This window comes from Methylobacterium sp. J-067 (assembly GCF_022829465.1).
Lineage (GTDB): Bacteria > Pseudomonadota > Alphaproteobacteria > Rhizobiales > Beijerinckiaceae > Methylobacterium > Methylobacterium litchii.
The window spans coordinates 1-53,202 of record NZ_JAKSXZ010000020.1; the positions used below are offsets into that span (position 1 = coordinate 1).

Genomic DNA, 53,202 nt, shown 5'->3' on the forward strand with positions numbered 1-53,202 from the left:
GCCAACGAGGCCGTCGGCAACGTCAAGCAGGGCGTGGGCAACGTGACCGGCAACGACAAGCTCGTGGCCGAGGGCAAGGCGCAGGAGCTGAAGGGCGAGACGCAGAAGACCGTCGGCGACGTCAAGGACGGCGCCAAGAACCTCGCCGACAAGATCACCGGCCGCTGAAAGTCCGGACCGGCGGCGGGGCCTACCGGCTCCGCCGCGCCGTCATTCTTCCACGGCGAAGGAGCATAGGATGAGCAAGGGATATCCCTCGATGACCGCTCTGCTGGGCCTCTTGGCCGTGGCAGGCTTCCAGAACCGCGACAAGATCGCGGAATGGCTCGGGCATCATTCGACCGAGCCGCAGCGCCAGGTGCCGCCCCCGGTGCGCGATTCCCATGCCCCGTCCAACCTGTCGAGCATCCTCGGCGGCGTGGGGTCGGCGGGCGTCGGCGGGCTGATCGCCAGCGGGCTCAGCGAACTGGTGGATCATTTCACCAAGAGCGGCCACGGCGAGGCCGCCAACTCCTGGGTCAACCACGGCCCGAACCACGACATCCCCGAAGCGGAACTGGAGCGCGTCATCGGCCCGGAGACGCTGGATCATCTGACCCGCCAGACCGGCCTGAGCCGCGCCGCGCTGCTCTCGCGCCTCTCGCGGGAACTGCCTTCGGCCATCGACCGCTACTCGCCGGACGGCCGCCTGCCGGTCTGACCGGCCGCTACTTCGCCAAGGCGCGCGCGACGGCCAACACCTGCCGTCGCGCAGCTTCGTCGGGCAAACGTTCCCACAACTTGAGTAACTCGACGCCGGACGGTGGACGCGGTGCATCCCGTTCGCCCGCGAAATCGCTAATCGTGCAGCCAAGCACGTCCGCGATCTTCTGAAGTGTTCTTGTCGGCGGAGGTTCAGCTAGTGTGCTGCTCTCTGGGCTTGCCACGGCCTAACCTTCCGGTAACCTCATCTGCGAAGAATATACCGACTTCGCGTCACCACAAAGTTATGTGTTGTCACTGGTACAATAGTACCTGCTCCGGTTCGAACGAACTGGCGCGGCGTTCGCGCCGCACTGGGCTCACAACGGTCGCATTTCGGCGCTAGCGGTTGCATCCGTCACGGCTGGCCAGACGGCAGGACGGTAGCCCTCGATCGGTTCGCCAATCATCCCCACCGGTTGCGTCTGGGATGATGAATGGAGCGAAAATTGCACCGGTCCCTACCGAAGTGTTAAGGCCAAGCTCAGTAGTTTCCGCCGCAAGGGGCACCCGCGCAAAGCCATGAGAATGACGCTTATCGCCGTCGCCGGTCTTGCCCTGGCGACCGGAGGCTGTTCGCTGCGCTCGCCGACAGGCTCCAGCACCTACAGCTCCCTTCAGCCGGATGTGACCGCCGCGAGCGTGGCCACACCCGAGGCGGCGCGGGTCGCCGCGCTCCCGCCCGATTTCGAAGAGGTCCCCGCCCGGATGCCGGGCGATCCCACGCGGTCGATCCCCGAGGGTGGCGCCGCGCATGTGAACCCCCTCTCCGCGCTGAGCGAATCGGCGCGGGCGCGCGATCACTGGGAAAAGCTGAAACCCGGCACTGCCAAGGCACATGTGCCGGTCATCGGTGCCGCATCCAGCACCGGGAGCCTCGGGGAGCCCAACACGCCGGCCGCCGCCTCGGCCCAAGCGCCGGCGAGCGGCGCAAACTACGACCGGGAGGCCGCCATGCAAAACCTGATCAAGGGCGGCAAGATAGCAGCCTCGCCGATCTGCAACGGCTGCTGAACGGGAAGCACCGGCAAGTGGAGTTGCGTCCTTTGCTGATGTCCCCACGCACGCTCATGCATAATAAATCCAACTTGAGTTGTGCGGCGCTCTGACACATCATGTAAGGGGAATTTCGAACATCAACAAACGACCGAGGATGCGATGGAGCAGGGCTCCGCTTACATTGATATGGCCAGCGACGTCGTCGTCGCCTACGTCGCCCACAACCATGTCGCCATCGCCGACTTGCCGGCCCTGATCGGCAAGGTTCACGCAGCCCTCGTGGCCTTGGCCGAGGGCCACGCCTCCCCGGTGGAGGAGCCGGCGCCCGCGATCACCGCGGCGCAGATCCGCAAGTCGGTCCAGCACGACCGGCTCATCAGCTTCATCGACGGCCGGTCCTACAAGACCCTCAAGCGCCATCTCACGGCGAACGGCCTGACGCCGGAGACCTACCGCGAGCGATTTGGCCTGCCGGCCGACTATCCCATGGTGGCGGCGGCCTACAGCGAGCGGCGGTCGAGCCTCGCCAAGGCGAACGGCCTCGGGTCGCCGAGCGCCACGCGCCTCGCCTCCTGATGCGAACGCGACTCCTGATCTCCGCGATCAGGGGTCCTTTCGCGCACCCCGCGCCACCTCGATCATCTCGTCGTCGGGCAGCGGACGCTGCAGCGTCATCGCCTCGGCAGTCGGCGCTTCGAGCCACGCCGCCCATTCCTCCGGCTTCGTCAGCAGGACCGGCATCGCCTTCGGATGCACCGGTCCGACGACGCCGTTCGCCTCCGTCGTGAGGAACGAGAACAGCCGGTGCTCCTCCTCGGCCCGGTCGGGATTTTCGGCCTTGGTGCCGCGTACCCCCGTCCAGGGGCGCCAGATGCCGGCGAAGGCGAAGGGCGGACGCTCCTCGTCGAGGGCGAACCAGACGGGCGTCTTGCGCGGCTTGGTGTCGGCGTATTCCGAGAAGGCGGTCACGGGCACGAGGCAACGGAAGGCCGGCTTGAGCCAGGGCCGCCAATGCGGCGACGCCACGTTGCGCACGTTCGTGACGGGCCGCTCCCCGAACGCCTTCGGGCCAGGAATGCCCCAGCGCATCATGGTGAGGGTACGACCGCCCTCCCCCGCCACGACGACCGGCGCCATTTGGTCGGGGAAGATCGCAGGCAGTTCCGGCATGTTGCCGGTCTCATCGTGCTCCGCGCCGAAGTAGGCGCGCAGGGCCGCAGGACCCTGCCGGCCGAGACTATAGAGATTGCACATAGCTCCCCGCTCGCTTGCGACAGCCATACGGCATCGCGTGCGCGGCGTTGACCGGAAAAGCGGTCTTAGTGGACCGAGACCAACTGCGTCGCGTAGGCCACGACCGTCTGCGTCACCGGCAGGTCGTAGGCGTAGACGCGGCCAGCCAGGATCGCGAGGGCGAGGCTCCAGAACACCGCCCCGCCGATCCGCCGCGCGGTCCGGTCGCCGGCATTGCTCGTGCAGGCGGACGCGACGCCCTCGGTGACGGGCTCACCGAACGGGTCGAAGGCGGTCTCGGCCTGAGAGGAAGTCGCCATGGCGGACGTGCTGCGCATGTTGTGAAATGTCGCGCTCGGACCCCTTTCGTGCAATGGAGCCGTCTTCCGAACTTGCGGCGCTTGAGAGAGTGTCCTTCTCTCAAGCGGGCGCCGGACGACCATTTTCTTTTCCGGAGGCTGGGAAGGCAGATCGTGAGTTCGCAAGCATCCTCGCAGACGCCCGCGCAGGGCGAGGCCGTCCGGTCCCCTTCGATCCTGCCCGGCATCGGCGTATGCCTCGCCATCACCCTCATCGCCGTGTCGGGACAAGCGATGGAAGAAAGGATCTTCTCCCATCCCTACGTCGAGGCCCTGGTCCTCGCGATCCTCCTCGGCATCGCCGTCCGCACCCTCTGGACGCCCGGCGCGCGCTTCCGCACCGGCATCGCCTTCTCGGCCAAGCAATTGCTGGAAGTGGCCGTCACCCTGCTCGGCGCCTCGTTGAGCCTCGGGGCGATCCTCGCCTCCGGCCCGGCGTTGATCGCCGGCATCGTCGGCACCGTCGCCATCGGCATCACCGCGAGCTACGGCATCTGCCGGCTCCTCGGCCTGCCCGCACGGATGGCGATCCTCGTGGCCTGCGGCAACGCCATCTGCGGCAACTCGGCCATCGCCGCCGTCGCCCCGGTGATCGGCGCCGAGCCGAAGGACATCGCGGCCTCCATCGCGTTCACCGCCGTGCTCGGCGTGCTGATGGTGCTCGGCCTGCCGCTCTTCGTGCCCCTCGCCGGCATGAGCGACAACCAATACGGCGTGCTCGCCGGCCTCACCGTCTATGCGGTGCCGCAGGTGCTGGCCGCCACCGTGCCGGTGAGCCTCCTCGCCACCCAGGTCGGCACCCTTGTGAAGCTCGTGCGCGTGCTGATGCTCGGCCCCGTCGTGGTCGCCTTCTCGCTCATCGCCCCGCGCCTGCCCGCCGAGGATGGCGGCGTGGTGCCGCGCAAGGGCGGCAGGCTCGGCTTCACCAAGCTGGTGCCGTGGTTCATCCTCGGCTTCCTCGTCCTCGCCTCCCTGCGCTCCCTCGGTCTCATCCCGGATGCGGCGGTGAAGCCGCTCACCCAGTTCGCGGGCTTCCTCACCGTGATCTCCATGGCGGCCCTTGGGCTCGGTGTGGATGTCCGCGTCCTCGCCCGCGTCGGCGGCCGGGTGACGCTGGCGGTGACGGGCTCCCTCGCGGTCTTGGTCGCCATCAGCCTTGCGCTGATCCGCTTCCTCGGTATCGCCTGAGGCGCGAAGCCGCTCGGAGCGTTCGCGGCCTGCGTGTGAGGCTTTCGCGCCCTTGCGCGCGGCTTACGCCTTGGTCATAGGCCCCCCTATGCGGCTTACGATGCCAGGATCCATCTTTCCGCCGTTGTGGATGCCCTCCGCGCGGGACGAATCCGTTGTCTGATCCCCTCGCCTTCCTCGCCGGCGGCGGCGAGGCTACGCGGATGATCCGCGAGCGGGACTGGACCGGCCATCCCCTTGGCCCCCCGCAGACCTGGCCGCCGGAACTGCGCACGGCGCTCAGCCTCGTGCTGAACTCGCCCGAGAGCATGATCCTGGCTTGGGGGCCGGACCTCATCTTCTTCTTCAACGAGACGTACTTCCCGCTCCTCGGGCCGCGCCTGCCCTGGGCGATGGGCGAGCGGTTCGACAAGGTCTGGGCGGACGGCTGGGATCAGGCGAAGCCGATCATCGACGACGCGTTCGCCGGCCGCTCCACCCGCTTCAACGACCTACCCTGGACCCTCGACACGGATCGCGGCGACGCGATGACGTGGTGGAGCTTCTCCTACTCGCGCATCCTTGATGCGGACGGGCAGATCGCCGGCCTGTTCATCCTCACCAACGAGACCACGGAGCGCGTGAAGGCCGAGCGCCGCCAGCGCGACTTCGAGGATGCCCTGCGCGCCGAGCGCGACCGGGCGCACGACGTGCTCGACAACATGGGCGAGGCCTTCGCCCTCCTCGGCCGCGACATGACCATCGCGGACATCAATGCCGAGGGCCTGCGGATGGATGGGCGCGGCCCCGACGAGATCATCGGGCGGCCCTACCGCGAGGCCTATCCGGACGCGGACCCCGTCCTCGAAACGGCCTACCTGAAGGCCCTGCGCGACGGGGAGCCCTTCACGATGGAGCACGCCGCCTCGGCCGGCGACGGGCGCATCACCTGGATCGACATCCGCGCCTATCCGGTGGGCGACGGGCTCGCCCTGTTCTACCGCGACATCACCGCCCGCGTGGCGCAGCAGGAGCGGCTGCGGGCGAGCGAGGCTTTGGCGCGGGAGAATGCCGACCGGGTTCAGATCGCCCTCTCGGCGGGGGCGATCATCGGAACGTGGTTCTGGGACCTGACCGCCGACCGCTTCACCGTGGACGAGGGCTTCGCCCGCAGCTTCGGGCTGGACCCCGGCCTCGGGCGGACCGGCCTGAGCCTCGCGCAGGTGGTGGACACCGTCCATCCCGACGACAAGCCGGCGCTTGCGGACGCCATCGAGGAGGCCATCGCGCGGGGCGGCAGCTACGCGCACCAGTATCGCGTCCGCCGCGCGGATGGGAACTACTATTGGCTGGAGGCTAACGGCCGGGTCGATTGCGCGCCGGACGGCAGGCCCCTCGCCTTCCCCGGCGTGCTGATCGACCTCGATGAACGCCGCACCCTCGTGCAGGAGCGCGACCGGGTGCGCGCGGCCCTGCGCGAGCAGGCCTTCGAGTTCGAGGTCCTGGCCGACAATATCCCGATCCTGTGCTGGATGAGCCGGGCGGACGGGCATGTCCATTGGTGCAGCCGCCGCTGGTACGACTACACCGGCGCGGAGCCGGGCTCCCTCCTCGGCTGGGGCTGGACCGTTGCGCACGACCCCACGATCCTGCCGGAGGTGCTGAGCCGCTGGAACCGCTCCCTCTCGACGGGGGAGCCGTTCGAGATGACCTTTCCCCTGCGGGGCCGGGACGGCACGTTCCGCCCCTTCCTCACGCGCATGGTGCCGATCCGCAACGCCGACGGCTCCATCGAGCGGTGGTTCGCCACGAACACCGACGTCGCCGAACTGCGCGCCGCCGAACAGGCGTTGCGCGACCTCAACGCGACGCTGGAACAGCAGATCGCGGAGCGCACCGCCGAGCGCGACCAGATTTGGAGAGCCTCGACCGACCTGCTCTGCGTCGCCAATTTCGAGGGCTATATCGTCAGCCTCAACCCCGCCTGGGCGGCGACGCTGGGCTGGTCCGCCGAGGAATTGACCGCCCGCCCCTTCCTCGACTTCGTCCACCCGGACGACAAGGAGACGACGCGCAACGCCGCCGGGGGCCTCACGCGCGGCGCACCGCAACTCGCCTTCGAGAACCGCTACCGCCACCGCGACGGCAGCTATCGCTGGCTGTCGTGGAACGCCGTCTCCAAGGACGGGAAGATCTATTCGACGGTGCGCGACGTCACCGTGATGAAGGAGCAGGCCGAGGCGCTGGCCAACGCCGAGGACGCCCTGCGGCAGGCGCAGAAGATGGAGGCGGTCGGCCAGCTGACCGGCGGCGTCGCCCACGACTTCAACAACCTGCTGACGATCATCCGCTCGTCGGTCGACTTCCTCCGCCGGCCGAACCTGCCGGAGGAGCGGCGCATCCGCTACATGGACGCGATGTCCGAAACGGTGGACCGGGCCGCCAAGCTCACCGGGCAGCTTCTCGCCTTCGCCCGGCGGCAGGCGCTCAAGCCCGAGGTGTTCGATGTCGGGGCACGCCTCGACGAGGTCGCGGACATGCTCAATTCCGTGACGGGCGCCCGCATCCGGGTGCGCACCGAGCAGCCCGACACGCGCTGCCACGTCCGCGCCGATGCGAGCCAGTTCGAGACCGCCCTCGTCAACATGGCCGTGAACGCCCGCGACGCCATGCGCGGCGAGGGCGAGATGGTGATCCGCATCGCGCGCGGCCAATACCTGCCGCCGATCCGCGGCCATGCCGGGGCGCCCGGCCCCTTCGTCGCCGTCTCCGTGGTCGATGAGGGCTGCGGCATCCCGCAGGAGCATCTGTCCCGTATCTTCGAGCCGTTCTTCACCACGAAGGAGGTCGGCCGGGGCACGGGGCTGGGCCTGAGCCAGGTGATCGGCTTCGCTAAGCAATCGGGCGGCGACGTGGACGTAACGAGCGCCCTCGGCCAGGGCACCGTCTTCACCCTCTACCTGCCCGAAGCGGAGGCGACCCCGCACGCGAAACCGGAGGCGGTCGTCGATGCGCCGGAGCCGGAGGAGCGCAGCCTCTGCGTGCTGGTGGTGGAGGACAACCTTGAGGTCGGGCGCTTCTGCACCCAGATCCTGGAAGATCTCGGCCACTCGACCGTCTGGGCGCATAACGCCGAGGAGGCCCTGGAAGAGATCGAACGGGTGCCGTTCCGGTTCGAAGCGGTGTTCTCCGACGTAGTGATGCCGGGCATGGGCGGGATCGAGCTCGCGAAGCGCTTGCGGGCGAGCCACCCGGACCTGCCGGTGATCCTCACCTCCGGCTACAGCGACGTGCTGGCCCGCGAGGACGATCACGGGTTCGATCTGGTGCGCAAACCCTATTCCGCCGAGCAGGTGGCGGGGGCCTTCCGCAAGGTGGCACTGAGCGGGCGCCTGCGCCGACGCGGACCGGGATAGGACGAGGGCGGGAGGCGGAAGGATGGAACGGCCCGACCCGGACGAGCCCCGCCTGCCCGATAGCCTGACGCGGCACCTCAAGGGGCCGAAGGGCGCGATCTGGCCGACACCGGAGGATCGCAACCGCCACCGCACGGGCGCGCACCGGCCGCGGATCCCGACCAGAGTGTTCAAGGGTGTCTGGCTCTGGGCCGCCGCCTACAACCTCATCGGCGCGGCGATCCTTGCCCTGCTATGGGCCAGCATGGGCCGGTAGCAGAAAGGCCCGCCGTGGCAGTTGACCCGTCCGGCCTTTCCCCCTATCTGACGGCATCCCGACGGCGACGTCCGGGCACCTCTCTCGTTCGCTCATGGGAACGGGAGACTGAGCCGCCACAAAGGCTCATTGGGGGATAGTTTAACGGTAGAACGGTGGACTCTGACTCCTCTAGTCCTGGTTCGAATCCAGGTCCCCCAGCCACCTCTTTTCTGAAAATCTGAAGTCGATAAAGCCTCAACCGCAGTCATCCTGCGGCCGAGGCTTTCGTCGTGTTTGCAATCAGGCTGCCGGCAACTGGCTCGCGATGGCCGTGATGATGCGCGGGTCGGTCGGGTCGATCGTGTGCGGGAACGAGGCGAGCAGCGTTCCGTCGCGGGCGACGAGGTACTTGTGGAAGTTCCAGCCGGGCGACGAGCCGGGCTTCTCGGCCGCCGCCCAGCGGTAGAACGGATGGGCCGCCGGGCCCTTCACATGCACCTTCGCGACGACGGGGAAGGTGACGCCGTGGTTCTTGCGGGCGGCCTCCGCGATGGCGACGCCGTCGAGGGGTTCCTGGTTGCCGAAATCCGGCGAGGGCACGGCGATGACCATCAGCCCGCGCGAACCGAACCGGGTCCAGAGGCCCTGAAGCCCCACGAACTGGCCGGCATAGCCGCAGGCGGTGGCGGTGTTGACCACGAGGATCGGCTTGTCGGCGTAATTCGCGAGGGGGAGCACGCCGCCCTCCGGCTTCTCGAAGGAGAAGGCCCCGGCGCGCGTCTCGCCGGCCTGGGCGTGGCCGAGGCCGCCCGCCATCGCGGCGCCGACGAGCATGAGCGCCTGACGGCGCTGGACCGTTCCGAGGGGGGACGAAGGCATAGCAGGACTCCCGGTCGTGTGGGGCGCAATGCGAACCGGGACGGAATGTAGACGATCCGTCGCGTCTGGCCAGAACCCGCGACGGCGCGTCACCGCGCCTCGGCCGCCGCGAGGGAGCCGGCGACGAGGTCGCGCAGGATCGCCTCGGCCTCTTTAGTGATCGCTGGCCCTGCCGATGCCGGGCTTCCGGCCGCGAAGGGCGGCTGCGGCGCGTATTCCGCTACCAGTTGCGCCGTGCGGGCGTAATCATCGCCCCGAAGGCGGGCCGCCAGCGCCAGCGCGAAATCGAGACCGGCCGAGATACCCGCCGCCGTCACGCGGTTGCGGTCGAACACGACGCGTTCGGCCACCGGGGTGGCGCCGAGTAGCGGAAGCACCCGGTCGCGGACGGACCAATGGCTCGTCGCCCGGTAGCCCTGGAGCAGCCCCGCCGCGCCGAGGATCAGCGAGCCGGTACAGACGCTCGTCACCCAGGCCGCGCGGGCGGCGCGGTCGCGCAGGAACGCGAGGGTCGCGGCGTCGCGCATCTGCGTGGGCGTGCCGTCGCCGCCGGGCACGAACAGCACGTCGAGGTCCCTCGGACAGCCGTCGAAATCCGTATCGGCGACCAGGGCGAGCCCGGTATCGCTGGCCACGGCCCCTTTCGTCCGCGCGACGAGGCTCAGGCTCCCCGGCGCGAGCCCCGCCAGCAACTCCTGCGGCCCGACGAGATCGAGGGCCGTCATGCCGGGATAGAGCAGCATCGCGATGCGTACCGGCCGGGCCTGCGCCCTCACCGGCTGCGCCGCGAGGAGGCTGGCGGCAAGAGCTGCCGCGCCGATGTCGCGCCGGCTGGGGAATCGATCCATGGCACCCTCTACGCCGCCGCCCGGCTCTCCGCCGTCTGCCGGTCGATGAGGAGGATGGTGGCGCGGAGCAGGGAATCCAGGGCGTCACAATCGCCCTGCGTGGCGGTGGAGGCGCCGTCCCGCGCCGCACTCTCGATGGGCTTGAGCCGCCCGACGAGGACGAGCGCGCCGATATTGGCGCTCATGGATTTCAGGCTGTGCGCCGCCTTGGCGATGGCGGGTTGATCCGCCGCCGCGATGGCCTCCCGCAGGGCCGACAGGGCGACGGGTGCCTGTGCCCGGTAGAGGTCCACGACGCGGGCGAGGAAGGCGCCGTCCCCGAGGCTCAACAGGCCCTCGATGACCTCCGCGTCGAGGAGCGTGTCCGGGTCCGCCTGCGGCGCGGGCGCGTCGATGGCGACGGCCGAAGCGTCGCCCGTGACATGGTGCTGGAGCAGCTGCGCGAGCTGCGCCAGGGTGAAGGGCTTGGGCAGGATCCCGTCCATGTCGGCATCCCGCGCCGCGTCGGCGGCATCGGCCAGCACATGGGCCGTGAGTGCGATGATCGGCGTGCGCTGGGCTCCCGTCCGCACCTCGTGCTGGCGGATGGTCTTGGAGGCGGTGAAGCCGTCCATCACCGGCATGCTGCCGTCCATCAGGATGATGTCGAACGGGTTCGCCGCCGCCGCCTCGGTCGCCGCGAGCCCGTCCTCGACGGTCACGACAGCCGTCACGCCGCAGCGGGACAGGGCCTCGACTGCGACCTCGCGGTTCACCGCGCTGTCGTCGGCGACGAGCACGCGGGCATGGGGGAACCGCGGCTGGGCCATGGCCGGCTGGTTCGCGGCGACAGGGACGGGCTCGACCGCCTCGATGGGCCAGCGCGCAAAGAAGGTCGAGCCCACCCCGACCTTGCTCTCGACGCCGACGCTGCCGCCCATCGCCTCCACGATGCGCTGTGCGATGGACAGGCCGAGCCCGGTGCCGCCGAAGCGTCGGGTGGTGGATTGATCGGCCTGGGAGAAGGCCGAAAAGATCGTGCCGCGCTTGTCCCGCGAAATGCCGATGCCCGTATCCGTGACGGAGAGGACGAGGAAGCCGTCGGTGGGGTCGATCGCCATGCGTAGGGACACTTCCCCCGTCGCCGTGAACTTGAGCGCATTCGATACGAAGTTGCTCGCCACCTGTCCGAGGCGCACGGGATCGCCCAGGAAGGCCGCCGGCACCTCCGGCGCGATCTGGGCCGTCAGGCCGAGCCCCGCCGCGCGGGCGCGCTCGGCGAAGAGAGTGACGACCGTGTCCGCCACCTCGGCCGGACTCACCGGTACGCTTTCGAGATCGAGCTTGCCGGCTTCGACCTTCGCGAAATCGAGGATGTCGTTGATGATCGCCAGCAGGGACTTGCCCGAGCGGGCGATAACGTCGGCGTAGCGGCGCTGGCGCGGCGGCAGATCGGAGCCCGCGAGCAGTTCCGCCATCACGAGGACGCCGTTCATCGGCGTGCGGATCTCGTGGCTCATCGTGGCGAGGAAGGTGGATTTGGCGGCGTTGGCTGACTCGGCCGCGAGCTTGGCCTCGCTGAGGTCGGCGGTGCGGGCCTCGACCTCCCTTTCGAGATGGGCGCTGTGGGCGGCGAGGCGGTCGTCGCGCTCGTTCACGGCCGAGAGCAGGTCGTTGAAGGTCCGGGCCAGCCGGCCGACCTCGTCGTCGCCCGTCACGGGGGCGCGGCGGGTGTAATCGTGGTGCAGGCGCACCGCGTCCATGGTGCCAGCCAGCAGCGCCAGAGGCCGCATGACGCTGCGCTGCAATTGCAGGGACACGCCGATGCCGATGGCCACGGCGAGCAGTGCCGCCAGGGCGGCATTGATGGCGGCTTCCGCCACCCGGTCTGTGAGGAACTTGGTCTTGCGGATGAGCACCACGCGGCCGATCTCGGCGCCGTTCTCCTTGATCGCCGCCTCGCCGCGCAAATTGTAAGTGCCGAAGATGCTCCACATCGAGGCCGGCTTGCCGTCGAGGGCGGCGTCGCTGTCGAGGCGTAGCGCGAGGCCCTGCTCGCCGAGGACCGTGCCGTCCGGGGCGATGACGGCCCCGTAGACGACCTGCTCGACCTTGCCGATCGCCCGGAGGGTGGCGTTCAGGGCATTCCGGTCGCCCGCGGCGGCGGCCTGCGCGCTGCCATGGGCGAAGACCTGCGCGATCGTATCGAGATTCGCCCGCTGTTCCTCGGTGTAGCGGTCGATCTCCCACCAGACCGACAGGGTCGCGGCGAGGATCAGGGCGGCCGTCACCGCGCCCGTGACGACCAGGGCGATCCGGCCCGCCACGGAGCGGCCCGGCCTCAACCATGCGTGCTTCACGTGGCCCTCCCGTTCGTCGGCGTCAGGCGGCCTTGGCCCAGGTTTGCTCCACCTCGCCCCAGCCCGCGAGGAAGGCCTCGACGCAGAGCGGGTCGAAATGCAGCCCGGCCTGCTCGGTGATGAAGGCCCGCGCCCGCTCCAGCGGCCACGCCTGCTTGTAGGGGCGCTCGGAGACCAGGGCGTCGAACACGTCCGCCACCGCCACGATTCGGCCGCTGAGGGGGATCGCCTCCCCCGTTAGACCCTGCGGGTAGCCGGTGCCGTCCCAGCGCTCGTGGTGGCTCTCGGCGATCTCGGCGGCGAGGCGCACGATCTCGGATTGGCTGCCCTCGAGAATGCGGCGCCCGCGCTCGGCGTGCTTCTGCATCTCGGCGCGCTCCTCGGCGGAGAGCGGGCCTTCCTTCAGCAGGATCGAATCCGGCACGCCGATCTTGCCGACGTCGTGCATGGTGGAGGCGAGCTTGAGCGTCCGAAGCTGCACCGGATCGAAGCCGAGGTTGCGGGCGATGATGCCGACGTAGGACGAGACCCGGGCGATGTGGTCGCCCGTGTCGGTGTCGCGGTGCTCGGCGGCGCGCATGAGCAGGGCGATGATCTCCCGCTCCCGGTCCTCGATCACCGCCACCGCCGCCGCCACCTCGCGGGCGAGCCACGCGGCGCGGTCCTGCTCCTCGCGGTGGGCGGCGCTGATTGTCATCAGGTTGGTGATCCGCGCCTGGATCTCCACCGGGTCGCAGGGCTTGCCCAGGAAATCGGTCGCCCCCGCGCGCAGGGCCTGATGGCGCAGGCTGCGCTGGTCCATGCTCGTGACCATCACGATCGGGACATGCGCGAAGCCGGGCACCTCCCGCACGGCCGTGATCACGTCGAGCCCAGTCATCTCGGGCATGTCGTAATCGGTGACGACGACGCCGATCCGCTCGACATTCTCCCGCAGGAAGGCGAGCCCGGCCTTCGGGCAGGTGAACGACACGGGCTCGCAGCCGGCCACGGGCTTCAGCGCCTGCACCATCAGCAGGTTGTTCATCTCGGAATCGTCGATGATGAGCGCGATCGTCATTGCGAGAGCACCACCCGTCCGTTCAGGGGGCCGACGCCCTTCGGGACGGGCACGCTGGTGCCCTCGTAATTCGCGTTCAGATAGAGGTTCGGCCCCTCGTAGAGGTTGACCTGCCGCGCGACGACGACGGTGTAGGCCGATTGGTCGGCGACAGGCCGGCTCGCATCGATGACCACCCGACCCGCGGGCAGGTAGATCGTGCCCAGCATGGTGCGGGCGTTATCCGAGATGATGCGGTAGATCCGCATCGGCTGCGTCGCGCCCATGGCCGCCGGGGTCAGCGAGACGCTGTCCGAGGGCAGGATCGCGTTCAGCAGGGCCGCCGGATCGAGGATGCTGCTGCCGACGTTGCGATCCTCCATCATCAAGAGCCCCGCCATCACGCCGCTTGTCGGCGCCGTCAGGCTGATCGTCGTACCCCTGTTGAACAGGAGGCCGGTGTTGGCGCCCGCGAAGTAGAGGCCGACATCCGTCCCGCTGAAGGACGCGCTGTTGGTCACGATCAGCGGCCCGTTCATAAAGACGTAGATGCCCGGCTTCAGCCTGACCTGGGCGTTGCCCGTCACGTACACCCCGCCACAATACGTGCCCGGTTCGAGTGTCGTGTTCGTGGTGATGCGCAGCCCGCCGACCAGCGGCGTCAGCATGTTGGCGACGAGGTTGCTCGGGCAGGATCCGACCGAGGGCGCTGGCCGGTCCTTCAGCGGGTCGGCGATGGATGGGCAGCCGGTCTGCGGCGGGGGCGAGAAGTTCGCCCGCAGGCCGACATAGCCGCCGGCCGAGCAGATCGTGTCGGCCCGCGCCATGGAATTGTCGCCGCCGACCATGCCCGTCTGGCTCTCGGAGTCCGAATAGAGCGAGCAATTGGTGGCGGTGACTTGCGCGTTCTTCTGGAGGTTGAAGGCGCCGGGCGCGCCCGGATCGAGGGTGAGCATGCACAGGCGCATCTTGCCCACGATCGTGACCTTGGCCTGGGCCGCTACGGTCTGGTTACTCAGGCCGATGAAACGGCCGAAGGTCAGAGAGACATGGTCCTCGGCTCGGGCGAAGACGCTGGTCTTGTCGTCCGCGACGGTAACGGTGATCGCCAGCGGGTTGTTCGACGGGGTCGGCGCGTTGGTGACGATGATCTGCTCGGTGACGCCCTTCACCGAGGCGGCGTTCGACGAGGCGAGCTTCAGGGCGTTGCCCCCGGCGAGGGCGCCGGCATCCACGGCATTCTGCAACTGCGAGCGCCGGGCCACGAGCCGGGCATAGTCGATGCCGCCGCCGACGAGGCCGAACAGGACCGGCGACGCGAGGGCGAAGGTGAGCGCGACGCCGCCCCGGCGGTTCCGCGCCAGGGCGCAAAGGCGCTCGGTGCCCCTGCCGATCGCGGACCGGCGACGGGGCCGTGCCGCTCCTTCGCCACCCGCCATCCCGCCGCCATCCCGATCCACGAAGCCGGCGACCGTTCTGGCAGGAAAGTATGGGAGACGCGTTAATTGCAGAAGTTAAGATACCGCCACACGCAGTGATTTTTGTCGGTCCGCAAGTCGTGCATTCCCATTCAAACAGGAACGAAACGTAGGTTATATAGCTCAGAAAGACCGCATGACTTGTCCTCGACCGGGCACCATTCGATCCCCTCAAGATACAACTTCAAGGTGAAGCAAGACGGGCCGCAACTTCATTCCGACGTAGGAACGGGATTGAGAACGGCGGATCGTAGCCCATGAAGAATGGCGGGCTTTGCAACTTCTGATTGGAGGCCGCCAGAACGTCCGTCAGCGTCCGCTCGTGAACGCTTCGCGCCTGCGGTGACAGGCTCCCGGTGAAGCGGAGCGCAGCGATCCGTTCCGGCGGCACCTGCACGAGGCGCACGCCTGCCTCGGTCGGCTCCGGCGCGCCGGCCTCGGCCACCGCGCGCGGCAGGAAGAAGCGCATGGTTCCGCCGGCGCCCTGCTCCACGGGCACCGTCATCGCGATCCGTTGCCCGCCGGCCTCGACCGGCGCGGTCATGGCGATCAGCCCGCCCGTGCGGTTCGCCCCCGTGATGTAGCGGAACAGCCGCCCGAACGCTTCGCCGTCGCCCTGGCCGCGCGAATCCGTCTCGACGGCCAAGCGCCCCTCGTAGGCGCGGATCTCGACGCCCCGGTCCAGGTGCTGGACCACGGAATAGCGCGGCTGCTCGTAGAGCGCCCGCACGCCGAACACGCCGAGCACGGATTCGACCAGCGTGACGAGGTAGTAGACGAACTTGTCCATGGGCGCGGCCTCGGGGAACGAGGCCGGAATATAGGGCGTCCCGCCCGTCAGCCTGGGTGTGGGTTGGCGGCCGAGGGGATCCGCTCCGGCAGCGGCGCTTCCAGGGTGAAGACCACGCCCTCGCGCGCATAGTCGATGGAGGCCGAGCCGCCCACCTCGGCGGCGAGCGCCCGCTCGATCAGCCGCGAGCCGAAGCCGTTGCGCGCGGGGGCCACGACCGGCGGCCCGCCGGCCTCCTCCCAGCGCAGGCGCAACTGCGCCGGCCGCTCGCCCTCGACCTCCCAGGCGAGGGTCACATGCCCCCGGTCGGTGGAGAGGGCGCCGTACTTGACGGCGTTGGTGGCGAGTTCGTGCAGGGCCATGGACAGGGCGAGCGTCAGGCGCGGCGTGAGCCACACCTCCGGCCCCGCGATGTGGAACCGCTGCTCCGCCCCGCCCCGGAACGCCTGCAACGCGGCCTCGACCACGTCGGCCAGGGGCGCCCCGACCCAGCTCACCCGGGTGAGCACGTTGTGGGCGAGCGAAAGCGATTGCAGCCGCGCGTCGAGCGTCTTCTGCGCGTCCTCCAGGGAGGCGGCGTTGCGCAGGGTCTGGTGCGCGATGGATTGCATCGTCGCCATCGAGTTCTTCACACGATGGTTCAATTCGTCCGCTAGCAGCGCGCGATGCTCCTCCGCGCGCTTGCGGTCGGTCACGTCGATGCTGACGCCCGCCATGGTGAGCGGCTCGCCCTCGGCGGAGTAGAAGGTCTGCCCGCGAATCTGGACCCAGCGCACCTCCCCGTTGGGCCAGCGCACCCGGTACTCGACGTCGTAATCCGCGCCGGTCTCGACGCAGGCCTGCACCGCCGCCTGCATCCGGGCGCGGTCCTCCGGCAGGACGGTTTCGAGCAGGTCCTCGTAGGTGAAGGGCCGGTCGAGGGGGCGGCCGAAATTCACCTTGCACCCGTCCGAGGCCAGAAGGTGCTTTTCGGCGAGGTCAAGGGTCCACGAGCCGAGCCGGCCCGCCTTCAAAATGAAGCGAAGGCGCTCCTCGCTGCGCATCAGGTCGCTGGTGCGGCGCTCCACCTCCACTTCGAGGGCGTCGCGGTCCCGCTGGACGCGGGCGAACTTGTCGCGCTCCAGGGTCACGTCGAACTGCGAGGCGAAGAAGTAGGTCAGCTCACCGTCCTGCCCAAAGACCGGCGAGATGAGGAGGCGGTTCCAGAAGACCTCGCCGCTCTTCTTGTGGTTCAGGAGGTCGATCTCGATCGGCACGCGCTGCGCGATGGCGTTCCTGATCTTGGCGACATCCGCCTGGTCCGTTTCCGGTCCCTGCAGGAAGCGGCAATTCCGGCCGACGATCTCGGTCTCGCTGTAGCCGGTGAGCTTGGCGAAGGCGGCGTTGACGAAGACGATGGGGTTGTCGGGCTGGTGCGGGTCCGTGATCACCATCGGCATCCGGGTCGCCCGCACGGCCGACACGAATGGATCGGAACTCGCGGCAGTGCGGGAGAACTCCGCTTCGAAGCGGCGGCCATCGTTGTAATCCGTCAAGACTCCGCCGCCCTTCACGCGACCATCCGGCGGGGCTCAGGTTCCGCCGGATCGGCGTGGCTCTAACATGGATTGGGACGGTTGTGGGCAGTCTCGGGGGCCGTCCATCGCACTGCCCACAGCGGTTCAGGTCAAGTCCAGCCCAATGGAACCTCGGCCAGAATACAGCATGGAATTATTTCGCGGCGCCTGCTATAGTCTTGTTCGGAGCGGCGTTTAGACTTGGATATTGCTCGGCCGAAGCGACGGCGCGGACCGTCCCGGCCGGTGCGATCCCGGTGACGATGCCAGCTGCGCGCAATTGTCCCTGGTCGGGGATCCAGAGATCGGCCGGGGCGACGCGCATCACCTCGGCCACGAACGCCTCCGGCAGGCCCGCCGCGCGGTAGGCCGCCCGCTCCGGCGCCGGGTCGACGGCGCGCCTTGTGCCGTCCGCTTCCTCCGCATAGGGCGCGTGGAAGCCGAGCCGTCCCTCCGGCCCCAGGGTTCGCGAGTGCCCCTGGAGGAACACGAGGGTGCAGGCCGAGGCGCAGGCATCCGGGACATGGGTCGCGAGCCCCCTGTCCCGCACGATCCGCCCAACGGCGATGGCCTCCTCGACGAGCCCGCCGTCGCTGTCGAGGGTCAGGCGCTCCACTTGCGGATGGGCGGCGAGCAGGGCGGCGACGCGATCCGACAGACCCTCGGTGAAGTCGCCCGTGAGACGCAACTCCCGGTCGCCGGAGGCGAGGTCGAGACGGGCCGGCACCTCGGTGTCGTCGGTGATGGCGGGCGGGGCGACGACGGTTCGCCCGTCCGTGGGGCCGGCGACAGCGAGAGCCAGCGCGACGCCGAAGGCGGCCACCCCTACCGGGCCAAGCCGGCCGGAAATGAGACTGGACATGGAGATGGGGCTCCCTCAGCGGGCCTACTGAAGGTAGGAGACGAACATCTCCGACACGGCGCGGGAGGCATAGGCTTCGGGGCTCTCGCCCCAGCGAACCGGAAACGCCTCGGCGACCCTGCGCCCGGCGAGAATCTGCTGCACCTCGTCGGGCATCAGCCCGTCCTCGAAGGCATTGGCCAGGGCGGCGCGCTCGTAGCGCAGGCTGGCGGGGTCTAATGCGGCCTGGGTGAAGTCATGGGGCTGCATGGTGCTCGGCCTCGTGTCTTGGCTGTGTCGAAACGCGGTTCTCCTCTTGCGAATGTGCGCAGCGACAACACGAGGTCTTGGTGGTCATCATCGCAATGCCGGTCATCGTCCGCTCCCATGTGTCGAGGTATCGATCACCCCAAGACTATAGGAGCCGCCGGCGAGAATGTGCTGCCAAAGGTGAGCGGGGTTGGGGCGAAGTTCGTTCGCCGGACGCGTGAAACGGAGCAGAAGCCTCGGGCCGCCGGCGTTCAGCCGCGCGTGGTGCCGCTCAGCGGATTGTCCGAGTCCCAGCCGTAATGCAGCGTCTCGAAGCGCATCGAGCGGGCATCGACCATGAGCAGGCGGCCGACCAGGGGCTCGCCGAAGCCGGTGACCGCGCGGATCACTTCCATCGCCATGAGCGAGCCCATGACACCCGCAAGGGCGCCGAGCACGCCGGCCTCGGCGCAGGGCGGCACGGTGCCCGGCGGCGGCGGGCTCGGAAACAGGCAGCGATAGGTCGGGTTCGGGCGCCCGTCCGTTCCCATCTCATGGGCGCGGATCGTGGTGAGCGTGCCGTCGAACCGGCCGAGGGCCGCCGTCACGAGGGGCCGGCGGGCCTGGAAGCAGGCGTCCGACACGCCGTAGCGCGTGGCGAAGTTGTCCGACCCGTCGGCCACCACGTCGTAGCGGGCGATGAGGTCGGCGGCGTTCTCCGCGTCCAGCCGCAGGGCATGTCCCTCGACGGTCACATGCGGGTTGAGCCGGCGCACGGCGTCGGCCGCGCTCTCGATCTTCGGGCGGCCGAGATCCGGCGTGCCGTGGATCACCTGCCGTTGCAGGTTCGACAGGGACACGGTGTCGTCGTCGGCGATGCCGATCGTGCCGATTCCCGCCGCCGCGAGATACTGGATGAGGGGCGCGCCGAGGCCACCGGCCCCGACCACGAGGACCCGCGCCGCCTTCAGCTTCGCCTGTCCCGGCCCGCCGATTTCGGCGAGGACGAGATGGCGCGCATACCGTTCGATCTCGTCGGTGTCGAAAGCCATGGGCCCGGATTGTTGTCGCGCCGCCCGTGGACGGCGCGTCGCTCGCGATCAGCGCGGCGCGAGGATCATGATCATCTGGCGGCCTTCGAGCATGGGCTCGCTCTCCACCTTGGCGATCTCCGCCGTCTCGGACTTCACCCGCTCGAGGAGCTTCAGGCCGAGGTCCTGGTGCGCCATCTCACGACCGCGGAAGCGCAGGGTGACCTTCACCTTGTCGCCTTCTTCGAAGAAGCGCTGCACCGACTTCATCTTGGTGTCGTAGTCGTGCTTGTCGATGCCGGGGCGGAGCTTGATCTCCTTCACCTCGACCGTCTTCTGACGCTTGCGCGCCTCGTTCTGCTTCTTCTGCTCGTTGAAGCGGAATCGCCCGTAATCAAGCAGCTTGCAGACCGGGGGGACGGAGTTCGGCGCGATCTCCACGAGATCGAGGCCAGCCTCTTCCGCGAGCGCCAGCGCATCGAAGAAGGGCACGACACCACGGTTCTGCCCGGTATCGTCGATCAACTGCACGTCTCGCACCCCGCGAATGTCGCGGTTGGCGCGCGGCCCATCCTTCTGCGGGGCCGGCATGGCTCTCATCGGTCTACGAATGGCTGTGTTCTCCTGCTTCAACGACAAACGGCGGCCAAGCCGAATCCCTCTCGAGATCCCCTGACCGCCTGCCGTTCCGGTCTATTCCGGAGTCGACACCTTGACGCAACAGCGTCACGAGTCAACCGGGTTGCGTGACGAATTGGCTCACCGATCCAGCGCGCGAAACGTCGCTGGGTTCCGCGCCTTGGCCTGATGTGTGCGGTCGCGCGCGTCGGCGCAAGGAGGGCTCAGCCGCTGCGGCCCAGCAGGTCCGCGTAGACGGCGAGCGTATCCCCCACCATCCGTTCCAGCGAGAAGTTCGCCTCCACATGCGCCCGGCAGCGCCGGGCCAGGGCGTCGCGGGCGCTGGCACCGAGGGATAAAGCTTCCGTGAGCGCGGCGGCCAGCGCCGCCGAATCACCCGCGGGAACGCGCCAGCCGGTGCGTTGCCCGGCCGGCACGTCCGGCGGCGCGAGGACCGTTTCCGGCACGGCGCCGAGATCCGAGACCACGACCGGCGTACCCAGCGCCTGCGCCTCCACCGCCGAACGGCCGAAGGCCTCCGGCTCGATGGAGGGCACCGCGACGACGGAGGCGGCGCGGAAGGCCGCCGGCATGTCTGTGCAATGGCCGACCCGGCGGACGATGCCGTCGAGCCCGCGCGCGGCGACGAGGGCGTCGATCTCCCGCTCGTAGCTGGTGCGCCCCTGCGGATCGCCGGCCAGCACGATGGCGAGGTCCGGCACGCCCTGCTGGCGCATCAGCGCGGCGGCCTCGATCAGGCAGCGATGGCCCTTCCAGGCCGTCAGCCGCGCGGCGAGCAGCACGACGCGGTGATGCGGCTCGACGTTCCAGGCCCGGCGCAGGGCCTCGACGCGGCCCGGCCCGACCGAATGGGGGTTGAAGGCGCTGAGGTCGGTGCCGCGATAGATCACCCGAAGGCGGTCGCCGGCCTCGGCGGGGTGCAATTGCTGGATGAGGCTCGCGGTGTAGCGCGAGTTGGCGATCACCACATCGCCCCGGGCCATCACGGAATTGTAGAGCACCTTCACCCCGGTGCGGCCCGAATAACTGCCGTGATAGGTGGTGACGAATGGCAGGCCGAGCCGCCGTGCCGCGCCGAGCCCCACCCAGGCGGGGGCCCGCGAGCGCGCGTGGATCAGGTGAACGCCCTCGCGCTTGCACAGGGCGGCGAGCTTCACCGTATTGAGGGCCATCTTGAGCGGGTTCTTGGAGGCGGCGGGAAAGCGCAGCCAATGGCCACCCTTCGCCTGCAACTCGCCGACGAGGCGCCCGCCCTCCGTCGCCACCAGCGCCCGGCCGCCCGCCGCCGCGAGGGCGGCCGCGACGTCCACGGTGGTGCGCTCGGCGCCGCCCGCGTCGAGATCGGGGATGATCTGCAGGACGCAGGCCCCGGCGAGCCGCCCCTCGGTCGCCGGAAAGCTCGGGCCTCCCCTCGCCTCCTCGGCCATGCCCGGCTCCCCCGTGAGAAGCCGCCCGAAGGCGGCTGTTCGTTGCCACGTATCCACGTAAAGACCTGTCCCCATTGGCGCAGCATGGCGGTCGCGCTTTACGGTCCGGTAAACGGTGTCTGAAGCCCCGCCGTTCGTTTCTCATCAAATCGAGGAGAGTTCGCGGAATGCCTGAATCCAATTTCACGATGACAGTCGAGGGCCACGGTCCTGCGCGCGACATCGCCGTCCGGGTGCGCGACGGGGCCGGGCCGCCGGTCGTCTGGCTTGGGGGATTCCGCTCGGACATGAACGCGACGAAGGCGAGCGCCATCGACGCCTGGGCCGCACAGGAAGGACGGCGCTTCGTGCGGTTCGACTATGCCGGGCATGGCGTCTCCGGCGGCACGTTCGAGGATTACGTGATGTCGTCATGGCTCGCCGACGCGCGGGCGGTGATCGACGCCCATGCCGACGAGGCGCCGGTTCTCGTCGGATCGTCCATGGGAGGATGGGTCGCCTGCCTCGTCGCCCGCGAACGCGCGCGCCAGGGCAAGCGCACCGCGGGCCTCGTCCTCATCGCCCCGGCGCTCGATTTCACCGAAGAGCTGATCTGGGCCGGCCTCGATGACGCGCAGAAGCAGGCGATGCAGGCGAAGGGCCGGATCGCCGTGCCGAGCGAGTACGACCCGCGCCCGACGGTCTTCACCATGGCGCTGATCGAGGATGGCCGGGAAAATCTGATGCTGAACGGGCCGGTGGACCTCGGCTGCCCGGTCCACATCCTGCAGGGAGGGCGCGACCCGGACGTGCCGTCGTCCCACGCCTTTCGCCTGCTGGAGCGGCTGCCGGCGGAGGACACCGTGCTGACCTTCATCGCCGACGGCGACCACCGCCTGTCCCGACCGCAGGATATCGCGCGGCTGGTGGCGGCGGTGGCCGGAATCGCCTGAGGTTAGTGCAGGCTGACCGTGTGCAGGTCCTGCGCCATGGCATTGGCCAGGACGGCATCCCGCGTGTCGGCGAGCATGATCGGGGCGCCGCTCGCCGAAAGCAAGGCGAACAGGTCGAGCCCGGGGGTCAGATCGGGCGCCTGCGGGAAGAGGCGGCGCACCTCCTCGGACCGGATCGGGCGGACATAGGCGATATGCCCCTCGCCGAGCACGGCGAGGTCCGCCGGCTGGAAGGCCGAGGCGTCGAGGTCGGCATCGGTCAGGGGTGCAACGTTCAGTTCGGACATGGAAGCCCTCCTTCGAGGCAGAGCGTCGGTCCCGGCCCCAGAAGGCGACCGGGGGTACGATCCCCATGTGGTGATCGCCCCCGCGAGATCAATCTCTGGCCTGGTTGTCCTAGTCCCGCGCCAGGATGTCGATCCGTCGCACGACCCGCTCCGGCTCCGGCCGCACGAGGTCGATGGAGAGGAGGCCGTTCGACAGGTCGGCGCCCATTACCTCCATCCCGTCGGCCAGCAGGAAGGCCCGCTGGAACTGGCGCGCGGCGATGCCGCGATGGAGGAAGTGCCGCTCCCGGTCGTCCACCTGCCGGCCGCGCACGAGGAGCTGGTTCTCCTCCAGCATCACGTCGAGCTGGTCGCGGGTGAAGCCCGCCACCGCCAGGGTGATGCGCAGGCGCTCCGGCTCCTGATCGGTGCGGGGCAGGCGCTCGATGTTGTAGGGGGGATAGCCGTCGTTGGCGGCCTTCGACACCCGGTCGAGGGCCTGTTCGATCTCATCGAAGCCGAGCAGAAAGGGGTGCCCGAAGGGCGACGGTCGGGTCATCGCGGGACTGTTCCCTCAGTGCGAAGCCTCAGACCTGCGGGCGCCCTGCCCGGCAGGCCGATGAGCGCCTCGGCGCCACGGAGCCCGCGCCAGGCAGCGCTCCGCCCGGCGGAACCGCCGGGACAGGCGAGATATGGCCGAGCGGTTCCGACCCATCAAGGGAGCGACGGGGCGCCCTTTCGCTTGAAGGCTGCGCCACCGGAACGACCCGCAAAGGCCGGGCGCCGTTCAGGAATTCGGCGGGGCCGGACCCAGATTGCCAGATTTTCCCGCTAACAGTTTGGAACGGCTCTGATTTTTGCTCCGGCTCTTGAAGCCGGGGGCGGTTCCCGATACCTCGGCTTCCGCAACGCGCCGCCGTCCCGGCCCCCATCTTCCCAGGAGGTTCGATTGCCCTCGTCGATCCCGCCTGCCGCTCCTCCGATGCGGCGCGTCGCCGAAGCCTGCGGAGACGAGGCCGAGATCCTGGCCCTGTCCGTCGCCCGTTTCGTGGCGGCCGGCTACATGACCGGCGACATCGCCTGCTGGGACGCGGCCTTCAACGGCGCCGAGGAATTGCTCGGCTCGCACGAGGGCGGACAGTTCGTGGCCGGAATGGTCGGCATCGTCCGCGCCCTCCGGGTCGAGCGCGAGGGCGACTGGGCGTTCATGCCCGCGAGTTGCTGCCGGCTCACCGGCCACGAATGCGCCCTCGTCGCGCTGATCGGCCGTGGCCGCCGGGGCGCTTGGGACGAAGTGGCGCAGGACGCCGCCGCCCTGGCCGGGCGCGCGGCGCCGCGCCTTGCTGCCGCCGTCCGCGCCGCCGCCAGCACCATCGATGCGGCGGCCGTCCGGCTGGCGCCTTCCTGCCCCCGGCCTAAGATCCTCCATTGAGGCGGCCAGACATGACGAAAGGGATGATCGACCGTGGTTGACCGGAGTTTCTTCCAGGGCCGCGCCCGTCTGGCGCTCGCCTCCGGCCTCGTCGCTGCCGCCCTCGCGGTGCCCGCGATGGCGCAGGAGGCCGGGGGCGACAAGGCCGCGCCGGTCAAGCTTCAGCTGAACAAGACCGAGAACGCGGGCGATGCATGCCGCATCACGATGGTGGTCGACAACAGCAAGGGCAGCGCCCTCAAGACCTTTAAGGTCGATCTGTTCGCGTTCGACACGGAAGGCGTCGCGCAGAAGCGCGTCGCCGTGGAACTCGCCCCGGTCGCCTCGCATAAGACGACGGTCAAGATCTTCGATTTTCCCGGCATCGCCTGCCAGAAGGTCGGGCGCATCCTGCTGAACGACGTACTTGCCTGCGATGGCGGCGAGGGGGCCCGCGAAGCCTGCCTCGAACGCACGGAAGTCGAGAGCAAGGGGACCATTCCGTTCGACCGCTGAGCGGGCGAACCGACACGACGACACGAACGCCCGGGCGGCCTCCGCCTGGGCGCCTCCGGCTTTGACGGTGCGCGTCGCGCGGGCCGCCGCGCCGGCCCGAGCCACAGACGTTTGAGGAGCCCGACATGGATCCGACCCAGGCCGCCCCGCTCGAAGCCCACGATTTCTCGTTCCTCGGCCTGTTCCTCCAGGCCGATCCGATCGTGAAGGGCGTGATGATCCTGCTGGTCATCGCCTCCATCGCCTGCTGGACCGTGGTGTTCGAGAAGATCGTGCGCCTCGCGGCGGCGCGGCGTCAGGCCAAGGCGTTCGAGGCCATGGTCCGCTCCGGCGGCAGCCTCGACACCGGCCTGAAGGGCATCGCGGGCCACGTCACCACCGCCGCCGTCGAGGCGTGGCGCGATCAGGATTCGAGCGAGACCCGCGCCGAGCGCCGGGAGCGCATCGAGCGGGCGATGCGGGGCGCGCTGGGCCTCGAGATGAAGCGTCTGCGCACCGGACTGTCGCTCCTCGCGACCTCGGGCTCGACGGCGCCGTTCGTGGGCTTGTTCGGCACCGTCTGGGGCATCATGAACTCGTTCTCGTCCATCGCCCGCAGCCAGGATACCTCGCTGGCCGTGGTGGCGCCGGGCATCGCGGAGGCCTTGTTCGCCACCGCCATCGGCCTCGTCGTCGCGATCCCGGCGGTGATGGCCTACAACAAGCTCACCGCCGACGTCGGCGGCATCCAGAGCGCCTTTGCCTCCAGCATCTCGACCCTCGGCAACCGCCTCGCCCGCGACCGGGCGGGCCAGCACCGCGCCGCCGCCGAATAGGCCGGGCCGCGCGACGCAGGACGGGAGCGAAGGAGAGAATCCGATGGCGATGGTGACGAGCCGATCGAGCGACGGCGCGGACGAAGACGGCCTCGACGCGGCGCCGATGGCGGACATCAACGTCACGCCGATGGTCGACGTGATGCTGGTGCTGCTGATCATCTTCATGGTCGCGGCGCCGCTGATGACGACCGGCGTGCCGGTGCAACTGCCCAAGACCACGGCCTCAAAGGTGGCGCAGGCGAAGAAGCCGCTGGAGATCACCGTCGACAAGGACGGCAACCCGTCCATCGCGAAGGAGATCTTCACGATGGAGACCATCGTGCCGCGCCTGCGCGAGATGGCCGCCGAGAACAAGGACCAGGTGATGCTGGTCCGCGGCGACCGCGACGTGCCTTACGGCAGGGTCATGGAAGTGATGGGCCTCGTCGGGCAGGCGGGCTTTTTCAAGGTCTCGCTCATCGCCCAATCGCCGGGCGGCGCCCCCGCCGCGCCCGCATCCGCCCCCGCCGCTCGCTGAGCCGATGACCGCGCTGACTTCGACGCATCTGCCCCCGCGCCGCCCGTCCGGGTTGCTCGCCGCCTTCCTCGTGGCCCTGGGTCTGCACGCCCTCGCCCTGGTGGCGGTGATGTTCCTGCGGCTGACGCCCCCGGCGCCCCCCGGTGAGCAGCAGGTGACGGTCGATCTCGCCCCCGTGATGACCGAGGCCCCGACCCAGGCCCCCGCCGAGCAGCAGGCCGTGCAGGCGACGCCGCCGGAGGCCAAGCCGATCGAGGAGCCCGTCGAGGAGGCGACCCAACCGCCCCCGCCCACGGAAATGACCGAGATCGCTCCCGAGGAGGCGCCTCCCGTCGCCGCGACGGAGGTCGCTCCGGTCCAGCCGCAGGATCAGGTCGTCACCTCGACCGCCGAGCAAGCCGAGCCCCTGGCTGCGCCGCCCGAGCAAATCGCGAAGCCGGTTGAGGAGGAGAAGCCCGTCGAGCCGGAGAAGCCGAAGGTCGACCTCGCCAAGCTGAAGGCCGAGAAGGAGGCCCGCCTGCGCAAGATCCGCGAGGAGAAGCGCAAGGAGGAGGAGCGCCGCGAGCGGCTGGAGGAGATCCGCGAGGCCAAGGAGGCGAAGGCCAAGGCCGCGCGGGAGGCTAAGGCGCGGGAAGTGAAGGCGCGGCAGGGAGCCGAGCGGGCCTCGGCCTCGTCCTCGCGGGAGAACGCGGCGGGCCGCGCGGCGGCGGGCAGCGATCCCAGCGCGTTGCGGCAGTGGACGGGTGCCATCAGCGCCGCGATCCATGGTCGCATGAATCCCGGCGCCGCCGCCGGCACGTCGGGCGGCACGGCCGTGGTCCGCTTCACGGTGATGCGCTCGGGCTCCGTCACGGGCGCCGGCCTCGCCCGATCGAGCGGGGTCGGGCAGATCGACAGCGCGGCGCTCGCCGCGGTGCGCGGCGGGCTTCCGGCGGCGCCGGCCGGCGTCACGCAGCCGAGCCTATCCGTGACGATCCCGCTGAATTACCGTGTGCGTTGAGCAGTCTTCGGGCCCGGCGGATTCGCCAGACCCGACACCGGCATGCTAAAGGCCTTAACATTCCGGCTTGAACGGGCTGCCACCCGGCGGTCTGATCGGGTTGGGATATCCGGCCCTTCCTCCCCCCTCCTCGAACCGGCCGGACCCGCCCCGACCGCCGCGTCTCCTCGATGTGGCCGGCTGCGCCGGCGCGGGACGAAAGGGAAGCAATGAGCGACGACATCGAAACCGACCTCGACGAGGCGGAAGAGATCCGCGCTGCGGAAACCGAAGCTCGTCTGAAGGCCGAGAACAAGGCGGAGCGGGCCGAGCGCGCCGAGCGCATGGCGCGCGAGGGCGCCCAGGCCATGGCCGAGCATCTGGCCGCGCAGGTCGCCGTGGATGAGCGCACGAAGCGTCTCCGCTCCCTGCGCCTCGCCAAGGAAGCCTCCGACGCCCAAGCCGCCGCCACCGCCAAGCAGGAGGCCGACGAGGCCAAGGCCGCGAAGGACCGGGCCCGCAAGACGGCTGCCCGCAAGACCGCCAAGAAGGATTGAGGCTCGCCATGGTGGAGACCCGCGACCGTCGCCGCCCCACGGATGCCCGCGCGGCCGCCGAGGCGGCGTTCCGCAAGGCGACCACCAAGCCGGTCGATCCCGCTCCTGCGCCTGCGGCTCCCGCCGCAGCGCCCGGCGTGCGCGAGAGTGTGACCCTGCGCCTCGACAGCACGGTGCTGGAGCATTTCCAGAAGGACGGTCCCGGTTGGCAGGACCGCATCAACGCGGCCCTCAAGGACTTCGTCGCCCGCCAGGGTTGAGGTCGGGGCGGCCCCTACCGCGCCCCCGCCACCCGCAGGCCCGCCGGCGCCGTGGCGTTCGCCGGCTCTCCCAGCGCCGTCCCCTGTTCCAGGGTCGCGACCGCCAGGGGCGCACCGCGCCCGCGCAGGGCATGCGAGCCGAGCGACCGGGCGCGGATCCCGGCCGGGAGACGCTCGAGGCGCTCCAGCAGATCCTGCGAGATCAGGATGCCGACCCCGAGCGGGCGGCACAGGGCCTCGATCCGCGAGGTGACGTTCACGGCGTCGCCGAAATACGCGATCTTGTGCCGGTCCACGCCCACTTCCGCCGTCACCACCGGGCCGCCGTGCAGCGCCGCGCGCAGGCGGGGTACCGTGCCGAACCGGGCCTTCCAGGCGTCCGCGTCGGCCTCGATCCGGTCGAGCACGGCGAAGAGGCACGAGACGCATTTCGCGTCCGCCAAACCCCGGCTCATCGGCCACGTGATCATGGCGAGATCGCCGATATAGTCGTCCACGGAGCCGTTGTGCCGGCGCACCGGCTCCGCGAGGGCGGCGAAGACCGCGCCGAGATATTCCTGCGCCCGCAGGTCGCCATGGGCCTCGGCGAAGGCGGTGGAGCCGACCACGTCGAGGAACAGGAAGATGCGCTCCTCCTCCACCGGCCGGTGATAGCGGCCGATCATGAAGTTCACGAACACCTCGCCGCCGATCAGGTCGCGCATGCGGATCACGAAGACCAGCATCGCCGAGACGCCGAGCGAATAGGCCAGCACGCGCGGCGTCAGCCGCGTCGCGGTGGAGAGGTTGTCTTCCGTGAGGCCCAGCGCCCAGACCACCGCGCCGCCCAGCGCGCAGCCCGCCGCGATCATCAGCACGTAGGCGGCCTCGGCGGCCGGCACGTAGGCCCAGGCGGGCCAGCGGCGGATCTTGGCCTGCAGCCCAGCGAGGATCAGGCCCCGGTCGAAGGCGAGCACCGCCACGCCCATGCAGAGCCCATAGGTCAAGCCGGCGAGCGGCGAGGCGCCCGCCGCGAAGATGAAATTGTAGAGCAGTCCGGCGGCGCCCGCCGCCAGGACGATGAGCACCCAGAACCAGCGATGTGGCGGCAGCATCAACGCACCTCGCGATTCGCGTCGAGCGCAGGGGACACGGACACGACCCTAGCTTAAAGTCTACGAATGCGCGTAGCGTCGGGGCCTTGCTCACCCGGCCATGATGGCGCGAGTAAGGCGCACGGTGAGCCGCCGTCTGAGCGGTAGGACCGGGGAGGCAGCGGCATGCACGCGAGGGGCTTCGGGGGGGCGCGCGTCGCCGTGCCCGTCATCGGACAGGGGACGTGGCGGATCGACGGCAGCGAGCGCGCCGAGGCCGTGCGCGCCCTGCGGGCCGGGATCGATGCCGGCATGACCCATATCGACACCGCCGAGATGTATGGCGAGGCGGAAGCCATCGTCGGCGAGGCCATGGCCGATTGCCGGGAGGAGATCTTTCTCGTCTCCAAGGTGGTGCCGAGCAACGCGACGCGGCGGGGCGTGGTGCGGGCCTGCGAGGCGTCCCTGCGCCGGCTGCGGACGGACCGGATCGATTGCTACCTGCTGCACTGGCCGGGCAGCCACCCCCTGGCTGAGACGGTGGCGGGGTTCGAGGATCTGCGCCGCGACGGCAAGATCCTGTCCTGGGGCGTCAGCAACTTCGACGTCGACGACCTCGAACGCCTGCTCGCCATCGCCGGGCCCGACCGCATCGCCTGCAATCAGGTGTATTACTGCCCGACCGAGCGGGCCATCGAGCACGCCGTGCTGCCGTGGTGCACGGCCCATGGGGTGGCGCTCGTCGGCTATTCGCCCTTCGGCAGCGGCGATTTTCCGGAGCCCGCGAGCCCCGGCGGTCAGGTCCTGAAGGGCATCGCCGATGCGCACGGCACCTCCCCGCACGCCATCGTACTCGCCTTCCTGCTGCGCCTGCCGAACGTCTTCACCATCCCGAAGACGGTGCGGGCCGCGCGCGCGGTGGAGAACGCGGCGGCGGCCGAGATCAAGCTCAATGCCGCCGAGATCGCCCTGATCGAGAACCACTTCCCGCGCGGGCCGCGCCCGCGCATCCTGCCGATGCTGTAGGCGCCGCCTACTCGTTGATGCCGAACAGCTTCTCGAAGAAGTTCGGCTCGGCGCGCTGCTCCCGCCGACGGCGGGCCGGAGCCTCCGCCTGCGGGGCCGGCGTCAGGCTGTCGACGATCTGGTTCAGCACGTCGGCGGGGCCGGCATTGGCGACCGACGCGGTCGTCTCCGGCGCCCGGCGCCAGCGGTTCAGGTTGGGCAGCGGGACCGGGTTCTGGCCCTTGAGCGCCTGGACCATGTAGGTCTTCCAGACCTCCGCCGGCATGCCGCCGCCGGTGACCTTCTTGGTCAGTTCGCCGTCGTCGTTGCCGAGCCAGACCCCGGTGACGAGGCTGCCGGAGAAGCCGATGAACCACGCGTCCTTGTAATCCTGCGTGGTGCCGGACTTGCCGGCCAGTTCCCAGCCGGGGATGTCGGCCTTTTTGGCGGTGCCGCTCACGAAGGTCTCGTGCATCATGGCGTTCATCATGCCGTCGGCGTCGGGGCTGATCACCCGGCCGAGGCCGCTGTCGGCGCGCTTGTAGAGGAACTTCCCGTCGGAGCCCTTCACCGAGGACACGACGTAGGGAATGACCCCGGTGCCGCCGTTGGCGAAGGCGCCGTAGGCCCCGACCATCTCCAGCAGCGTCACCTCGGACGTGCCGAGCGCGATGGAGCCGTTGGCCTGCAGCGGCGATGTGATGCCGAGCTTCTGCGCGGTCTGCACGACGGCTTTCGGGCCGACCTCCTGGCCGAGACGCACCGCCACGGTGTTGAGGGAGTGCGCCAGCGCGAAGCGCAGGCTCACGGGGCCCTCGTAGCGGTGGGAGTAGTTCTCCGGCGCCCAGTTGCCGATCTTGACCGGCGCGTCGTCGCGCACCGTGTCGGGGGTCAGGCCCCGCTCGACGGCGGCGAGGTAGACGAAGGGCTTGAACGACGAGCCGGGCTGGCGCTTCGCCGTGGTCGCCCGGTTGAACTGGCTCTGCGCGTAGTCGCGCCCGCCGATCAGGGCACGGATGGCGCCGTCCGGGCGCATCGAGACCAGCGCCCCCTGGCCGACATTGAAGCGCGCGCCCTGCTTGTTCAGCTCATCGACCAGCGACCGCTCGGCCGTGGCCTGCAGCGAGGTGTCGACGGTGGTCTGGACGGTGATGTCCTGCTCGAACTTGCCGACGTAATCGTCGAGCACGTCCATCACGAGGTCGGCGACGTAGTTGGCCGAGCCGCCGCCCCGGATGCTCGCCGGCCGGGCCGGCTGGGCGAGCGCCACCTTCACGTCCTGCGGCTGCGCGAAGCCCAGCTCCTGCATCGCCGCCAGCACCTGCGCCGCGCGGGCCTGGGCCGCCGGGAGGTTGCGGTTCGGCGCCAGCCGCGAAGGCGCCTGCACGAGGCCGCCGAGCATCGCGGCCTGGGCGAGGCTCACGTCCTTGGCGGGCTTGCCGAAATAGCGCTGCGCCGCCGCCTCCACGCCATAGGCGCCCGCGCCGAAATAGACGCGGTTGAGATAGAGTTCGAGGATCTCGTCCTTCGTGTACTTGTGCTCCAGCCACAGGGCGAGGATCGCCTCCTGGATCTTGCGCGAGGCCGAGCGCTCCGGCGTCAGGAACAGGTTCTTGGCGAGCTGCTGCGTCAGCGTCGAGCCGCCCTGGGCGACGCCCCGCCGGGTCAGGTTCTGACCGATGGCGCGCAGGATGCCGACCGGATCGACGCCGAAATGCTGGTAGAACCGCCGGTCCTCGATGGCGACGAAGGCGCGCGGCAGGTAGGGCGGCAATTCCTTGATCGAGACCACCCGGCCGCCGGTCTCGCCCCGGTTGGCCAGGAGCGTGCCGTCGCTCGCCAGGATCGCGATGTTCGGCGGGCGCTTCGGCACGGCCAACTGGTCGATCGGCGGCAATTGCGACGCGTGGTAGGCGATAAGCCCGGCAAGGCCGATCACCGCCCACAGGCCGAGCACCACGGTGCCATAGACGATGCGGCCGAGCCACGAGCGGCGGCGCTTCGCGCTACGCCCCCTGCCCGACGAGCCCCGGCCCCCGGAGGAGCCACGGGACGGGGAGGACCGCTTCGCCGGTTGCCTGCTCACGCGTTCCTTGCTCCCTGTCTCGGCGCCGCCGGCCCGATCCTCGCGGGAGAGGCGCAGGTCGAGGTCGCCGCGCTGGCCGATCCGCCCTTCCGGGACATCGAAATTCGGCTCGGCTCTGCCACGCTTCTGCGCCATCGACACCCGTCACGAAGCTGCTCGCCCGCGCGCGAGGCCGCGCAACCGGACGTTGACATGACGTCGCGGCGGCCCTGCGGACGCGTTCTGAGACGCTGTAAATGCGGCGGTTTAAGGGGCCGTTAAGATACCCGGCCCGCGTCGGGATGGTGGCCCGGGCTGGGCCAGCCAGACCAATATTCCGGCCTACCGCCCCTGGTTTCAACGCGGGTCCCTCCGTATGGTGCCGCCCGTTTCAGGGGGAGAGCACTATCGTGCGGGTTGCCATTCTCGTCGCGGTGGCCGGATTCGGCCTCGGAAGCCTTCCGGCATGGTCCCAGACCCGCCTTGATACGGTCAACACCATCGCCTGTGCGGAGGAAGGCGGCGTCTGCCGGATGCCTTACCCGACGAATGTCTATTTCGGGGTGCCGGGCAAGACCAACGGTCGCCCCTTCCCGCAGGGCGGCACGGTGGCGTGCAACGTCCAGAGCTTCGGCGATCCTGCGCCCAACCAGCGCAAGGCCTGCTGGTATGCCCCACGCCTCACCGGCAACGAGGGCGGCGGCTTCCGAGAGCGCCCCCGCCGCGACGACCGCGACGAGTATCGCCCGCGGGACGAGTATCGCTCGCGGGACGATGACCGCCTTCGCGATGAGTACCGCCCCCGTCGCGACGTGGACCGCGACGAGTACCGCCCGCGCCGCGACGATGACGACGATACGCGGGAGCGCCGCCGCTATCGCAGCGTACCGGACGATGAGTGACCCTGTGTCGGAGATTCGGGACGGAGAGGCAGACGGCATGTCCGAGGACCGGCGCGGCGCCTATCGCCGCAACGCCTTCACCTTCGGGGCCGTGGAGATCGGCGAGGGGGAGATCGGCTGCCTCGTCTGGGACGTGACCGAGACCGGCGCCCTGATCGAGATCGATCAAGCCGTGGACCTGCCGGAGCGGTTGCGCGTGCGCCTCGCCCCGGAGACCGCCTCGCGCGAGGCGAGCGTCGCGTGGCAGAACGGCAAGCGCGCGGGCATCGCCTTTTCGGGGTGAGGCCCCCTCAGTCCTTGCGCTTTCCCGCCCGGCGGTCCCGTGTCATGCGCGTCGGGGCGTAGAAGTCGTCGGGCTTGGTGCGCACCCAGGCTACGAACTTCGCGAGTTCCGGGTCGGCCCGCAGGGCCTCGACATCGGCGAGGCGCCGGGCGATCTCGGCCTCGCTGTAGCGGGCGTGGATCGCCGAGTGGCAGACCTGATGCAGCCTCACCGTGCCGCGATGGGTCCCGCCCTTCAACTTGGGCGTGAGGTGGTGCAGGCTCGACTTCGACCCGCGCGGGATCAGCCTCTCGCAGAGCGGGCAGATGACCGGCGCCGCGGCCTGGGGGCCGTGGGTCGTCGGATCGTCATCGCGCCACAGGCGCTCGCGTCTGCCCAAGCCTCGTCTCCCGGCGTCTTCGGTGGATCGGGGCGGCAGGCCGCAGAGTAAAGCCCGCTGTTATGGCGTTTCGCCCGTCGGCATTGACAACATCCGGCAAACGACGGAGTTTCGAACCGTTCCGAGGGGGGCCCAGACCGGGCTGAGATTGGGCGTCATGCCCTGACCCTTGAACCTGATCCGGTTCGTACCGGCGGAGGGACGGGAACCTGCGGCCACGGGATGCCGCACCTTACCCCTATCGTCGTCACGCAATTGGACCGCTCCAGCGCCAGGAGAGGCCAAATGAACGCACCCGTGCTGCCCAAGGATGTGAAGGGAAGCCCCGAGACCGTGACCACGGGACCGGTCACCGGCTCGCGCAAGGTCTACGCGACCGTCGGCGGCCGGGAGGACATCCGCGTCCCGTTCCGTGAGATCGTGCTGACCGACCCGAAGGAAGAGCCGGTGCGGGTCTACGACCCGTCGGGGCCCTACACCGAGTCTGACGCCCGCATCGACCTGTCTGCGGGCCTGCCGCAGATCCGCGCCCCGTGGATCGCCGGGCGCGGCTACGCGATTGCCGAGCCCCGCGCCGTGAAGCCGGAGGACAACGGTTTCGCCTCGGCCGACAAGCTCGTCGCCCCCTGCCCCGCCGAGCGGGTGCTCCGCAAGGCCGCCCCCGGCCAGATGGTGACGCAGTACGAGTTCGCCCGCGCCGGGATCATCACCGAGGAGATGATCTACGTCGCCCACCGCGAGAACCTCTGCCGCGAGCAGATGCTGGAGCGGGCCGAGGCGGCCCTGGCGGACGGCGAGAATTTCGGCGCTGCGGTGCCGGCCTTCATCACCCCCGAATTCGTGCGCGACGAGATCGCCCGCGGCCGGGCGATCATCCCCGCCAACATCAACCACACCGAGGTCGAGCCGATGGCGATCGGCCGGAACTTCCTCGTGAAGATCAACGCCAACATCGGCAACTCGGCCGTCACGTCGTCGGCCGCCGAAGAGGTCGAGAAGCTGGTCTGGTCGATCCGCTGGGGTGCGGACACGGTCATGGACCTCTCGACCGGTCGCAACATCCACAACATCCGCTCGTGGATCATCCGCAACTCGCCCGTGCCGATCGGGACCGTTCCGATCTATCAGGCACTGGAGAAGGTCGGCGGCGATCCGCTCAAGCTCGATTGGGAGGTCTTCAAGGACACGCTCATCGAGCAGGCCGAGCAGGGCGTCGATTATTTCACCATCCATGCCGGCGTGCGCCTCGCCCACGTCCCGCTGACCGCGCGTCGCGTCACCGGCATCGTCTCGCGCGGCGGTTCGATCATGGCGCGCTGGTGCCTCGCCGGGCACCGCGAATCGTTCCTCTACGAGCGGTTCGACGAGATCTGCGACATCATGCGGGCCTACGACGTGTCGTTCTCGCTGGGTGACGGTCTGCGGCCCGGCTCCATCGCCGACGCCAACGACGCCGCGCAGTTCGCCGAGCTGGAGACGCTGGGCGAGCTCACCAAGATCGCCTGGAACAAGGGCTGTCAGGTGATGATCGAGGGCCCCGGCCACGTGCCGATGCACAAGATCAAGGTGAACATGGAGAAGCAGCTTCGCGAGTGCGGTGAGGCGCCCTTCTACACCCTCGGCCCGCTGACGACCGACATCGCGCCCGGCTACGACCACATCACCTCCGGCATCGGCGCGGCGATGATCGGCTGGTTCGGCACGGCGATGCTCTGCTACGTCACGCCGAAGGAGCATCTCGGCCTGCCGGACCGCGACGACGTGAAGGTCGGCGTGATCACCTACAAGATCGCTGCCCACGCCGCCGACCTCGCCAAGGGCCACCCCGCTGCGCAGCTGCGCGACGACGCCCTCAGCCGCGCCCGGTTCGACTTCCGCTGGGAGGACCAGTTCAACCTCAGCCTCGACCCGGATACGGCGCGCACCTACCACGACGAGACCCTGCCGAAGGACGCCCACAAGGTCGCCCATTTCTGCTCGATGTGCGGGCCGAAGTTCTGCTCGATGAAGATCACGCAGGACCTGCGCGCCGAGGTGCTGGCGATGGAAGAGGCCGGGCAGGTGATCGGTCAGGCGCCCGCCATGTCGCAGGCCGAGGCCGAGGCCGGGATGCGCGAGAAGTCGCGCGAATTCCTCGCCGAGGGCGGCAAGCTCTACGTCGACGCCGCGGAGTGACAGCTTCCGGCGCGCCCATCACCCGGCGGGCGCGCCGGATCGGAGTCGAGGCTGATAGAATTGTCAGCATTTAGACGTTGGGATTTGGCCGGATGGCGTGGAATTGAGGCGCCGCCTTTACCGAATATTGAGGCCGTCTCACAAACGGGCTGTCGAAGACTGTGTGGGCATGCCCGTATTAAGTGCTGCTTAATGGCGGGGTGATGCAATCCGACCATCACAGGATCGTAGGAGCCTGTCATGGACATACGTAGCATCCCACCCGTCTCGCAGGGACCGCAGGGCATCGACGCCATTGCGGCGACCGCCGCGCCGGCACCTCAGACGGCCGAGAACACCGAAACGCCCTCGAAGAGCCTCGAGCCGGCGGTGAAGGTCGATATCGGCAGCGACTCGCACGAGGCCCGCTTCGTGCGCGACGTCGACACGAGCACCATCGTGTTCCAGGTGGTCGATCCGACCTCCGGCGACGTGCTGGCGCAATTGCCGAGCGAGAACGCGTTGCGCAACCGCGCCTATGCCAATGCGGGCGCGCCGAGCGCCGCCAACGGCAATCTCTCGCGGGTGGCCTAGGCCGCCCGCGCCGCGATCACCGACGCCTGCACGGCGGCCTTGCCCCGGCCGCGCAGCCCCGTGAGGGCGCGGATCGCCACAAGTCCGATCCTCGCGAGGCGGATCTGCCCCGGCAATTGGCGGGGGCCGATGGGCCGGTAGGCAAGCCGGGGGCTCGCCTTCTCGGCCTCCCCAATGGCGTGCCCGAGCGGCAGGGCGGCGATGCGGGCGGCCTCCTCCGGCGCGATCCCGAGCCAGTCCGACCACGCCCTGTCCCGCGCCAAAGCGCCCGTGGCGTGCATCTGCCGGAAGCGCGCCCGCCACAGGTAGCGGCGCACGCAGCGGGTGAAGGTCTCCATCCGCGCATCGCACAGGGCGTCCGGTTCCTCGCAGCGGGAACGGATCGTGTCCGCCACGCCCCCCGGTGCCCGGCCGGTGAGGCGGGCCGAGATCGTCACGCAGACATCCGGCGCGTGCCGCACGCGCTTCCCGTGCGCGATCAGCCGCGCGATGAAGGCGCCGTCCTCGCCCAGGGGAATCTCCGGCATGCCGCCGACCGCGAGGTAGGCGTCATGGGTCACGGCCAGGGTCGCGCCGATGGTGGTGCGGTGGCAGGGCCAGGGATCGTGCGGATCGGGGTCGATCCGCGCCTCGGCCTCGGTGATGAGCCCGTCGTAGATGTCCTCCAGCCGGCCCCGGGCGTGGAGCATGGCGGGCAGGAGCTTGCCCTCCTCGACATCGAGCTCGACCCGCCCGGCCACGGCATCCGCGCCGGCCTCGATGGCGGCGAGCGTGCGGGCCACCCAGTTCGGCGGGACGCGGCTGTCGGCGTCGGTGGAGAGGATCGCCCCGCCGGCCTCGCCGAGCCACGCGGCGGCCTCGTCCATCGCCTTGCGGCGGGCCCAGCCGGCATGGGCGCCGACGAAGTCCTCGTTCAGCACCCGCACGGGCACCGCCAGCGACGGCAGCAGGCCGGCGACGATCTCGCTCGTGCCATCCGTGCAATTGTTCAGGAACAGCACCACGCCGATGGCGCCGGGCGCGAGGCCCACCTGTGCATCGATCGCCCGCAGGCAGGCGACGATGCGCTCGGCTTCGTTGCGCACCGGGACCGCGACGATGGCGGCGGGACTCGTCATGGAATCATCTCGTCGGCGCCGGAGACTGGCGCGCGACGGTGTATCGGCCGGGCGACCTGAACGGAAACCGAAGGACGGGTCTCAGAGGGTCTTCTCGACCAGACCCTCGATCCATTCGGGCTGCGTCTCACCCACCGAGCGTCCCACCTCCGTCTGGCCCTTGTAGGCGATCAGCGTGCTCTGCATCCGCGCGTTGAGTTGCTTCAGCACATCCTTGCGGCTGTCGAAGTCGACGTCGAAGACCTGGAGGTCCTTGAAGCGCGGATCCTGCGTCAGCTTGGCGATGATCGGCTTCTGCGACTTGCAGATCGGGCACCAGGGCGCGCTCACCTCGACCAGGATCGGCTTGCCGGCCTTCTGGGCGGCCTCGAACGCGGCCGGATCGTAGGGCACCGGCCCGGCGGCGAAGGCCGGGCTGGCGACGAGGGCGAGCAACGTGAGGGCGAGGATGTGGCGGCGTGTCGTCATGGGTTGTTTCCCCGGTCGGACTCTGGCGGTCCTCCCGGAACCCTACACGCGCCGCGCGGGAGGAGCGCATCGCCATCACGCCGCACCCGTACGCTCCTCCTCCGCGAGGGCGGCAATGTCGGCAGCGTCAACTGCTTCCATCGCATTGCGGATTCGCAGCGCCCGCGTCGGCTGGCCGGCACGCATCACGAGTACGATAGTCTCCATGTCCGGGCAGCCGGGATCGGCGCAGGCGATCTCGTTGACGGAGATTGCATCGTCGGGACCGAGGCCGAGGCTCGGGGCGATCTCCCCCTTCAGCCGCGCGGCCAGAGCCGATCGCTCGGCCGAGCGGGCACGCCACGCCTTGAGGCTCACGAAGGCCATCGGCGATCCCTCCTGACGGATCCGGACTGTTTGGCGGTGTGAAACAGTGTTGCATCGCCGCCGTCAACCGGCGACGCTGGGAGGGCCGCTGCCGGGGAAAGGATGTTGTCCCCCGCTGGTTGTGGCAGTTTGGCAGGTTCTGTTGCAACGAACCCGGCGCTCGCTCGTAATGCCCTGCGGGCTTGCCGGGCTTTCTGCCTGGAACAAGGATCAAGTGGGAGTATCGGTGTCTTGCGACACTGGCGGGAAGGGCCGGGCGACCGGCGCGGTTATCACCACGGCAACCTGAAGGAGGCTCTGGTCGAGGCCGCGCGGCGATTCATTGCTGAGCGCGGCATCGGGGGCTTCACTCTCGTCGAGGCCGCACGACTCGTCGGCGTGACGCCCGCCGCCCTGTACCGCCACTTCCGCGGCCGCGAAGCCCTCCTCGAAGAACTCGCCGGGCGCGGTTTCAACGAGTTGGCGAGCCGACTCGCGCGGGCCCTGACCTCGCGCGGCACGCCGCTCGAACGCTTCACCCGCATGGGAGAGGTCTACCTCACCTTCGCGGAGGAAGAGCCCGCCTATTACGCGGCGATCTTCGAGACGCGGGGCATCCACGCCGCGCCGCAGGCCGAAAGCCGCCCGAGCCCCTTCGACCTTCTGGTCGAGGCGTTGCAGGCGACCTTCACGGATGGGTTCGGCGGCGTGGCGCCGCGCTTCATCGCCCTCGAAGTCTGGGCGCTGGCCCATGGGCTCGCCACCCTCTCGGCCGCCGGGCAATTGCCCACCGGCCCCGGCATCCCCGACAAATACGAACTCCTGCGCGCGGGCGTCCTCGCCCTCGTCCACGGTGCCGCCCGGCGCAATTGAGGGGCCGATCCGGCCACCCTTGAAACAGGTTCGCACGATCCGCATGTTAACTCCGTTCACATGATATGCGGAGCTTGCCCGTGAACACGACCTCGACCCCTCCCTATGCCACCGGGCGCGCTTGCCGCTCCGGTCCCTTCCCTCGCCGTTCATTGGAGATCGGTGCCATTGTCCTTGGCTTTGTCTATTGGTGGCCGGTGGGCCTCGCGCTGCTCGCGTGGAAGCTGACGGGCTATCCGGCCGTCAACGAAATGCGGGACGCCGCCCGCCGGAACTTCGGAAGCTGGGACGCGGCCCGCCCCGCCTCACGCTTCGCCCGCGCTTTCGAGGCCGCCAACCGGGGCACCGGCAACGCGGCGTTCGATGAGTACCGCCGCGCGGAACTCGACCGGCTGGAAGCCCAGCGTCGCGCCCTCGAGGAAGAGAGCCGCGCCTTCACGAACTTCGTCGAGGAACTGAAGCGCGCCAAGGATCGCGAGCAGTTCGACGCCTTCATGGCCCAGCGCCGTGCCGGCGGCACCGACGGAACGCGCTCCATCTGATCGAGACCCGGCCGCGCCCTGCCCTCCCGGCGGGGCGCGGCGGCTTGGATTTCCCCCCTCGGCGTATGCCCCGGCCGTTGCGCCCTGCCCGGCCCTCCGGCATGACTCGCCCGTCACGGCACGGGAGGGGCGATGTCGAGCGGGACAGTCACGGTGGTCGATCACCCGCTGGTGCAGCACAAGCTGACCCTGATGCGGGACAAGGACCGCTCGACGCAGGGCTTCCGCCGCCTGCTCAACGAGATCGGCATGCTGCTCGCCTACGAGGTGACGCGCGATCTCCCCCTCGAATCCCTTGAGATCGAGACGCCGATCGGCCCGATGTCCGGCCGGCAGATCCAGGGTAAGAAGCTCGTCCTCGCCCCGATCCTGCGGGCCGGCGTCGGCTTCCTCGACGGGATGCTGTCGCTGCTGCCTTCGGCCCGCGTCGCCCATGTCGGGCTGTACCGCGATCCCGAGACGCTGGAAGCCGTCGAGTACTACTTCAAGGCCCCGTCCGATCTCGCCGACCGCACCGTGCTGGTGCTCGATCCGATGCTCGCCACGGCGAACTCGGCGGTGGCCGCCCTAGACCGGCTGAAGGCGCGCGGCGCCGTCGATCTGCGCTTCGTCTGCCTGCTCGCCGCGCCCGAGGGCTTGGCCCGTCTGGCCGCCGCCCATCCCGACGTGCCGGTCTGGACCGCCTCCATCGACAGCCACCTGAACGAGCACGGCTATATCGTCCCCGGCCTGGGCGATGCCGGCGACCGGATGTACGGCACGCGCTGATCCGGCCTTGCCGGACGCCATCCGGCGCGCAGATAACCTCGACCGAGCCAGCGGAGACCGACCATGGGACGCACCCTGCCCGAAACGATGCGCCGAATCCGCTACGACGGAACGGGCGGGCCGGAGGTCATCGCCGTCGAGACCGCGCCGGTGCCGACGCCGGGGCCGGGTCAGGTGCTCATCGAGGTCGTCGCGGCCGGGGTGAACCGCCCGGACGTCGCCCAGCGCGCCGGCAGCTATCCGCCGCCCCCCGGCGCCACGGAGATTCCCGGCCTCGAGGTGGCGGGCCGCATCGCCGCCCTCGGCGAGGGCGTGCACGGCCTGTCCGAAGGCGATGAGGTCTGCGCCCTGGTGATCAGTGGCGGCTACGCCGAGTTCGCCGTGGCCGAGGCCGCCCATTGCCTGCCCCGCCCGGACGCGATCTCGCTGACCGACGCAGGCGGCCTGCCGGAGACGTTCTTCACCGTCTATTCCAACGTGATCCAGCGCGGCCGTCTCACCGAGGGCGAGACGTTCCTCGTCCATGGCGGATCGAGCGGCATCGGCGCCACCGCGATCCAGTTGGCGAAGCTGTTCGGCGCCAAGGTCTTCGCCACGGCCGGCTCGGCCGAGAAGTGCCGGTTCTGCGAAGAACTCGGGGCCAGCGCCGCCATTGACTACAAGCAGAGCGACTTCGCGGAGGAGATCCAGCGCCTCACCGACAAGCGCGGCGTCGACGTGATTCTCGACATGATCGGCGCGAGCTACCTGCAGCGCAACCTCAAGTCATTGGCCCAGGACGGTCGCCTGGTGATGATCGCGCTGATGGGCGGCTACAAGGTCGATGGGCTGAACATCACCCCGATCATGCGCAACCGCCTGACCTTCACCGGCTCGACGCTGCGTCCTCGCTCGAAGGAGGACAAGGCCGCCATCGCCGCCGGGCTGCGCAAGGACGTGTGGCCCCATCTCGGCAGCGGCCGCATCCGCACTGTGACGCATGCCACCTTCCCGCTGGAGCGTGCAGGGGAGGCGCATGAGCTGATGGAAACGAGCACGCATCTCGGCAAGATCGTGCTCACGACGGGCCGCTGAGGCGGCCCCGACCGGAACCCCTCCTCCGGCCTCGCGTTGGCGACCGATAACACAATCGTGTTGCGGCCGCTTCAACAGCGCGTCGCGTGACTTGAGCGAGGGCTGATCGATGGTCGAGAAACTTACGCCGCAGGAAGGCCGTCAGGGCGAGCGCGGCAAGTCCGTGCTTTGGGTGCTAATCGGCAGCCTCGTGCTCCTCGCGGTGGCCACCATCGGCCTGCTCACGTGGAACGGCGCGAACTCGCCGAAGGATTACGCCTCGCAGAGCCAGGATGCCTCTCGCAAGGAGATCACCGGCTCCGTGAACGGCACGTCCAACACGTCGACCTCGAACTCGACGGCGGTGCCCGGCGGTAATCCGTCCTACCCGCAGCCGGCGCAGCAGAACGCCAACGGCGGCACCCCTAAGTAAGCTGCGCCTAGCGCGTCGGCACGGGGTTCACGCCCCGGTAATCGTAGAAGCCGCGCTTGGTCTTGCGCCCAAGCCAACCGGCTTCGACGTACTTCACCAACAGCGGGCATGGCCGGTACTTCGAATCGGCCAGCCCCTCGTACAGGACCTGCATCACCGACAGGCAGGTATCGAGGCCGATGAAGTCCGCCAGTTGCAGCGGACCCATCGGATGATTGGCGCCGAGCTTCATCGCCGTGTCGATCGACTCGACCGAACCCACGCCTTCGTACAGCGTGTAGATCGCCTCGTTGATCATCGGCAGCAGGATGCGGTTGACGATGAAGGCCGGGAAATCCTCCGACATCGTCGCCGTCTTGCCGAGCTTCGCGATGAAGCCCTTGGCCGATTCGTAGGTCTGGTCCTCGGTGGCGATGCCCCGGATCAGCTCCACGAGCTGCATCACCGGCACCGGGTTCATGAAGTGGATGCCGATGAACCGCTCGGGCCGGTCGGTCGAGGCCGCGAGCCGGGTGATCGAGATGGACGAGGTGTTGGTCGCCACCATCGCCTCGGGGCTCAGCACCGGGCAGAGGCTGGTGAAGATGTCCCGCTTGGTCGCCTCGTTCTCGGTGGCGGCCTCGATCACCAGATCGCAGGGCGCGAGATCGGCGAAGGTGCCGACCGCCTTGATGCGCTCGCGCGCAGCGTGGCTGTCGCCTTCGTCCAGGGCGCCCTTGGAGACGAGGCGGGCATAGCCCTTCTCGATCGAGTCGATGCCGTTTGCGAGCCGGGCCGCGTCACGATCGTTGATGTACACGTCGAGACCTGCGGCGGCGCAGACCTGCGCGATGCCGCTTCCCATCTGGCCCGCGCCGATGATGCCGACCCGCTTGATCTCGATGCCCATCTGAAGACCTTGCCCCCGATCCGTGCCCGCCCCGCCGCCGGCCTGCGGCTCGGCCGAGACCGCGAGGCGGCACGTGAATTCAAATGCCGTCTCAGCTTTCTAGACCAATCGCAAGGGATGAAGGAACCCAGGCGGGGCGTGCACTGCAATAATCCGGCCCGCGCGTCGCCCACCGGGCGCGCCCGGATGATGTTCGCCCTTATTTGGCCTTGGCGATCTCGGCCTGGAGATCCGGCACGACCTGGAACAGGTCGCCCACGAGGCCATAATCCGCCACTTGGAAGATCGGTGCGTCCTCGTCCTTGTTGATCGCGACGATGACCTTCGAATCCTTCATGCCGGCGAGGTGCTGGATCGCGCCGGAGATGCCCACGGCGACGTAGAGGTCCGGCGCCACGACCTTGCCGGTCTGGCCGACCTGCCAGTCGTTCGGGGCATAGCCCGCATCGACCGCCGCGCGGGACGCGCCGACGGCCGCGCCAAGGGTGTCGGCCAGCGGCTCGATCAGCTCGTGGAACTTGTCGGCCGAGCCGAGCGAGCGGCCACCCGACACGATGATCCGCGCCGAGGCCAGCTCCGGACGGTCGGACTTGGCGATCTCCTCACCCTTGAAGGTCGAGCCCGAGGCGCCCGCCGCAGCTGAGACCGGCTCCACCGCGCCCGCCGAACCGCCCTCGCCCGCCGCCTTGAAGGCCGCCGTGCGCACGGTGATCACCCGCTTCGGGCCGGGGGCCTGCACGGTCTGGATGGCGTTGCCGGCGTAGATCGGCCGCTCGAACGTGTCGGCAGACACGACCTTGATGATGTCCGAGACCTGCGCCACGTCGAGCTTGGCGGCGACGCGCGGCATCACGTTCTTGCCGGTGGTGGAGGCCGAGGCGATGATGGTGTCGTAGGGGCCGGCGACGGACTCGATCAGCGCCGAAACCGGCTCGGCGAGGTCGTGGTCGTAGGCGGCGTCCTCGGCCAGCAGCACCTTCTCGATGCCTTCCAGCTTGGCGGCCGTTTCGGCCACCGCCTGGGTGCCGGCACCGGCCACCAGGGCATGCACGGGGGCGCCCATCTGGTTGGCGGCGGAGAGCGCCTTCAGCGTCCCGTCCTTGATCTGCCCGTTGGCGTGCTCGACGAAGAGGAGCGTGGTCATGTGCGATTATCCCGATGGCGTGGGAGCCGCGCTCGACCGACTAGCGGGAGCGCGGCAAGGCAGGGCGGATTCGTCAGATGACGCCGGCTTCGACCTTCAGCTTCTGGACCAGCTCGGCGGGCGAGCCGACCTTCACGCCGGCCGAACGGCCCGGCGGCTCGGCGGTCTTCAGCACGGTCAGCTTCGGGGTGACGTCGACGCCGAGCGCCTCCGGGCTCGACTCGTCCAGCGGCTTCTTCTTCGCCTTCATGATGTTTGGCAGGGAGGCGTAGCGCGGCTCGTTGAGGCGCAGGTCCGTCGTCACGATGGCCGGCATCTGGAGGGAGACGGTCTGCAGGCCCCCATCGACCTCGCGGGTCACGTCGATGGCGCCCTCGCCCATCTCCACCTTGAAGGCGAAGGTGCCCTGCGGCCAGCCGAGCAGCGCGGCGAGCATCTGGCCGGTCTGGTTCGAGTCGTCGTCGATGGCCTGCTTGCCGAGAATGACGAGCTGCGGGCTCTCCTTCTCGACCACGGCCTTCAGGAGCTTGGCGACGGCCAGCGGCTCGCAGTTCACGTCGGTCTTCACGAGGATGGCACGGTCGGCGCCCATGGCGAGAGCGGTGCGCAGGGTCTCCTGCGCCTGCTGCGGGCCGATCGACACCGCGACGATCTCGGTCGCCTTGCCCTTCTCCTTCAGACGGATCGCCTCCTCGACGGCGATTTCATCGAAGGGGTTCATCGACATCTTCACGTTGGCGAGCTCGACGCCCGACCCATCCGCCTTCACGCGGATCTTCACGTTGTAGTCGACCACCCGCTTGACGGGCACCAGAACCTTCATGGCGGACTCGATCCTTCCCGCTGTTATTCTTAGGTCGCGGAGGTGCGGGCCGGCGCGGATCGCGCGCGCGTGTCGGCCCCCCGCGAATGGCGGCGGGACCGTAGCGGCCACATTTCTGCCTTGTCAACGCAGGGTCGTGACGCCGCCGCCATCGGCCGCAAGCGGAGCAAACTCAGCGGTTGGCGCCGGGCACCCAGAGCACGTCGTCGGCCCCGTTGTTGTTCGCCGCGCGGCTCGCGACGAACAGGAAGTCCGACAGGCGGTTGAGGTACTGGATGGCCTCCGGCGAGACGATCTCGCCCTCCACCGCGGCGAGATGCACCGCGAGGCGCTCGGCCCGGCGGCACACGGTGCGGGCGAGGTGGAGATAGGCCGAGCAGGGCGAGCCACCCGGCAGCACGAAGGACTTGATTGCCGGGATCGTCGCGTTCAGCGCGTCGATGTCGCGCTCCAGCCGCTCGACCTGCGAGGCGATGATGCGCAGGGGCTCGTAGGGCAGCGGCTCCGGTCCCTCGGGCGTGGCGAGGTCGGCGCCGAGGTCGAACAGGTCGTTCTGGACGGCGCTGAGCATCCGGTCGAGATGCTCGTCGGCATGCAGGCGGGCGAGGCCGACGCAGGAATTCGTCTCGTCCACGGTGCCGTAGGTCTCGATGCGGAGGTCCGCCTTCAAGCGCCGCTGGCCATCGGCCAGGGCGGTGGTGCCGTTGTCACCCGTGCGGGTGTAGATCCGATTCAGCTTGACCAAGGGAAGGCTCCCGCGCGTCCCCGCCGAACCGGCTCTGGGCGCTTAGAACGTGTAACCGATCTTGCCGCCGTAGTTCGTCAGGCCGCGGTTGTTGGCGCAGAGACCGGCGTTCGACATGTGTTCGATCGTGGCCATGATGCTCCAATGTTCCGTCAGGCGATAGCCGAGCGCGGCGGCCTCACGGAAGAGCGGCGAGCAGCCCAGGGTGTTGAAGCCGTAGGGCGTGGTGGCCTTCGGGCCGGTATAGCCGTTATGGGCGGCGCCGCCGAAGAAGCCGTCGATGAAGATTTTGCGGCCCAGGGTCTCCGGGAAGACCTCCACGGTCCAGGTGGCGCCGAGATAGGCGTAGCTGGTCCGGCCGCCGGTGTTGTAGCTGCCGCCGACGGTCGGGCGCGGGATGAACGCCTGCCAGAAGGGATCCTGGAAGATCACGGGCTTGGCCAACAGGATTTCGCCGTTGACGTTTTCCTTGCTGAAGCCCCGCGCCTTGCCCTCGGCGCTGCCGGGATCCTGCACCGCGCCGCCGATTCGCACTTCGGAGACGAAGCTGAGGGGCTGCGCCGGAGCCGCGTAATAATAGGCCGGGGCGGGAGCGGCGCCGAGATCGGCGGCGACGGCCGGCACCAGGTTGGCAGCCGTGACGAGGCCGGCGAGGAAGGCGCGGAAAGTGGCGGTCATGCGGGCTCGGTGGGCGTAGCGAAGGCGAAACGTTGCCCGAACTTACCACGGAGCTCGGCCGTTGAGCCCCGTTTCATCCGGCCCTGTCAGGAAAACCCCACCCCTGCGGCAGCCGTGTCACACTCGGTTCAGGCCGAACGCCACCACACCACGCCCATGATGAAGACGATGGCGATGAACTGCAGCAGCACGCGCAGGCGCATCAGCCGCTGGGACACGCTCGCGCTGCCGCCGCGCATCATGTTGGCGAGGCCCAGGAAAAGCACCACGGCCACGGCGAGGCAGGCGATGAGGACGAGGGTGTTGGACGACATCGCGGCGGATCCCGGTCGGTGCGGCCCCGGGCGCGGGGTGCGCCAGCACCTATAGCGGGCGCCGCACCGCCGCGCAGCCCGCCGGGCGAAACCGAGTGTCGCGGTTCAGGGCGCCGTCTTGCGCTCCGGCGTCGTCGCGTCCGCGAAGCGCAGCGCGACCGACCGGCCTTGCGCCGGCGGATCGGTGAGCTTCGCCCGGAACCGCGCGGATTCCCCCGTCCCGAGGGTCGCTCGGGGGGGCGGGGCGGGAAACGACTTGAGCGGCTTGCCGGCCGCGTCGCTGATCTCGATCCGCAGGGGCGGCACCGGTACGCCGGCCCGGCCGACGCCGACGAGATCGCCCTCGATCACCAGTTCGGCGGGGCGATCCTCGCCGGCCGGGTTCTGGAAGGCGACGACATCGCGGATCTCCAAGCCCCACCGGTTCACCGGCAGGCCGATGGCGGAGAAGACCGAGGCGGTGTGCGGCACGAGGCCGACGATGGTGTTGCGGGCGAGGCAGGCCACCGGCAAGGCGGCGAGCAAGGTGAGCCCGAGAATCGCGGGCGGCGACAGGAAGGGACTCTTCGGCAGGGTGCGCCGCTTCGGCTTCGCCTTCTTCGCCGGCACCTTGCGCTTGCGCGGGGCCGGCTCATCGGCCGGCGCCGCCTCGGGCTGGGCGGTGTCACGGACGGCGGCGGCGGCTTCGGCCCAGGCGGCGTCGGCCACCGGATCGTCCTGCGCCTCGGGGATCGGCTCCTGCGGCTCCTCGACGGCGGCGTCGGGGGTGAGGAACCAGGTCTCCCGACAGGCGGCACACCGAACCGAGCGGCCCTCCGGCCCGATCTTCGCCGCATCGATGCGGTAACTGCTGGCGCAGGTCGGGCAGGTGATCAACATCGGCGGCTGACTCGACGCGGCCGCGATGGCCCTTCGAGGGGGCCGAACGGCAGAAAAACTCTTGAGAAATGGTGCCCGAACGGGGTTAACCTCGCGTGAAGCCGCGAGCGGCGCCCCGCCTCCGCGCGGCGCGGCCCGCCGGCATGTATCGTGAACCAGCCTTCGGGCCAGCGGCGGGACGGCGTTGAACGTTCAGGCAACCATGAAGAGCCTGCTGCCGGGGGCCGAACGGCCCGTCGTGCAGTTCGAGCATGTCGGAATGCGCTACGGCCTCGGGCCGGAAGTGCTCTCCGACGTGAGCTTCCGCATCGCGCCGCACTCCTTTCAATTCCTCACCGGCCCCTCGGGCGCGGGCAAGACGACGCTGCTGCGGCTCATCCTGCTCTCCGTCCGCCCGACGCGCGGCACCGTCTCGATCTTCGGCGAGGAGGTCTCCGGCATCTCCAGCGAGAAGCTCACCCTGCTCCGACGCCGGATGGGCGTGGTGTTCCAGGATTTCCGCCTGCTCGACCACCTCACCACCTATGAGAACGTCGCCCTGCCCCTGCGGGTGCAGGGCCGCTCGGAGACGAGCTACCGCGCCGAGGTGGTGGAGTTGCTGCGCTGGGTCGGGCTCGGCGAGCGGATGCACGCGCTCCCTCCCCTGCTCTCCGGCGGTGAGAAACAGCGCGCCGCCATCGCCCGCGCGCTCATCGCCCGGCCGGACCTGCTGCTGGCCGACGAGCCCACCGGCAACGTCGACCCCGCCCTCGGGCGGCGGCTGCTGCGCCTCTTCCTCGAACTGAACAAGCTCGGCACCTCCGTGATCATCGCCACCCACGATTTCGGCATCATGGATGCCGTGAACGCCCGCCGCATGGTGTTGAACGCCGGCCGGCTGCGGATCGAGGAATGAGCATCGCGGCCAAGGCACGGGCCCGCGCGGCGGCGGCGTTTCCGGTGGACCCGACCCTCCCCGCCAACCTCCGGCGCAACGCGCCCCTCGTCCCCACGGACACCGCCGCCGGGCGCTCCCTGGCGGCTGTCATCGCCATCCTCACCTTCCTCGCGGGCCTCTGCGCGGGCGCCGCCGAGATGGTCGCCGCCAATGCCGGCCAGTGGCAGACCAGCGTCGCACAGGAAGTCACGATCCAGGTCCGGCCCGGCCCCGGCCGGGATGTCGATGCCGACGTCGCCAAGGCACAGGCGATCGCCAAGGACGAGCCCGGCATCGCCCAGACTCGGATCTTCTCGAAGGCCGAATCCGAACGGCTGCTCGAACCCTGGCTCGGAACCGGGCTGGATCTCACCGACCTGCCGGTGCCGCGCCTCATCGCCCTCAGGATGTCGGGGGAGCGCACCGATCTCGGCCGGTTGCGCACCCGCCTCACCGACGCCCTGCCCGGCGTCGCGGGCCTCGACGACCACGCCCTGTGGTTGCAGCGCCTGTCCACCGCCGCCAACGCCTTCGTGGGCGCGGGCGTCGGCCTCGTGGTACTGGTGCTGGTGGCGACCGGGCTGGCCGTCACCTTCGCCACGCGCGGCGCCATGGCCGGCAACAAGGAGGTGGTGGAAGTGCTCCACTTCGTGGGCGCCGGGGACGATTACATCGCCCGCGCCTTCCAGGCCCGGTTCTTCGGCCTCGGCCTGCGTGGCGGCGGCATCGGGGCGGCCTGCGCCATCCTCGCCTTCATCGTCGCCGGGCTCATCACCGGCTCGGCCTCCTCCGGGCCGGCGGGCCAGGAGATCGAGGCCCTGTTCGGCGCCTTCCAGATCGGCTGGCGCGGCTATCTCAGCATCGCCCTCATCGGGGGAATCGCCTCCCTCGTCACTGGCGCCGTCTCGCGCATCACAGTGAGGAGATACCTCTCCTGATTGCGACGGATCGCGCATCGCCCATTCACGGTCGCGAACGGTCGCCATTCCTTAAGTGTTTGGCAACCAGTTGGGAGAGTGATCTGTGGGCAGCCGTCGGGGCTGCCTCCACGTCGCCGTATTCGGCGCTAGGCTCCGGAGGATGAACACGCGGATGACGCGCGCTCCCGTCTCTCTCGCGACCGACGCCATCGGCTGGGTCTGGAACGAGCAGGCGCCCGCCTCCCCGGCCAAGGGGATGGGCGACGGGTCCGGCAGGGTGCCGGGCAGGACGAACCGGGAGTTGGCCCTGCAGTGCGGCGCCGCCGCGGCCGGACTGTGCTTCGTCGCCTTCGTCGCCGGCTTCTTCGCCTTCGTCGCCCTCCTCGCCCGCCAGGAACGCATCCCCGAGGGGCGCACGGACGGGATCGTTGCCCTCACCGGCGGCGCCCAGCGCATCGGCGATGCCATCGATCTGCTGGCGGCGGGCTACGGCCGGCGCCTCCTCATCACGGGCGTGAACGAGCGCACGAGCCGCGAGGAGATCGCCCGGCTCAACCCGACCCAGCGCCAGCTCATCGCCTGCTGCGTCGATCTCGATTACCGGGCGCGCAACACGATCGGCAACGCCATCGAGACGCGCCGCTGGATGCGCACGCACCATTTCAGCACCGTGGCCGTCGTCACCTCGAACTACCACATGCCGCGCACGCTGGTGGAACTCGACCACGCGTTACAGGAGAGCGAGCGGATCGTCCCCCACCCGGTGGTGACCGAAGGGTTCGATGCCGGTGCGTGGTGGCGGAGCCCGCCCGTCGCGCGGCTCGTGGCTTCGGAATACGTGAAGTTCCTCGTGAGCTGGGTGCGCACCCGGTTCGAGGACGATCCGGAGCGGTCGCGGGCGGCGGTGGTGCTGGGGCGGCGCAAGCCGATCAAGATGGTGGCCGAGCCGCTGATGCGCGGCATCGATTGAGCCGCCGCTAGTTGCCCTTGCAGCGGGTGCGGATCGCCTCCGCGAATTCCTTCTCGGACCCCTGGACCTGCGCGAGACCCGTGTTGCGCTCCGTGCCCGAGAGGCAGCGAGCGTAGACGGCGGCCACCCGGCGCATCGTGTCGACATGGCGCCGCCAGACGCGGCAGCTCTTCGCCACGTCGCCGATGTCGGCCTGCTCCAATTGGTCGATGGCCTGCCGCTGCATCGATTGCGCGACCACCACGTCACGGGGGCAGGTCGTGTCGCCACCCTGGGCGAGCGCGGGCACCGCGACGATGCCGAGGACGGCGAGCGTCACGAACGCATGGCGGATCGGCATCAGGCGGCTCGGGAGGCGGCGTTGCGGGTGAGCAGCGCGAACAGGGCCGCCTCGTCGCGGGCGGCGCGGATGCTGCCGAGCATGCCCGGCTCCCGCAGGACGCGCGCCACCTGCGCCAGGGCCTTCAGATGGTCGGCCCCCGCCCCTTCCGGGGCGAGGAGCAGGAAGGCGATGTCGACGGGTTCACCGTCCAGCGCCTCGAAATCCACGGGGCGGTCGAAGCGGGCGAACAGGCCGAACAGCCGGTCGAGCCCCGCCAGCTTGCCGTGGGGGATCGCCACGCCCTCGCCGATTCCGGTCGAGCCGAGGCGTTCCCGCTGCAGCAGGGTGTCGAACACGGCCCGGTCCGAGAGCATCGGCAGATGCCGCACGGACTGGGCCGCAAGGTCCTGCAACACCTGCTTCTTCGAGCGGGCGCGCAGCGCGCAGACCACCGCATCCGGGGCCAGAAACTCGAGAAGTGGCATGGAACGACCGTTGCCCCGCCGCCTAGCACCCCGGGGAGCCGGCCCCCTCAAGATCGCCGTGCCCGCCCTAAGCCGGACACGCCCCTATCCAATAGTCGGATAACGAGGTCGGTTCCGGCTCTGTTCTGCGCACGCCTGATGTGAGTCAGGCGACGCCCGTCGGAGGATCGACCCAGCCGATCGCCCCGTCGCTGCGCCGATATACGATGTTGATGCGCCCGGTGCCAGCGTGGACGAAAACAACGACGGGGGATCCTGTCATGTCCAGGGCCGTGACCGCCTCCCCCACCGTGTGCCGCTGTAGGGTCTTGGTGCTCTCGGCGACGATCGGGGGATGGGCGTCGCCCTCCTCCTCCGGCTCGGCATCCTCCTCGTCCGGCGCGGCGAAGACGGCGTAGGCGGCCTCCATCGCGGGGTCGTCCCGGGCGGCGCTGGCATGTTCCTTCAGGCGGTGCTTGTAGCGCCGGAGGCGGGTCTCCAGCCGGTCGGCGGTCTGCTCGAAGCTCGCCCGCGGATCGTGCGCGGCGCCCACGGCCTCCATGGTGAGGCCGGAGACGAGGTGCAGCACGCAATCGGTGCGGTACGCGCTCCCATCTCGGCGAAGGGTGACGTGGCCGGTGCAGCCATCCTGCATGTGGGTGTCGAGATATTTGGACAGCGTCGCCGCCATCCGTTCCTCGACCCTGGTGCGCAGGCTTTCACCGAGATCCACCCCGTGGCCGGTGACGCGCAGAGACCTCATGCTCCCTCCTGTGCTTCTGATGCCACAGGAATTAGAGACCCGTTTTCGCCCGAGTCAACGGAGCCCCCCGCTTTCGTGAGCCGGCGCAGCGGCGAGCGGATGGCAAAAGTCCCGAACCGTTAACCATTCGGCCCCTACGGTCCCGGCGATCCGGATGGGAGTTCGCGATGACCGCTCTGTTCATCTTCGCCGTCATTCCCCTCACCGTCGCCATCGTCCTGGCGCGCGGTGAGCCCGTGAAGACCATCAGCTGCCTCGGCGCCATGAGCGTCGGCTGCCTGATCGCCTGCTACAGCGTCTTCGGCTTCGTCCGCAGCCGCGTCTTCGGCGTGGCCCGCTGAGGCCCCGTTCCGGCCCTCGCGCCCCGCTGCGCCGGCGGCCGTGAGCGCGACGCAGCCGCGCATGGCGGACACCGCCTCGCGCAAGGCCCATTCCAGTTCCGCCACGCGGTCCGAGAGGATCGCCGCTGCGGCCTCGGCGGCGTCGGCGGCCTCGCCTTGTTCCTTGAGGGACGCGAGGATCCCCTGGGCGGTGGCCCGCGCGTCGTTGCGCTCGCGCTTCAGGCGCTCGATCTCCGTCTCCGCCTCCTCCGCGCGCTGTTTCCAGCCCCCGGCGAGGGCTGCGGCTTCGAGGGCCGCGACGCGCTGACGGGCGTCTTCGAGCTGCGAGCGCAGGCGCACGCCATCGGCCTCCGCCGAGGTGGCGCGGAATTCGGCATCGTTGGCGGCGGCCAGGGCGGCGCGGATGTTCTGGGCATCGATGAGGATGCCGTCTTCCGCAAAGCATTCCGCCAGCGCCACGAGCGCCTGCCGCTGCGCTTCGGTCAGCACCGCCCCATCCCAGGAGAAGACAGCATGGGATAGGCACACATCACGCCGCCCGCGTGATGTCGAGTCCGGCTCGGACGCGATGAACACGCGGTTTCTGGTTTATCCGGTGTTACCGATGACGACGGCCTTCGGCGGGTGCGCTTCGGGACATGGCGCAGTGACGCCGCCCGGTGATGACGACCCGACGAAGCCGCTGAACGGCATTTGTTAACCGGGGCGTGACTCCGATGGTCTTCGTCCTCGGCGAGAGAAGTGCAATGGACACGGAGCGGCGACGACAACGGCGCGACGATGCCTTCAAGACCGGCACGCTCTTCTTCGCGGAAGGCCGTCAGTGCGCGGATTGTCTCGTTTGGAATCTGAGCATGTTCGGCGCCATGCTCGAAGTCGAAGACGACACCGAAGTGTCGAACTCCGGTCGTTTCATCTGCGAACGACTGTACGCTGATCGGGCCTACCGGATGATCTGGCGCGACGGCCGGAAACTCGGAATCGAATTCGAAGACTGACCCGATAGGTCATTCGCGGCGCACCTTGCCGCCGGACACGTCTTCCGTCGTCGCTCAGGCCGCGCGAGCGAGATCGCCCTCGATGGTCGCCAAGGCCCGCTCCAGGGCCGCGAAGCAGATCGGGTCGAAGGCGCTGCCGAGGTCGGCCCGCATGATGCCGAGGGCCTTGTCCAGGGGCATCGCCGCCCGGTAGGGCCGGTCGGCGGTCAGGGCGTCGAACACGTCGGCCACCGACACGATGCGGGTCTCGAACGGGATCGCCTCGCCCGCCAGCCCCCGTGGATACCCCTTGCCGTCCAGGCGCTCGTGATGGTCGCCGCCGATGCGCGCCAGCTCGCGGAAGGCCGCCACGCGGGTCAGGATGGTCTCGGACAGCGAGGCGTGGTTGCGCATGTCGCGCCACTCGGCCTCGTCGAGCTTGCCGTTCTTGTCGAGGATGGCGTTCGACACCCCGAG

General features: G+C 69.5%; 63 protein-coding genes, 1 tRNA gene and 1 riboswitch (1 of these 65 only partly in view). Of the genes, 30 read left to right on the forward strand and 34 right to left on the reverse strand.

All coding sequences use genetic code 11. The features are described from left to right. The 4 genes from MKK52_RS00545 to MKK52_RS00560 form a co-directional block, all read left to right on the forward strand. Positions 1-168, forward strand: a 168-nt coding sequence (locus MKK52_RS00545; protein WP_243951859.1) for a CsbD family protein, incomplete at its 5' end; no start/stop codon positions are given. Positions 169-238: 70 nt separating this feature from the next. Further along, positions 239-700 carry a YidB family protein gene (locus tag MKK52_RS00550; protein WP_243951800.1) on the forward strand — a complete coding sequence of 154 codons (462 nt, stop codon included), beginning with the start codon at positions 239-241 and terminating at the stop codon, positions 698-700. A 569-nt stretch (positions 701-1,269) separates the two neighbouring features. Beyond that, a complete protein-coding gene (locus MKK52_RS00555; RefSeq protein WP_243951801.1) occupies positions 1,270-1,755 on the forward strand; it encodes a hypothetical protein in 486 nt (161 codons plus the stop codon). Positions 1,756-1,926: 171 nt separating this feature from the next. Beyond that, positions 1,927-2,316 (forward strand): MucR family transcriptional regulator, encoded by a 390-nt coding sequence (locus MKK52_RS00560; protein WP_243951802.1) that lies wholly within the window; start codon positions 1,927-1,929, stop codon positions 2,314-2,316. Between the two features lie 27 nt (positions 2,317-2,343). Here MKK52_RS00560 and MKK52_RS00565 read toward each other — a convergent pair whose 3' ends face one another. Both MKK52_RS00565 and MKK52_RS00570 read right to left on the reverse strand, forming a co-directional pair. Next, on the reverse strand, positions 2,344-2,994 hold the full coding sequence (locus MKK52_RS00565) for an SOS response-associated peptidase (protein ID WP_243951803.1): 651 nt from the start codon (positions 2,992-2,994) through the stop codon (positions 2,344-2,346). A 65-nt stretch (positions 2,995-3,059) separates the two neighbouring features. Continuing rightward, on the reverse strand, positions 3,060-3,311 hold the full coding sequence (locus MKK52_RS00570; RefSeq protein ID WP_243951804.1) for a hypothetical protein: 252 nt from the start codon (positions 3,309-3,311) through the stop codon (positions 3,060-3,062). 135 nt (positions 3,312-3,446) lie between these two features. Between MKK52_RS00570 and MKK52_RS00575 the strand changes: the two genes are divergently transcribed. The 4 genes from MKK52_RS00575 to MKK52_RS00590 all read left to right on the forward strand — a co-directional run bounded on the left by MKK52_RS00575 (position 3,447) and on the right by MKK52_RS00590 (position 8,375). Beyond that, positions 3,447-4,520, forward strand: a complete 1,074-nt coding sequence (locus MKK52_RS00575) for a YeiH family protein (RefSeq protein WP_243951805.1) — start codon at positions 3,447-3,449, stop codon at positions 4,518-4,520. A 155-nt stretch (positions 4,521-4,675) separates the two neighbouring features. After that, entirely contained in the window at positions 4,676-7,915 is a 3,240-nt protein-coding gene (locus tag MKK52_RS00580) for a PAS domain-containing protein (protein ID WP_243951806.1), read from the forward strand. A 22-nt stretch (positions 7,916-7,937) separates the two neighbouring features. Beyond that, positions 7,938-8,171: a hypothetical protein gene (locus tag MKK52_RS00585; RefSeq protein ID WP_243951807.1), complete on the forward strand. Its 234-nt coding sequence runs from the start codon at positions 7,938-7,940 to the stop codon at positions 8,169-8,171. A 130-nt stretch (positions 8,172-8,301) separates the two neighbouring features. Next, positions 8,302-8,375 (forward strand) — tRNA-Gln (locus MKK52_RS00590). A 78-nt stretch (positions 8,376-8,453) separates the two neighbouring features. Here the strand turns inward: MKK52_RS00590 and MKK52_RS00595 are convergent. The 12 genes from MKK52_RS00595 to MKK52_RS00650 all read right to left on the reverse strand — a co-directional run bounded on the left by MKK52_RS00595 (position 8,454) and on the right by MKK52_RS00650 (position 21,269). Continuing rightward, on the reverse strand, positions 8,454-9,032 hold the full coding sequence (locus MKK52_RS00595) for a glutathione peroxidase (RefSeq protein WP_409564593.1): 579 nt from the start codon (positions 9,030-9,032) through the stop codon (positions 8,454-8,456). Between the two features lie 89 nt (positions 9,033-9,121). Beyond that, positions 9,122-9,880 carry a DJ-1/PfpI family protein gene (locus MKK52_RS00600; RefSeq protein WP_409564594.1) on the reverse strand — a complete coding sequence of 253 codons (759 nt, stop codon included), beginning with the start codon at positions 9,878-9,880 and terminating at the stop codon, positions 9,122-9,124. An 8-nt stretch (positions 9,881-9,888) separates the two neighbouring features. Further along, positions 9,889-12,219, reverse strand: coding sequence for an ATP-binding protein (locus MKK52_RS00605; RefSeq protein WP_243951808.1), 2,331 nt, complete (start codon positions 12,217-12,219; stop codon positions 9,889-9,891). 22 nt (positions 12,220-12,241) lie between these two features. Further along, positions 12,242-13,279: an HD domain-containing phosphohydrolase gene (locus MKK52_RS00610; RefSeq protein ID WP_243951809.1), complete on the reverse strand. Its 1,038-nt coding sequence runs from the start codon at positions 13,277-13,279 to the stop codon at positions 12,242-12,244. Continuing rightward, positions 13,276-14,697, reverse strand: a complete 1,422-nt coding sequence (locus MKK52_RS00615; RefSeq protein ID WP_243951810.1) for a TadE/TadG family type IV pilus assembly protein — start codon at positions 14,695-14,697, stop codon at positions 13,276-13,278. The genes MKK52_RS00610 and MKK52_RS00615 overlap by 4 nt, the downstream gene beginning before the upstream one ends. Positions 14,698-14,920: 223 nt before the next feature. Continuing rightward, positions 14,921-15,526 (reverse strand): SOUL family heme-binding protein, encoded by a 606-nt coding sequence (locus MKK52_RS00620; RefSeq protein ID WP_243951811.1) that lies wholly within the window; start codon positions 15,524-15,526, stop codon positions 14,921-14,923. Positions 15,527-15,573: 47 nt separating this feature from the next. After that, complete coding sequence (locus MKK52_RS00625) at positions 15,574-17,061, reverse strand: HWE histidine kinase domain-containing protein (protein ID WP_243951862.1); 1,488 nt, start codon at positions 17,059-17,061, stop codon at positions 15,574-15,576. Between the two features lie 175 nt (positions 17,062-17,236). Continuing rightward, on the reverse strand, positions 17,237-17,944 hold the full coding sequence (locus MKK52_RS00630) for a hypothetical protein (protein WP_243951812.1): 708 nt from the start codon (positions 17,942-17,944) through the stop codon (positions 17,237-17,239). A 24-nt stretch (positions 17,945-17,968) separates the two neighbouring features. After that, positions 17,969-18,193 carry a hypothetical protein gene (locus MKK52_RS00635; RefSeq protein ID WP_243951813.1) on the reverse strand — a complete coding sequence of 75 codons (225 nt, stop codon included), beginning with the start codon at positions 18,191-18,193 and terminating at the stop codon, positions 17,969-17,971. 251 nt (positions 18,194-18,444) lie between these two features. After that, the gene (locus tag MKK52_RS00640; RefSeq protein ID WP_243951814.1) at positions 18,445-19,224 is read right to left on the reverse strand and encodes a HesA/MoeB/ThiF family protein; all 780 of its coding nucleotides are present in this window, start codon (positions 19,222-19,224) and stop codon (positions 18,445-18,447) included. Between the two features lie 48 nt (positions 19,225-19,272). Next, positions 19,273-19,794: a translation initiation factor IF-3 gene (gene infC / locus MKK52_RS00645; RefSeq protein ID WP_243951815.1), complete on the reverse strand. Its 522-nt coding sequence runs from the start codon at positions 19,792-19,794 to the stop codon at positions 19,273-19,275. 251 nt (positions 19,795-20,045) lie between these two features. Beyond that, positions 20,046-21,269, reverse strand: a complete 1,224-nt coding sequence (locus tag MKK52_RS00650; RefSeq protein WP_243951863.1) for a glycosyltransferase family 4 protein — start codon at positions 21,267-21,269, stop codon at positions 20,046-20,048. Between the two features lie 167 nt (positions 21,270-21,436). Here MKK52_RS00650 and MKK52_RS00655 point away from each other — a divergent pair, with 167 nt between their 5' ends. Next, positions 21,437-22,201: an alpha/beta fold hydrolase gene (locus MKK52_RS00655; protein WP_243951816.1), complete on the forward strand. Its 765-nt coding sequence runs from the start codon at positions 21,437-21,439 to the stop codon at positions 22,199-22,201. Between the two features lie 2 nt (positions 22,202-22,203). Here the strand turns inward: MKK52_RS00655 and MKK52_RS00660 are convergent, their stop codons facing one another. Both MKK52_RS00660 and MKK52_RS00665 read right to left on the reverse strand, forming a co-directional pair. Further along, complete coding sequence (locus MKK52_RS00660) at positions 22,204-22,488, reverse strand: DUF1150 family protein (protein WP_243951817.1); 285 nt, start codon at positions 22,486-22,488, stop codon at positions 22,204-22,206. 109 nt (positions 22,489-22,597) lie between these two features. Next, on the reverse strand, positions 22,598-23,026 hold the full coding sequence (locus MKK52_RS00665) for an Hsp20 family protein (protein ID WP_243951818.1): 429 nt from the start codon (positions 23,024-23,026) through the stop codon (positions 22,598-22,600). Between the two features lie 423 nt (positions 23,027-23,449). On the opposite strand from MKK52_RS00665, the gene MKK52_RS00670 reads away from it, so the two are divergent. From MKK52_RS00670 to MKK52_RS00700, 7 genes are all read left to right on the forward strand, one after another. Next, on the forward strand, positions 23,450-23,899 hold the full coding sequence (locus tag MKK52_RS00670) for a hypothetical protein (protein WP_243951819.1): 450 nt from the start codon (positions 23,450-23,452) through the stop codon (positions 23,897-23,899). A 117-nt stretch (positions 23,900-24,016) separates the two neighbouring features. Next, on the forward strand, positions 24,017-24,394 hold the full coding sequence (locus tag MKK52_RS00675; protein ID WP_409564595.1) for a Tat pathway signal protein: 378 nt from the start codon (positions 24,017-24,019) through the stop codon (positions 24,392-24,394). Positions 24,395-24,519: 125 nt separating this feature from the next. After that, complete coding sequence (locus tag MKK52_RS00680) at positions 24,520-25,209, forward strand: MotA/TolQ/ExbB proton channel family protein (protein WP_243951821.1); 690 nt, start codon at positions 24,520-24,522, stop codon at positions 25,207-25,209. 43 nt (positions 25,210-25,252) lie between these two features. Continuing rightward, complete coding sequence (locus tag MKK52_RS00685; RefSeq protein WP_243951822.1) at positions 25,253-25,729, forward strand: ExbD/TolR family protein; 477 nt, start codon at positions 25,253-25,255, stop codon at positions 25,727-25,729. A 4-nt stretch (positions 25,730-25,733) separates the two neighbouring features. Next, the gene (locus tag MKK52_RS00690) at positions 25,734-26,729 is read left to right on the forward strand and encodes an energy transducer TonB (RefSeq protein ID WP_243951823.1); all 996 of its coding nucleotides are present in this window, start codon (positions 25,734-25,736) and stop codon (positions 26,727-26,729) included. A 209-nt stretch (positions 26,730-26,938) separates the two neighbouring features. After that, complete coding sequence (locus MKK52_RS00695) at positions 26,939-27,265, forward strand: hypothetical protein (RefSeq protein ID WP_243951824.1); 327 nt, start codon at positions 26,939-26,941, stop codon at positions 27,263-27,265. Between the two features lie 8 nt (positions 27,266-27,273). Beyond that, positions 27,274-27,525 (forward strand): BrnA antitoxin family protein, encoded by a 252-nt coding sequence (locus MKK52_RS00700; protein ID WP_243951825.1) that lies wholly within the window; start codon positions 27,274-27,276, stop codon positions 27,523-27,525. Positions 27,526-27,539: 14 nt separating this feature from the next. On the opposite strand, the gene MKK52_RS00705 is transcribed toward MKK52_RS00700, so the two are convergent. Next, positions 27,540-28,619 carry an adenylate/guanylate cyclase domain-containing protein gene (locus tag MKK52_RS00705; protein WP_243951826.1) on the reverse strand — a complete coding sequence of 360 codons (1,080 nt, stop codon included), beginning with the start codon at positions 28,617-28,619 and terminating at the stop codon, positions 27,540-27,542. 165 nt (positions 28,620-28,784) lie between these two features. Between MKK52_RS00705 and MKK52_RS00710 the strand changes: the two genes are divergently transcribed. Then, complete coding sequence (locus tag MKK52_RS00710; protein ID WP_243951827.1) at positions 28,785-29,624, forward strand: aldo/keto reductase; 840 nt, start codon at positions 28,785-28,787, stop codon at positions 29,622-29,624. Between the two features lie 7 nt (positions 29,625-29,631). On the opposite strand, the gene MKK52_RS00715 is transcribed toward MKK52_RS00710, so the two are convergent. After that, on the reverse strand, positions 29,632-31,824 hold the full coding sequence (locus MKK52_RS00715; RefSeq protein ID WP_243951828.1) for a transglycosylase domain-containing protein: 2,193 nt from the start codon (positions 31,822-31,824) through the stop codon (positions 29,632-29,634). A gap of 254 nt (positions 31,825-32,078) precedes the next feature. Here MKK52_RS00715 and MKK52_RS00720 point away from each other — a divergent pair, with 254 nt between their 5' ends. Together MKK52_RS00720 and MKK52_RS00725 are read left to right on the forward strand one after the other, a co-directional pair. Next, the gene (locus MKK52_RS00720; RefSeq protein ID WP_243951829.1) at positions 32,079-32,570 is read left to right on the forward strand and encodes a hypothetical protein; all 492 of its coding nucleotides are present in this window, start codon (positions 32,079-32,081) and stop codon (positions 32,568-32,570) included. A gap of 37 nt (positions 32,571-32,607) precedes the next feature. After that, the gene (locus MKK52_RS00725) at positions 32,608-32,853 is read left to right on the forward strand and encodes a PilZ domain-containing protein (protein ID WP_243951830.1); all 246 of its coding nucleotides are present in this window, start codon (positions 32,608-32,610) and stop codon (positions 32,851-32,853) included. 7 nt (positions 32,854-32,860) lie between these two features. On the opposite strand, the gene MKK52_RS00730 is transcribed toward MKK52_RS00725, so the two are convergent. After that, on the reverse strand, positions 32,861-33,232 hold the full coding sequence (locus tag MKK52_RS00730) for a restriction endonuclease (protein WP_243951831.1): 372 nt from the start codon (positions 33,230-33,232) through the stop codon (positions 32,861-32,863). 114 nt (positions 33,233-33,346) lie between these two features. Next, a riboswitch (TPP riboswitch) is annotated at positions 33,347-33,451 on the forward strand. 66 nt (positions 33,452-33,517) lie between these two features. Here MKK52_RS00730 and thiC point away from each other — a divergent pair. After that, a complete protein-coding gene (gene thiC / locus MKK52_RS00735; protein ID WP_243951832.1) occupies positions 33,518-35,407 on the forward strand; it encodes a phosphomethylpyrimidine synthase ThiC in 1,890 nt (629 codons plus the stop codon). Between the two features lie 240 nt (positions 35,408-35,647). Beyond that, the gene (locus MKK52_RS00740) at positions 35,648-35,980 is read left to right on the forward strand and encodes a flagellar protein FlaG (RefSeq protein ID WP_243951833.1); all 333 of its coding nucleotides are present in this window, start codon (positions 35,648-35,650) and stop codon (positions 35,978-35,980) included. Here MKK52_RS00740 and MKK52_RS00745 read toward each other — a convergent pair. The 3 genes from MKK52_RS00745 to MKK52_RS00755 form a co-directional block, all read right to left on the reverse strand. Further along, a complete protein-coding gene (locus MKK52_RS00745; RefSeq protein WP_243951834.1) occupies positions 35,977-37,098 on the reverse strand; it encodes a glycosyltransferase in 1,122 nt (373 codons plus the stop codon). The two genes, MKK52_RS00740 and MKK52_RS00745, sit on opposite strands and share 4 nt — an antisense overlap. An 81-nt stretch (positions 37,099-37,179) precedes the next feature. Then, complete coding sequence (locus tag MKK52_RS00750; RefSeq protein WP_243951835.1) at positions 37,180-37,566, reverse strand: thioredoxin family protein; 387 nt, start codon at positions 37,564-37,566, stop codon at positions 37,180-37,182. A 75-nt stretch (positions 37,567-37,641) separates the two neighbouring features. Continuing rightward, on the reverse strand, positions 37,642-37,932 hold the full coding sequence (locus MKK52_RS00755; RefSeq protein ID WP_243951836.1) for a hypothetical protein: 291 nt from the start codon (positions 37,930-37,932) through the stop codon (positions 37,642-37,644). A gap of 231 nt (positions 37,933-38,163) precedes the next feature. On the opposite strand from MKK52_RS00755, the gene MKK52_RS00760 reads away from it, so the two are divergent. The 5 genes from MKK52_RS00760 (at position 38,164) to MKK52_RS00780 (ending at position 41,580) form a co-directional block, all read left to right on the forward strand. After that, entirely contained in the window at positions 38,164-38,784 is a 621-nt protein-coding gene (locus MKK52_RS00760; protein ID WP_243951837.1) for a TetR/AcrR family transcriptional regulator, read from the forward strand. Between the two features lie 80 nt (positions 38,785-38,864). Further along, on the forward strand, positions 38,865-39,326 hold the full coding sequence (locus MKK52_RS00765; protein ID WP_243951838.1) for a DUF2852 domain-containing protein: 462 nt from the start codon (positions 38,865-38,867) through the stop codon (positions 39,324-39,326). A gap of 132 nt (positions 39,327-39,458) precedes the next feature. Continuing rightward, positions 39,459-40,094: a uracil phosphoribosyltransferase gene (gene upp, locus MKK52_RS00770; protein ID WP_243951839.1), complete on the forward strand. Its 636-nt coding sequence runs from the start codon at positions 39,459-39,461 to the stop codon at positions 40,092-40,094. 63 nt (positions 40,095-40,157) lie between these two features. Continuing rightward, positions 40,158-41,168: an NAD(P)H-quinone oxidoreductase gene (locus MKK52_RS00775; RefSeq protein ID WP_243951840.1), complete on the forward strand. Its 1,011-nt coding sequence runs from the start codon at positions 40,158-40,160 to the stop codon at positions 41,166-41,168. A 109-nt stretch (positions 41,169-41,277) separates the two neighbouring features. Beyond that, entirely contained in the window at positions 41,278-41,580 is a 303-nt protein-coding gene (locus tag MKK52_RS00780) for a hypothetical protein (RefSeq protein WP_243951841.1), read from the forward strand. A gap of 7 nt (positions 41,581-41,587) precedes the next feature. On the opposite strand, the gene MKK52_RS00785 is transcribed toward MKK52_RS00780, so the two are convergent. The 7 genes from MKK52_RS00785 to MKK52_RS00815 form a co-directional block, all read right to left on the reverse strand. Next, positions 41,588-42,469 carry a 3-hydroxybutyryl-CoA dehydrogenase gene (locus MKK52_RS00785; RefSeq protein WP_243951842.1) on the reverse strand — a complete coding sequence of 294 codons (882 nt, stop codon included), beginning with the start codon at positions 42,467-42,469 and terminating at the stop codon, positions 41,588-41,590. 199 nt (positions 42,470-42,668) lie between these two features. After that, positions 42,669-43,613, reverse strand: coding sequence for an electron transfer flavoprotein subunit alpha/FixB family protein (locus MKK52_RS00790; protein ID WP_243951843.1), 945 nt, complete (start codon positions 43,611-43,613; stop codon positions 42,669-42,671). Positions 43,614-43,686: 73 nt separating this feature from the next. Further along, positions 43,687-44,436, reverse strand: coding sequence for an electron transfer flavoprotein subunit beta/FixA family protein (locus tag MKK52_RS00795; RefSeq protein WP_243951844.1), 750 nt, complete (start codon positions 44,434-44,436; stop codon positions 43,687-43,689). Positions 44,437-44,608: 172 nt separating this feature from the next. Next, a complete protein-coding gene (locus MKK52_RS00800; RefSeq protein WP_243951845.1) occupies positions 44,609-45,181 on the reverse strand; it encodes a cob(I)yrinic acid a,c-diamide adenosyltransferase in 573 nt (190 codons plus the stop codon). 42 nt (positions 45,182-45,223) lie between these two features. Then, entirely contained in the window at positions 45,224-45,859 is a 636-nt protein-coding gene (locus MKK52_RS00805) for an acyloxyacyl hydrolase (protein WP_243951846.1), read from the reverse strand. A 128-nt stretch (positions 45,860-45,987) separates the two neighbouring features. After that, positions 45,988-46,173 (reverse strand): twin transmembrane helix small protein, encoded by a 186-nt coding sequence (locus MKK52_RS00810; protein WP_243951847.1) that lies wholly within the window; start codon positions 46,171-46,173, stop codon positions 45,988-45,990. A gap of 105 nt (positions 46,174-46,278) precedes the next feature. Further along, positions 46,279-47,052, reverse strand: coding sequence for a zinc-ribbon domain-containing protein (locus MKK52_RS00815; RefSeq protein WP_243951848.1), 774 nt, complete (start codon positions 47,050-47,052; stop codon positions 46,279-46,281). Positions 47,053-47,254: 202 nt separating this feature from the next. Here MKK52_RS00815 and ftsE point away from each other — a divergent pair, with 202 nt between their 5' ends. The 3 genes from ftsE (at position 47,255) to MKK52_RS00830 (ending at position 49,858) form a co-directional block, all read left to right on the forward strand. Continuing rightward, on the forward strand, positions 47,255-47,947 hold the full coding sequence (ftsE, locus tag MKK52_RS00820) for a cell division ATP-binding protein FtsE (RefSeq protein WP_243951864.1): 693 nt from the start codon (positions 47,255-47,257) through the stop codon (positions 47,945-47,947). Then, entirely contained in the window at positions 47,944-48,906 is a 963-nt protein-coding gene (locus MKK52_RS00825; protein WP_243951849.1) for a cell division protein FtsX, read from the forward strand. Before ftsE ends, MKK52_RS00825 begins: the two co-directional genes overlap by 4 nt. A 154-nt stretch (positions 48,907-49,060) precedes the next feature. Continuing rightward, positions 49,061-49,858, forward strand: coding sequence for a YdcF family protein (locus MKK52_RS00830; protein ID WP_243951850.1), 798 nt, complete (start codon positions 49,061-49,063; stop codon positions 49,856-49,858). Between the two features lie 7 nt (positions 49,859-49,865). Here MKK52_RS00830 and MKK52_RS00835 read toward each other — a convergent pair whose 3' ends face one another. The 4 genes from MKK52_RS00835 to MKK52_RS00850 all read right to left on the reverse strand — a co-directional run bounded on the left by MKK52_RS00835 (position 49,866) and on the right by MKK52_RS00850 (position 52,237). Then, positions 49,866-50,198 (reverse strand): hypothetical protein, encoded by a 333-nt coding sequence (locus MKK52_RS00835; protein ID WP_243951851.1) that lies wholly within the window; start codon positions 50,196-50,198, stop codon positions 49,866-49,868. Beyond that, positions 50,198-50,665, reverse strand: coding sequence for a PTS sugar transporter subunit IIA (locus MKK52_RS00840; RefSeq protein ID WP_243951852.1), 468 nt, complete (start codon positions 50,663-50,665; stop codon positions 50,198-50,200). Before MKK52_RS00840 ends, MKK52_RS00835 begins: the two co-directional genes overlap by 1 nt. Before the next feature lie 145 nt (positions 50,666-50,810). Continuing rightward, the gene (locus MKK52_RS00845; protein WP_243951853.1) at positions 50,811-51,407 is read right to left on the reverse strand and encodes an HPF/RaiA family ribosome-associated protein; all 597 of its coding nucleotides are present in this window, start codon (positions 51,405-51,407) and stop codon (positions 50,811-50,813) included. Positions 51,408-51,541: 134 nt separating this feature from the next. Further along, the gene (locus MKK52_RS00850; RefSeq protein ID WP_243951854.1) at positions 51,542-52,237 is read right to left on the reverse strand and encodes a hypothetical protein; all 696 of its coding nucleotides are present in this window, start codon (positions 52,235-52,237) and stop codon (positions 51,542-51,544) included. Positions 52,238-52,464: 227 nt separating this feature from the next. On the opposite strand from MKK52_RS00850, the gene MKK52_RS00855 reads away from it, so the two are divergent. Beyond that, a complete protein-coding gene (locus tag MKK52_RS00855; RefSeq protein WP_243951855.1) occupies positions 52,465-52,746 on the forward strand; it encodes a pilus assembly protein PilZ in 282 nt (93 codons plus the stop codon). A 54-nt stretch (positions 52,747-52,800) separates the two neighbouring features. Here the strand turns inward: MKK52_RS00855 and MKK52_RS00860 are convergent, their stop codons facing one another. After that, a protein-coding gene (locus MKK52_RS00860; protein WP_243951856.1) for an HD-GYP domain-containing protein crosses the window boundary here: on the reverse strand, positions 52,801-53,202 show its end. It continues 978 nt past the right edge of the window; the window shows 402 of its 1,380 coding nt (coding positions 979-1,380); the start codon falls outside the window, past its right edge; its stop codon occupies positions 52,801-52,803.

Excerpts from the sequence above, each read along its gene's own strand:
- MKK52_RS00550 (WP_243951800.1), top strand. The coding sequence starts at position 239 with ATGAGCAAGGGATATCCCTCGATGACCGCTCTGCTGGGCCTCTTGGCC.
- MKK52_RS00555 (WP_243951801.1), top strand. The coding sequence starts at position 1,270 with ATGACGCTTATCGCCGTCGCCGGTCTTGCCCTGGCGACCGGAGGCTGT.
- MKK52_RS00560 (WP_243951802.1), top strand. The coding sequence starts at position 1,927 with ATGGCCAGCGACGTCGTCGTCGCCTACGTCGCCCACAACCATGTCGCC.
- MKK52_RS00565 (WP_243951803.1), bottom strand. The coding sequence starts at position 2,994 with ATGTGCAATCTCTATAGTCTCGGCCGGCAGGGTCCTGCGGCCCTGCGC.
- MKK52_RS00570 (WP_243951804.1), bottom strand. The coding sequence starts at position 3,311 with ATGCGCAGCACGTCCGCCATGGCGACTTCCTCTCAGGCCGAGACCGCC.
- MKK52_RS00585 (WP_243951807.1), top strand. The coding sequence starts at position 7,938 with ATGGAACGGCCCGACCCGGACGAGCCCCGCCTGCCCGATAGCCTGACG.
- MKK52_RS00595 (WP_409564593.1), bottom strand. The coding sequence starts at position 9,032 with ATGCCTTCGTCCCCCCTCGGAACGGTCCAGCGCCGTCAGGCGCTCATG.
- MKK52_RS00600 (WP_409564594.1), bottom strand. The coding sequence starts at position 9,880 with ATGGATCGATTCCCCAGCCGGCGCGACATCGGCGCGGCAGCTCTTGCC.
- MKK52_RS00610 (WP_243951809.1), bottom strand. The coding sequence starts at position 13,279 with ATGACGATCGCGCTCATCATCGACGATTCCGAGATGAACAACCTGCTG.
- MKK52_RS00615 (WP_243951810.1), bottom strand. The coding sequence starts at position 14,697 with ATGGCGGGTGGCGAAGGAGCGGCACGGCCCCGTCGCCGGTCCGCGATC.
- MKK52_RS00620 (WP_243951811.1), bottom strand. The coding sequence starts at position 15,526 with ATGGACAAGTTCGTCTACTACCTCGTCACGCTGGTCGAATCCGTGCTC.
- MKK52_RS00630 (WP_243951812.1), bottom strand. The coding sequence starts at position 17,944 with ATGTCCAGTCTCATTTCCGGCCGGCTTGGCCCGGTAGGGGTGGCCGCC.
- MKK52_RS00635 (WP_243951813.1), bottom strand. The coding sequence starts at position 18,193 with ATGCAGCCCCATGACTTCACCCAGGCCGCATTAGACCCCGCCAGCCTG.
- MKK52_RS00640 (WP_243951814.1), bottom strand. The coding sequence starts at position 19,224 with ATGGCTTTCGACACCGACGAGATCGAACGGTATGCGCGCCATCTCGTC.
- infC (WP_243951815.1), bottom strand. The coding sequence starts at position 19,794 with ATGCCGGCCCCGCAGAAGGATGGGCCGCGCGCCAACCGCGACATTCGC.
- MKK52_RS00650 (WP_243951863.1), bottom strand. The coding sequence starts at position 21,269 with ATGGCCGAGGAGGCGAGGGGAGGCCCGAGCTTTCCGGCGACCGAGGGG.
- MKK52_RS00655 (WP_243951816.1), top strand. The coding sequence starts at position 21,437 with ATGCCTGAATCCAATTTCACGATGACAGTCGAGGGCCACGGTCCTGCG.
- MKK52_RS00660 (WP_243951817.1), bottom strand. The coding sequence starts at position 22,488 with ATGTCCGAACTGAACGTTGCACCCCTGACCGATGCCGACCTCGACGCC.
- MKK52_RS00665 (WP_243951818.1), bottom strand. The coding sequence starts at position 23,026 with ATGACCCGACCGTCGCCCTTCGGGCACCCCTTTCTGCTCGGCTTCGAT.
- MKK52_RS00670 (WP_243951819.1), top strand. The coding sequence starts at position 23,450 with ATGCGGCGCGTCGCCGAAGCCTGCGGAGACGAGGCCGAGATCCTGGCC.
- MKK52_RS00675 (WP_409564595.1), top strand. The coding sequence starts at position 24,017 with ATGGCGCAGGAGGCCGGGGGCGACAAGGCCGCGCCGGTCAAGCTTCAG.
- MKK52_RS00680 (WP_243951821.1), top strand. The coding sequence starts at position 24,520 with ATGGATCCGACCCAGGCCGCCCCGCTCGAAGCCCACGATTTCTCGTTC.
- MKK52_RS00685 (WP_243951822.1), top strand. The coding sequence starts at position 25,253 with ATGGCGATGGTGACGAGCCGATCGAGCGACGGCGCGGACGAAGACGGC.
- MKK52_RS00690 (WP_243951823.1), top strand. The coding sequence starts at position 25,734 with ATGACCGCGCTGACTTCGACGCATCTGCCCCCGCGCCGCCCGTCCGGG.
- MKK52_RS00695 (WP_243951824.1), top strand. The coding sequence starts at position 26,939 with ATGAGCGACGACATCGAAACCGACCTCGACGAGGCGGAAGAGATCCGC.
- MKK52_RS00700 (WP_243951825.1), top strand. The coding sequence starts at position 27,274 with ATGGTGGAGACCCGCGACCGTCGCCGCCCCACGGATGCCCGCGCGGCC.
- MKK52_RS00705 (WP_243951826.1), bottom strand. The coding sequence starts at position 28,619 with ATGCTGCCGCCACATCGCTGGTTCTGGGTGCTCATCGTCCTGGCGGCG.
- MKK52_RS00710 (WP_243951827.1), top strand. The coding sequence starts at position 28,785 with ATGCACGCGAGGGGCTTCGGGGGGGCGCGCGTCGCCGTGCCCGTCATC.
- MKK52_RS00715 (WP_243951828.1), bottom strand. The coding sequence starts at position 31,824 with ATGGCGCAGAAGCGTGGCAGAGCCGAGCCGAATTTCGATGTCCCGGAA.
- MKK52_RS00725 (WP_243951830.1), top strand. The coding sequence starts at position 32,608 with ATGTCCGAGGACCGGCGCGGCGCCTATCGCCGCAACGCCTTCACCTTC.
- thiC (WP_243951832.1), top strand. The coding sequence starts at position 33,518 with ATGAACGCACCCGTGCTGCCCAAGGATGTGAAGGGAAGCCCCGAGACC.
- MKK52_RS00740 (WP_243951833.1), top strand. The coding sequence starts at position 35,648 with ATGGACATACGTAGCATCCCACCCGTCTCGCAGGGACCGCAGGGCATC.
- MKK52_RS00745 (WP_243951834.1), bottom strand. The coding sequence starts at position 37,098 with ATGACGAGTCCCGCCGCCATCGTCGCGGTCCCGGTGCGCAACGAAGCC.
- MKK52_RS00750 (WP_243951835.1), bottom strand. The coding sequence starts at position 37,566 with ATGACGACACGCCGCCACATCCTCGCCCTCACGTTGCTCGCCCTCGTC.
- MKK52_RS00755 (WP_243951836.1), bottom strand. The coding sequence starts at position 37,932 with ATGGCCTTCGTGAGCCTCAAGGCGTGGCGTGCCCGCTCGGCCGAGCGA.
- upp (WP_243951839.1), top strand. The coding sequence starts at position 39,459 with ATGTCGAGCGGGACAGTCACGGTGGTCGATCACCCGCTGGTGCAGCAC.
- MKK52_RS00775 (WP_243951840.1), top strand. The coding sequence starts at position 40,158 with ATGGGACGCACCCTGCCCGAAACGATGCGCCGAATCCGCTACGACGGA.
- MKK52_RS00780 (WP_243951841.1), top strand. The coding sequence starts at position 41,278 with ATGGTCGAGAAACTTACGCCGCAGGAAGGCCGTCAGGGCGAGCGCGGC.
- MKK52_RS00785 (WP_243951842.1), bottom strand. The coding sequence starts at position 42,469 with ATGGGCATCGAGATCAAGCGGGTCGGCATCATCGGCGCGGGCCAGATG.
- MKK52_RS00790 (WP_243951843.1), bottom strand. The coding sequence starts at position 43,613 with ATGACCACGCTCCTCTTCGTCGAGCACGCCAACGGGCAGATCAAGGAC.
- MKK52_RS00795 (WP_243951844.1), bottom strand. The coding sequence starts at position 44,436 with ATGAAGGTTCTGGTGCCCGTCAAGCGGGTGGTCGACTACAACGTGAAG.
- MKK52_RS00805 (WP_243951846.1), bottom strand. The coding sequence starts at position 45,859 with ATGACCGCCACTTTCCGCGCCTTCCTCGCCGGCCTCGTCACGGCTGCC.
- MKK52_RS00810 (WP_243951847.1), bottom strand. The coding sequence starts at position 46,173 with ATGTCGTCCAACACCCTCGTCCTCATCGCCTGCCTCGCCGTGGCCGTG.
- MKK52_RS00815 (WP_243951848.1), bottom strand. The coding sequence starts at position 47,052 with ATGTTGATCACCTGCCCGACCTGCGCCAGCAGTTACCGCATCGATGCG.
- ftsE (WP_243951864.1), top strand. The coding sequence starts at position 47,255 with ATGAAGAGCCTGCTGCCGGGGGCCGAACGGCCCGTCGTGCAGTTCGAG.
- MKK52_RS00825 (WP_243951849.1), top strand. The coding sequence starts at position 47,944 with ATGAGCATCGCGGCCAAGGCACGGGCCCGCGCGGCGGCGGCGTTTCCG.
- MKK52_RS00830 (WP_243951850.1), top strand. The coding sequence starts at position 49,061 with ATGACGCGCGCTCCCGTCTCTCTCGCGACCGACGCCATCGGCTGGGTC.
- MKK52_RS00835 (WP_243951851.1), bottom strand. The coding sequence starts at position 50,198 with ATGCCGATCCGCCATGCGTTCGTGACGCTCGCCGTCCTCGGCATCGTC.
- MKK52_RS00840 (WP_243951852.1), bottom strand. The coding sequence starts at position 50,665 with ATGCCACTTCTCGAGTTTCTGGCCCCGGATGCGGTGGTCTGCGCGCTG.
- MKK52_RS00845 (WP_243951853.1), bottom strand. The coding sequence starts at position 51,407 with ATGAGGTCTCTGCGCGTCACCGGCCACGGGGTGGATCTCGGTGAAAGC.
- MKK52_RS00855 (WP_243951855.1), top strand. The coding sequence starts at position 52,465 with ATGGTCTTCGTCCTCGGCGAGAGAAGTGCAATGGACACGGAGCGGCGA.